This is a genomic window from Calditerricola yamamurae (genome assembly GCF_054654135.1).
This window is the reverse complement of the sequence record NZ_BAAIFH010000006.1, coordinates 113,893-171,290: the sequence shown is the minus strand read 5'-3', so window position 1 is coordinate 171,290 and position 57,398 is coordinate 113,893. Positions and strand designations below refer to the sequence as shown.

Below are 57,398 nucleotides of genomic sequence, written 5' to 3'. Positions count from 1 at the left end.
AGGGCCTCGGTCAATTCCGGCTCCGCGGCGAGGTGCAGGTAGGTAAACAGCACCAGATCCTCCCGGAAATAGCGGTACTCGCTCGGAAGGGGCTCTTTCACCTTGAGGACGAGTTCGGCGCGTGACCACGTCTCTTCCGCCGTATCGACGATGGTGGCCCCGGCCTGACGGTAGTCATCGTCTGTGAAACCGCTACCAATCCCGGCATTCGTCTCGATGAGCACCGTGTGCCCTGCCTGGCGCAGCATCTCAACACCGGCCGGCGTGATGGCCACCCGGTTTTCGTTGTCCTTGATCTCCTTGGGCACTCCGATGATCATGTCGGCTCCTCCTTACTGCAGATCCTTGTCCATCGTTATTGTTATTGTAATTCGTTTACCATACAAAATTGTAATTCATCTGCCATAACAAAGACAAGAAAAAAGCTCCTCTGAACACTGGAGCTCGTTGGCGCGCGTGATTATTTGAAATCTTCCGGATCCACCAGGTCGCGACACCGATGACAGATGCCGTGAAACGTCAAGCGGTGGTCAAGAATGGTAAAACCCCATTCCTGCTCCACGCGCTTTTCCACCTCACCCAGCAGGTCTTCCATAATTTCGTCGACTTTCCCGCAGTGGAGGCACACGAGGTGGTGATGATGGTGTTCCGCATCCTCCGATCGGACGTCGTACCGGGTCACGCCATCGCCAAAATTCATCTTGTGCACAATCTTGAGATCGGTGAGCAGTTCCAGCGTGCGATACACGGTGGCCAGCCCGATTTCGGGCGCCTTTTCCTTCACCAGGAGATAGACGTCTTCGGCGCTGAGGTGGTCCGCCTCGTTCTCCAAGAGCACGCGCACCGTGGCCTCGCGCTGGGGCGTGAGCTTGTAGTTCCGCGACTGCAGGATCTGCCGGATGCGATTGAGCCGCTCTTCAATCCGTTGCGCTTCCGATGAGCGCGCGTCCACACCGAATCCCTCCCTGCGGCCTCCTTCCCCCATTATAGTTAAGCACAGGAACGGAGTCAAATAAATCAATTCCTATTTTAGAGTTAGTCTAATTCTTACCCACTAACCATTTGCGCCACCACGCGCATCATGGCCGGTGAGAGGTACGCTTGAACCCATGAGGCCGTCACAAGGGCCAGGGCAGAAACCGGAACCAGGGCCGCATAGCGAAGAAACGCCGGCCACATCGGCTGGCGCCGGGCCAAAAAGTGGTTGCGTATGAGGGCGAGAGAAAAGGCCATACCGGCCACGCTGACCACCAACACCGCCGGAACCACCAGCAAATTAGGAGGGACAACCGCCGTCAGGGCGAAGAGAAACCCTTCCCAACCGGATTGGGACACCAGGAGGCCAACGGTAAACCCCAGGATCATCCCCTTGAGGAAGACCGCCACCACGATGAACGGCAGGCCCACTACCGAGAGGCCGAGTAACCAGAGCAGGCCCAGCACCTTGAAATGGTAGCCCATCGCGTACCGGAAGGCCACGTCCGGCTCGGCCACGCCGCCATGGCGCAGTTCGGCAAAAAACAGGCCCAGCGAGCCCGCCAATTCGTGTTTTTGCGTCGGGGAGAGAAAGCCGATGGCCAAGGCCCCAAAGGCGATGCCCGTCGCAAAGAGGGTCAGCGTAAAAACATATAGGGACAGCGCCTGCTGCGGACGATACCCAAGTGGTTGTCCCACGCGGAAACGCACGGTTCATCCCTCCCGTCTCTCACTGCCCATCCTATGCGCGGGACGAACCGATTATGTCCGCGGGGCCCTGCCCGACAGGTGTGCCCTCCGTTACGAGGCGGGCGTGGTTGAAGCGGCCGATCGCGCTACCCGACCGTACCGTCCCCCGCCCCCTTCGCGCAGGGTAAGCCGGCCTTCCCGGGCCTTGACGATGAGATCGGCGAGTTCACGACCGACCACCGCGGCCAGTTCTTCCGGCGGTGCGTGGTGCAACACGGCCATTTCCGTGCCAAAGGCCTCCAACAGCCGCTCCCGCTTCTTGGGTCCCAAGCCGGGAATGAACGCCAAGGGGACTTGGTAAACATAGCGCGGGCGGTGCGGCGGATGGGTGCCTTCCGGCTGGTCGGCGATGGCCAGAATCCGGTCGGCCACACCGCGCACGAAACGGTTGTGTCCGCAGGCCGGGCAGACGTCCGGCGACGAGGCGGGATCCACCAGTGCCCCACAGGAGGCGCACGCCGTACGGTGGTACTTGCCCAAGCGCGGGTTGAGGCCGTAGTTGGCCGCCACGCCTCGCCCGCCCTCACGCCGCAGCGCCCGGAGGAGCTCCTCGAAGGTGGGTGCAGCCATATACACGGCTTGGTACTCGCGGCCGATGTTGGCCAGCGAGTGGGCATCGGAATTGGACAAAAAGGTCTTATCGGCCAGCTCCGACAGGGAATCGGCCATGGCCGAGTCGGCGGAGAGGCCGAGTTCCACCGCCGGCACGCGCGCCGCATCCAGCACCTCGGCCATGCGGGCGGCAGCGCTGCCGTAGAGGCCTTTGTGCGGTGTGAACACGTGGGCGGGGATGAGCACGCCGCCCCGTACGGCCACTTCATCCTGCAGGACGTGCGCCCCGACGGCAACGCGCTGCGAGCTTAATGAAACGTTTTTCACGTGATGGCGCAGCCACGCCGTAAAGTCGACCATGGCCGCCAGGGTGGGCAAGTAGCACAGCACATGAAACGCGCCCCGCCCGCGCGGCTTCACTTCCAGTTCCGCGCCGAGGAAGATCGTCGTCTCGCCGTACGTGAGCCCGCCGTCGGGCCGTTCCACCATTTCGCCGGCGGCCAGGAGGGCGCGGATCTCCTCCTGCACCTCGGGAACATGGGCATCGATGATACCCACGGCGTCAAGCCCCTTGCGACAGACCGACTCGTGCACGATGCGGGCAAAGGTCAGGTCGCGGGCGGCGCTGATCTTCACCGGCCTTCCACTCACTGTAAAACCGACGTGCACGTGGAGATCAACGAACCAGGTGCGCATCATCGCCCATCCTCCCGCAGGCGGTCCAGCTCCCACAGAGCGAGGGCGTACAGCGTCTTGGCGTCACAGATAAGGCCCTGGCGCACCTTTTCCTGCGCCTCCGCCCACGTGAGCAAAACCGGCTCGACGAACTCCCCGGCGTCGGGCCGCGCCACGCCACGGGTCAGCCCTTCGGCACGGTACAGGTGAACGATCTCGTTGGCAAACCCCGGAGAAGTGTAGAAGGAGGCCACGTGCGCCCAGCGTTCGGCAACATAGCCCGTCTCCTCCACCAGCTCCCGCTGCGCGCAGGCGGCCGGGTCTTCGCCCGGTTCCAACTTGCCGGCCGGGATCTCCCAGATCTCCCGTTCCAGAGGCTTGCGGAACTGCCGCACAAGGAGGATGCGGTCTTCGGCGGTGCGGGCGAACACGGCCACGGCACCGGGATGCTCGACCACCTCCCGCCGACCGGTGGACCCGTCCGGAAGGCGCACCTCGTCGAGACGCACACGAATGACGCGCCCGCTGTAAAGGAGTTGCGACGACACGGTGGGTTCAGCAAAGGACGACACGGCCACCCCTCCTCACGGTTCTCTTCTGCCCAAACGGTCCATACCAGTATACCAAAAGGGTTCGCGGAGGTGGGGTCGTGAAAATCACGTGCACATCGCGCTGTCTGCGCCTCGTTGGCCGGGCTTGGGAGATCCGCGCCGCTCTGCGCAGCCTGGGCGCGTCCAATCTGACCGTTGGCGAATTCCTGCACCGCATGACGACGTATGGGCGACGGTAACCGATGGAAACGGCAAAACCTCCCGTCCGATCCGGCACGGGAGGTTTTGTGCTTGTGGGGAGCCTCACCGTTTGGAGTTGCTGCGCAAGAACCGGCGGGCCACCACCTGGGCGGCGTGCACAAGGGTCTGGAAGAAGGGCGGGTCATCGTCCGCCCTGCGCCCCATGGTGGTCACCGGAAGCGGATACGCCTCGAGGACAGCCGCCACGTCCTCGGCCGAAGGCAAGCCGTCGGTGACCACGACGTGGGACGTCCCGGCCGTTGCCGCCTGCAGCTGCCGGCGCACCCGCGCCCCAAACGGGCCAGGGAAAGCGGGTACCGGAACCCACGCCGGGGCCAGGGCCAGGGCCAGCGCCGTGGCCGTGTGGTGACTGAGCCCCACGTGGCGCGCGCGGGGGTCGACGCCCTGAATGCGCGGGACAAGCATGGGAATGCCGCCGAGGGCGGCGACACGGTTCACCCAGTCGCCGAGCTCCGTGGCGGTAGTGCCGTAGCGGCTGTTCGTGCCGACAATGCCGGGTCCCATGGCGACAATCGCCACGTCGGCATCCAGGGCGTACCGCGCGGCCAGAAGGCCGGAATGGGGGCTGACCGCCTCGACATCGCCGCCAAAGGCGTGGCCAACCGTCACCGTGCCGACCAGATCGCCCCGCGCGCGGAGGGCGGCGACGTGGCGGCTGAAGGGCAGCGGGAGAGCGCCGCCCTCGCTCATCACGTACGCCACGCGCACCTCGGGGGCGTAGCGGCGCAGGGCGGTCACCAGAACCGGCACCATGCTGTGCAGCTCGGCGAGGCATACGGGCATGTTGTCGAGGGGCTGCTCCCGCCGCTCGGCTTCGTCGAGCTGCGGCCGCAGGGGATGGCCAGCTTCCTCCCAGTGGGGCAGCGCCATCTGCCACGGCGTATAACGGAGCTTGACAATGTGGCCAACCGGTGGCGGCCACAGGGAGGCCCCAGACACATGACCGGGTTCCCCCCGCGCCGCTGGCGGGCCCGGCACATCCTCCCCGGCCGGCGCCCCCGTCTTCCCCGCCACGGCGGCCACAAAATGGACCCCGCCGCTTCCCAATCCCAGCCGCACAGCCGTGACGTTGAGCAGTACGCGATCGCCCGCAGCGCACCGGCCGACCAGGTCCGGGTACGCGACGGCCGTCTCTGCTTCCGCCGACCCGTCCACCTGCACGGCCAACTCCTGCAACCCCCGCCGCTCGCCCCGTACCCCGACAACCGTCCCCCACGCCCACTGGATGGCCCCTCTCCGGTCCGCCATGCCGGTCCCTCCCCCATCGCCTTTTACGGCATGTTTACGACCGCATCGGCCCGGACTTTCCGGGGGAAGCGCCGGGCTCACCGCGCCTGGTCCACCCAAAGGCCAGCGCGGCCGTCACCCCGCTCACCAGCGCCGCCACCCCGTAGGCGCCCCGAATGCCCAGGATGTCGGCGACAAGCCCCATCCCCGCGACGGAAACGGCAAACGCCGCGTTCATCAGGATGCCATGGGCGGCCAGCACGGCGGGAAGAAGATGCGCATCCACGCTGCGCTGCACGAGGGTCCGCTGGGCGACATCGCGCAGCTGGAACGCCGGCCCCATGAGCAGGCAGAGGGTTAACGCTACGGCGGGGACGCTCGTGACGGCAAATCCCAGGGTGAGCAGGCCGACGAGGGCCGACCCCGCAATCATGCTCTCGAATAGGCGCCGCTCCACCCACCGCGCCGCCCGCCATACCAGCAGGCCGCCAAGGATCGTGCCCGCGTAGTAGCCGGCGTTGAGATACCCCCACCACTCCGCGCCGCGCCCCGCGCCTGTTCCACGTAGACGAGGAGCAGGGCACCGATCCACACCCCGTAGACGGCATGTTCGGCCACGTCCATCGCCGTCACCAAGCGCAGCGTAGGCACGTGCCACAGCGCCGTCCATCCCGCCTTGGCCGCGCGATGCGGCTTGGGCGTAGACGGCGGCGCTGCAGACCTCTCTTGGGGTTCCCGAACACCGAAGAGGGCGAGCGTCGCCCCGGCGTACAGCGCGACGGCTCCCCACAACACCGCCACCGCCCCAAGCTGGGCCACGAGCACTCCGCCGGCCAGCCAGCCCACGAGCAGCACCATCTGGTCAACCGTAGCCAGCACGCTGTTGGCCTGCACCAGCTTCGTCTCCTCCACCAGTCGCGGCACAAGGGCGTTCCGGGCCGGCGTCGTCCATCCGTCCAAGAAGGCTGCCGCAAAGGTAAGGGCGTACCATCTGGCGAGGACGGCCGGATGGGGAGCCGCCAGCACCGCCGTCGCCGCGAGTGAGGCGAGGAAGAGCACCTGGCCGCCCTGGGCGGCGATGAGCACCGTCTGCAGGCGCATACGTGCCGCCACGGCGGGAAAGATCAGCCCCGCGGCCGCCCCGGCCACCACGCGCACCAAGGGATACAGGGCAGCAAAGGCGGCCGATCCGGTTGCGCGGTACACCAGCGTCACGACGGACACGACGGCCAGGGCGTCGCCGAAGTTGGCCGCCGCTTGGCCGGCAACCAGCGCGCGAAAGGCGGCCGGCACACCATCTCCTCCCTTGTCACCGATTCCGGCGGATCATTCGGCGCGCCGCACCCCACGGGCCACCTCCTGCACGATGGCCACAACCAGCTCGGCCGTCTTCACCAGCTCGGCGATGGGCATGCGCTCGTTTTTGGAATGGATCTCCTCGTACCCGACGGCCAGGTTGACGGTCGGCACCCCGTACCCGGCGATCACGTTGGCATCGCTTCCCCCGCCACTGGCCAATGTCTTCGGTGTGCGGCCGATGGCGCGGATGGCGCGCATCGCCGTCGCCACCACCGGATGGTCGTCGCCGTACTTGTAGCCGGGATACATCCGCTCCACGCGGAACTCGACCGTCGCCCCGTACTCCGCGGCCGTCTCCTCGAAGGCGCGGCGCATCGCCGCGATCTGCCGCTCCAGCTTCCCTTCATCCAGGCTGCGTGCCTCGGCCAGGATTTCCACGCGGTCCGGAATGATGTTCATCGCCTGGCCGCCAGCAAACTGCCCAATGTTGGCCGTCGTCTCGTGGTCGATGCGCCCGAGGGGCATGCGGGCAATGGCCTTGCTGGCCACCTGGATGGCGGAGATCCCCTCTTCCGGATTGACGCCGGCGTGGGCCGCCTTGCCGTGCACCACCACGTCGATGCGCGCGTGGGCCGGTGCCGCGGTGATGATCTCGCCCACCGGACCGTTGGAGTCGAGGGCAAAGCCAAACTCGGCTTTCAGGAGTTCCGGATTGAACGCCTTGGCCCCTTTGAGGCCCGACTCTTCTCCCACGGTGATGAGGAACTGCACCGTGCCGTGGGCGATGTTTTGCTCCTTCAGCACGCGGATGGCCTCCAGGATGGCGGCCAGCCCGGCCTTGTCATCGGCGCCGAGGATCGTCGAGCCGTCAGAATAGACGTACCCGTCCCGCACCACCGGCTTGACACCTTTTCCCGGCTTCACCGTGTCCATGTGCGACGTGAAGTAAATCACCGGTGCATCAACCGTGCCCGGCAGCGTGGCCACGAGGTTGTTCGCCCCGTGCCCGGTTTTCACCGCCGCGTCGTCTTCTTCCACCATCAGGCCGAGGGAGCGAAACTTTTCTTTGAGAACGCGGGCAATCTCGCCCTCCTCGCCCGTTTCGCTGTCGATTTGCACCAGCTCCAGAAATTCGTTGACCAGGCGCGTTTCGTTGATCACGTTCCTCTCCTCCTCCATTCATCACCGCAACGTTGCGTGCACCTGTTCACCGTTACGATACCGCACGTTCCGGCAAAAGAAAATCCCCCGGGCCGGCCAAAGGAGAGAATCCCCGCTGCCTGCGCGATCGGATCCGCCCAAGAAAAAAAGCGCCCCTAAACGGGCGCTCCCAGACTGCAGACAAACTCCCTCGGTGCCAACGCAGCCGAGGGAGTTTTCTTGTCGTCTGTGAACAATAAAGAGAAGAAATTAAGGGCATGGCGCCCTGTTTTTCCTAACCTCCATAACCAATTCGCCAGCTTTTTTAAATTCATGCAAGCAAAAACAAGCATCGCCTGCATTGTCACTTTTTCCAACCCACGTAAAGTGGTCCAACGCAAGCCATGCTTCTCCTTGAGATCCGCAAATACACGCTCAATCGTTTCCTTTCGGCGTGCATATAGGCGTTTATTCACTTCTGTATGGCGCAAGTGCTCCACTTCTTCCATGTAATGGGCCCAGATATGGCGGCTCACACGCTTAACCGCGTCGTGGCTTTCTGTGCACTGGGAGCGGAATGAACAAGATCGACAGGTCGTGGCATCGGAACGGTAGATTCTGTAACCCTCACGGGTCGTGGTTTCGTAGGTAAGCACTTGTCCGGCAGGACAAAGATAGCAATCGTAGTACTCATCGTACACGTAATCTTGCTTTCGATACCTTCCGTCTTTTGTGTGGGGACGGGTATACGGCATGACCGGACGGACCTGTTGGTCCAAGAGGTACTTGCTGATATAGGGTGTTTTATACCCTGCATCCACCGCGACAGCGCTGGGTTTTCCGACATGCTTGACGGCTTGCTCGAACACATCCGAAAAGACCTGACTGTCATGAACGTTGGCGGCCGTGACGACGGCACTGACGACAAAGCCGTTTTGGTCGCTGGCCGCATGGAAGGAGTAAGCGAACGTCTGTTCCTTTTCGTTTTTGACAAACCAGCCGCTGTCCGGATCAGTGGTGCTTTGCTTCACCTCCTTCCAGACGGCTTTAGACTTTTTTGGCAACGGCTTTTTCCCATGCGCTACGCGGTCCTGGTTGATTTCCTCTTCCAGAAGTTCTTGATATTTTTTTCCTTCTTCCTGAACGAGCCGCTTGATGAATTTTCTCTTGTTGGCGTTGGCTTTGACATGGGTGGAATCAATATACAGAACGGAAGGGTCCACAAGCCCGTGATGGCAGGCTTCTTCGAGAATGCGCGTAAAGATCTTTTCAAACAGGTCGGTACCCTTGAATCGGCGGACATAGTTTTTTCCAAACGTCGTGAAATGGGGAATGGGCTGGGTGAGATCGTATCCCAAAAACCACCGATAGGCGAGATTGGTTTCGATTTCCTTGATGGTTTGACGCATGGAACGGATGCCGAACAGATACTGGATGAGCACCATTTTGATGAGGACAACGGGATCGATGCTGGGTCTTCCGTTGTCTGGGCAATAACGATCTTCCACCAGGTCATAGATAAACGAGAAATCGATGGCGTTTTCGATTTTGCGGACCAGGTGATCCTGAGGAACCAATTCGTCCAACGAAACAACGGTAAGCTGGTAACGGCCTTCGGCCGACTGTTTTCTCAGCATGTGGCCACCTCTGCATGATGGGATAAGAACTCTATTCGACAAAAAAGCGTGTAGACCTTGTACCTCCCGGTACTTTGTCTACACGCTGAAGCGCCCCTAAACGGGCGCTCCTTTTCCTCCAGACAAAAGCATCGGCCCCCTTCTTGGACTCCGCTAGCCCGTCACGCCCGCCGGGTTTCGACGAAAACCGCTCCTTCTGCAGCCGTTCACGGAACGCGCGCGTTTCGGCCACCACGACACCGGAGAGCACCAGCAGGGCGATCAGGTTTGGCACGGCCATCAGCCCGTTGAACACGTCGGCAATGCTCCACACGAGGTCAAGTTTCACGACCGTGCCCACAAAGACAGCGACGACCACCGCCCAGCGGTACCACAGGATCCGGCGGGTGCCGAAGAGGTACTCGAAGCACTTCTCGCCATAGTACGACCACCCCAGCACCGTCGAGTAAGCGAAGAGGATGAGGCCGATGGTGACAACCCACTTCCCAAAGCCGGGCAAGAGGGCGTTGAACGAGGCCGACGTGAGGCTGGCGCCGGACAGGTTACCGTCAGCGTACAAGCCGCTCATGACCAAGACGAGTCCGGTGACGCTACAGACGACGATGGTGTCGAGGAACGTGCCGGTCATCGACACCAGCCCCTGGCGGCAGGGGTGGTCCGTCTTCGCCGCCGCGGCCGCGATCGGCGCGGAACCCAGCCCGGCTTCGTTGGAGAAGACGCCGCGGGCCACGCCGTAGCGGATGACCGTCCCCAGCGCGCCGCCGGCCACGGCCTCGCCGGTAAAGGCGTCCGTGAAGATTAGCGCCAGCGCCGCCGGCAACTTGTCCAGGTGAAGCAGGATGACGATCAGGCCGCCGATGAGGTACACGATTGCCATGATGGGGACGAAGAAGGCCGTCACGCGACCGATCGCCTTGATGCCGCCAATGATCACCAGCGCTGTAAAAACAGCCAGAACCACACCGGTCACCCACGTCGGCACGGACAGCGCGCGCTGCAGGGCGTCGGCCACGGAGTTGGACTGCACCGATGTACCAATGCCGAAGCAGGCAATGGCGCCGAAGACGGCGAAGAGGACGGCCAGCCACCTCCACCCGAGCCCGCGCTCAATGTAGTACATCGGGCCGCCGGACATTTCCCCGCGGTCGTTCTGCACCCGGTACTTGATGGCGAGAACAGCCTCGGCGTACTTTGTGGCCATCCCGACGATGGCCGTGAGCCACATCCAGAACACCGCCCCGGGACCGCCCGTGGCCACCGCGGTGGCCACGCCCGCAATGTTCCCGGTCCCGATCGTCGCGGCCAAGGCCGTGGTCAACGCCTCGTAATGCGTCACATCCCCTTGCGACGAGTGGTCTTGCCTGCGCGAGAAGGCCAGCTTCAGGGCGTACGGAAGCTGCCAGAACTGGAGCAGGCGTAGGCGAATGGTGAGGAAGATGCCCGTCCCCACCAGCAGTACGAGCATCGGCGGCCCCCACACGAGGTCGCTCAGCCATGTGATCGCCTTTTCCAACGCGGCCATGTACCCCTTCCCCTCTCCTGTTTCGCGATTTGTCGACGAATTTCGTCTTTTTTCATTACAGTGGCAAGTTGCTGTGCTTCTTGGCCGGGCGGCTCTCCTGCTTGTCGCGGAGCATCTCCAGGGCCTGGATCAGCTTGAGGCGCGTTTCGCGCGGATCGATCACGTCGTCCACCATGCCGTGGGACGCGGCCACGTACGGATTGGCGAACAGACGGCGGTACTCGGCAATCTTTTGCGCGCGCGTGGCCTCGGGGTTGGGCGACTCGGCGATCTCCTTGGCAAAGATGACGTTGGCCGCCCCTTCGGGCCCCATGACGGCGATTTCCGCGCAGGGCCAGGCATACACCACGTCGGCGCCGATGGCCTTGCTGTTCATCGCCACATAGGCGCCACCGTAGGCCTTGCGCAGGATGACGGTGATCTTCGGCACCGTCGCCTCGGAATAGGCGTACAGGATCTTCGCCCCGTGGCGGATGATCCCGCCGTGCTCCTGGTTGACACCGGGGAAGAAGCCCGTCACGTCGACAAAGGTTACCAGCGGGATGTTGAAGGCGTCGCAGAAGCGAACGAAACGGGCCAGCTTGTCGGAAGCGTCGATGTCCAGCCCGCCGGCCATCACCTTGGGCTGGTTGGCCACAATCCCCACTACCTCGCCGGCGATGCGGGCCAGGCCCACGACAACATTGCGGGCAAACTGGGCATGCACCTCGAAGAAACTCCCCTCGTCGACGACGAGATCGATCACCTTGTGCACGTCGTAGGCCTTCGTCCCCTCCACGGGGACCACGTCGGCCAGCTCCTCGATCCACACGTCGCGCTTGGTCACCGTGTAGGGCACCGCCGGCGGCCGTTCCCGACAGTTTTGCGGCAGGTACGAGAGAAGCTTGCGCACCATCTCCAGGACGTCCGATTCGCTGGGCGCGGTGAAATGGACGTTCCCGCTCTTGGTGGCGTGGACGCGGGCCCCGCCCAGTTCTTCGGCGGTGAGGCGCTCCCCGGTCACCGTCTGGATCACCTTGGGCCCGGTGATAAACATCTGGCTGGTGTTCTCCACCATGAACACGAAATCGGTCAGCGCCGGCGAGTAGACGGCACCCCCGGCGCAGGGGCCCATGATCACGGAAATTTGCGGGATGGCGCCCGAATAAATGGCATTGCGGTAAAACACGTGCCCGTAGCCGTCGAGGGAAATGACCCCTTCCTGAATGCGGGCCCCGCCGGAATCGTTCAGCCCGATCACCGGCGCGCCGTTCTTGGCCGCCAGGTCCATGATGCGGGCGATCTTCAGGGCGTGCATCTCGCCGAGGGCCCCGCCGAACACGGTGAAGTCCTGGGCGAAGACGTACACCGGACGGCCGTGGATCTTGCCGTAGCCGGTCACCACCCCTTCGCCGGGCGCTTCCACCTTGTCCATGCCGAACTGGGTGGCCCGGTGGGTGACGAAGGGATTCAGCTCGACAAAGGTATCCGGGTCGAGCAAGAGGTCGATGCGCTCACGGGCCGTCAGCTTGCCGCGGGCGTGCTGGGCAGCAATCTTCTCCTCGCCGCCGCCCAGCTCGATCTTGCGCTTGCGCTCGTACAGGTCATCGATCTTCTCATACATCGCGGCTTGGGGATCGGTCATCGTTGTCGGGTTCACCGCATCCACCTCCGACCATTGTTCGCGTTCGTTCGTGCCCTCACGCCTGTCGCTTGTGCACATCTACTTCCCCATGGGGTTCACACAGCTCAATCAGCACACCGTGGGCTGTCCGCGGATGGAGGAAAGCGATGCGGTGCCCGCCGGCGCCGGCTTTGGGCGTCTCGTGAATCAACTGAGCGTTCGCTCGCTTCAGGGCAGCAAGACGCCCCTCAATATCCTCCACCTCAAAGGCGATGTGGTGAATGCCTTCGCCGCGCGTCTCCAGGAACTTGGCCACCGGTGACGACGGGTCGGTGGGCTCCAAGAGCTCGAGGCGGCTTTCCCCGATCGCGAGAAAGGCCACGCGCACCTTTTCGCTCTCCACCGTCTCCGTGCCGAGCAGGCGAAATCCGAGCAGCTCGGTGTACGTGCGCACGGCCGCATCGAGGTTCCGCACGGCGATGGCCACGTGGGCGATTTTCTTCGGCGACGGCATGACCGGTTCCGCCGGCTTTTCGCCGCGCCGTTCCGCCACCAGCTCGCGAATACAGGATACGATCTCGCTCGTCGGCGTACCGGGGGTGAAGACACGGCGGATGCCATTTGCCTGCAGGAAGGGGATGTCCTCCTCCGGAATGGTCCCCCCGCCGATCACGGGAATGTCGTCGGCCCCCTGCTCTTTCAGAAGGCGCACCACTTCGGGGAAAAGCTCGTTGTGCGCCCCGGAAAGGCACGATAGGCCAATCACATCGACGTCTTCCTGGATCGCCGCGCTGACGATCTGCGCCGGCGTCTGCCGCAGGCCGGTGTACACCACTTCCATCCCCGCATCGCGAAGCGCCTGGGCAATGACCAGCGCCCCGCGGTCGTGACCGTCAAGCCCTGGTTTTCCAATTAGCACGCGGATCGTCTCCCGATGCATGGGTCACACCCCCTGATACTCGCCAAATTCCTCGCGCAGCACGCCGCAGATCTCCCCTACCGTGCAATAGGCGCGAACCGCATCGAGGATGTAGGGCATGAGGTTGTCTGTCCCGCGCGCCGCCTTGCGGAGCGCTTCCAGGCGCTTGGCGGCGAGGGCGTTGTCGCGCGTTTGGCGCAGGCGCTCCAGCTTCGCTTTCTGCTTTTCGGCAATGGCCGGGTCGACCCGCAACAGCTCCGGCTGCTTTTCGTTTTCGATGCGGAACTTGTTGACCCCGACAACCACCAGCTCGCCGGATTCGATCTTCCGTTGCGTTTCGTAGGCCGCTTTGCGGATCTCCCGCTGCGGGAAGCCCTGCTCGATGGCCGCCACCGCGCCGCCCAGCTCGTCGATCTTGCGGATGTAGACCCACGCTTCCTCCTCGATGCGGTCGGTGAGGGCCTCCACGAAGTAAGAGCCGCCCAAGGGGTCGACGGTGTCGGCGACGCCCGTCTCGTAGGCGATGATCTGCTGCGTACGCAGGGCAATGCGCGCCGACTCCTCCGTTGGCAGGGCCAGCGCCTCGTCACGGGCATTGGTGTGCAGGCTCTGCGTGCCGCCCAGCACCGCAGCCAGCGCCTGCAACGCGACGCGCACGATGTTGTTGTCGGGCTGCTGGGCCGTGAGCGTCGAGCCGCCGGTCTGGGTGTGGAAGCGCAGCATCATCGAGCGCGGATTCTTCGCCCCGAAGCGTTCCTTCATGATCTTGGCCCACATGCGGCGCGCGGCGCGGAACTTGGCGATCTCCTCAAAGAAGTGGTTATGGGCGTTGAAGAAGAAGGCCAGGCGTGGCGCGAACTGGTCCACCTCGAGCCCCGCCGCAATGGCCGCTTCGACGTAGGCGATGGCATTGGCCAGGGTAAAGGCCACCTCCTGCACCGCCGTGGAACCGGCTTCGCGGATGTGGTAGCCGCTGATCGAGATCGTGTTCCACTTCGGCACGTGGGCGCTGCAATAGGCGAAGATGTCGGTGATGAGGCGCATCGACGGCTTGGGCGGGAAAATGTACGTGCCACGGGCGATGTACTCTTTCAGGATGTCGTTCTGGATCGTCCCGGCCAGCTTGTCGGCCGGCACGCCCTGCTTCTCGCCCACGGCGATGTACATGGCCAGCAAGATGGCTGCCGGCGCGTTGATCGTCATCGACGTGCTGACGCGGTCGAGGGGGATCCCCTCAAACAGCGCCTCCATGTCGAGCAGGGAGTCAATGGCCACCCCCACCTTTCCCACTTCGCCCATGGCCATCGGATGGTCGGAGTCGTAGCCGATCTGCGTCGGAAGGTCAAAGGCGACAGACAGACCGGTCTGCCCCTGTTCGAGGAGGTAGCGAAAGCGGCGGTTCGTCTCTTCCGCCGTGCCAAAGCCCGCGTACTGGCGCATGGTCCAGAGCCGCCCACGGTACATCGTGGGCTGGATGCCGCGGGTAAACGGGTATTCCCCTGGGAAACCCAATTTTTCGAGATACGCTTCGTCTGGATTCTTCGGCAGGTACAGCCGCTCAACCTCGATCCCTGACAGGGTGGTGAACACGTCTTTTCGTTCGGGAACCTTTTTCAGCAGTTCCGCCGTCGTCGCTTTCCATGACGCATAACGCGTATCAAACGTATCGCCGGCCATGACCGTGTGCCACGCCCCTTCCGTCTCTTCAGTTTTTATCGAAATGAACAATGTTTTACGAAATTATGATAACACAAACCAGGTCTCTGTGGTATGTCCTCTACCGGCGGCGCTACAATAGAGGGGTAGCCGCGCCCGCCTTTCGGACGGAAAAGGAGCGCGCTGCACGAAATGGTCACAGGGAGGAGACCCCATGGACAAAGCACGCATCCGCCAATGGATATGGGACGAGCTTACCCGCACCGGTCAAGCCGCCTTTCCCAAGCCGGTCCATGGACGGATTCCCAACTTCCGCGGCGCAGCGCAGGCGGCCGCCCGCCTCCGCCAGCTCGACGTGTACCAGCGTGCCCGTGTGGTGAAAGTGGGGCCGGATGCCCCTCTGCACCCCATCCGTACCATGGTCCTACGTGACGGCAAGACCCTGTACATGCCCACCCCGCGCCTGGCCGGCGGCTTTGTCGTCCTCCGGGATGTGCCACCGGGAAAAGAGCGGAAGGCCACGTCGCTGGCCCACTTTCAGGCGTATGGGCGAGAAGTGCCCGTGACCGCCATCGAGCCGATCGATCTGGTGGTTGCAGGCAGCGTTGCCGTCGACCATCGCGGGGTACGGGTCGGAAAGGGGGAAGGCTACGGCGACCTGGAATTTGCTCTCCTCTGTGAACTGGGCAAGCTTACACCCGACACGCCGGTGGTGACCGCCGTGCACGACCTGCAGGTGGTGGACAGCCCGGATCACCCCCTCGGCATCCGCCTTCCCCACGATGACCACGACATCGCCGTCGACGTGATCGTCACGCCCACCCGCGTCATCCACACAAAAAACCGGCCGCCGCAGCCCTCCCGCATCGATTGGGAGAAGCTCGGCGACCGGCTGGAACAGCTCAAGCCCCTGGCGGAATGGCGGCGGCTGCAGGGAGACACCGCGTCGTGAGGAGGCTCCGGTCCCCGTCCGATGGCACTGGCCAAGGGGAATCCCGCGTTCCCGCGCAACGGCGCGAGGGCCGCAGGGTGCGGCCCTCGTTTACCCGATGATGCCGTATCCCGGGCGACCAAAGGTGTACAGCAGCACGAAGGTGATCGGCCCCGTCACCGAGACGAACAGCCAGAGCGGATAGCTCCACCGCGCCCACCGGCGGTGAAGGACATCCTTGCCCTTCAGGCCGAGAATCAGCGTGACAATCACCAGCGGGACGTTGACCGTGGCGGCCAGGGAATGCAAGCCAAGAACCGTCAAGTACACGGCGCGCAGCATCGGGTCGCCGACAAAGGGTGTGGTGCCGTACAGGGCCGCCTTGATGAGGTACAGGACGAGGAACAGCGCCTGGAGCAGCGTCACGATGATCATCAGACGGGCATGGACGCTGACCTCGCGGCGCTTGATGGCCCGGCGGGCCCGCACCAGCAGGATGGCGCTGGCGCTGTTGATGAGCGCGTTGGTGAGGGCAATGCTAAACACGGGATCCATCGCCATTCCTCCTTCTCAGTAGCCGGGGCGCGCGCACCGAGAACATCATACCACATTTCACGGCCCCTCGAATGGCCTGCCCCCGCCGGTGTTCCCATTTCGACCGCCTCGATCCCCATTATCCCGAGGACGTCAACCGGGTTGTTTGGTGTGTCGCTGCTCCGGGTGGGGGTTCGGTCAAGCCCATCGCAAAAGAAAGAACGGGCATCTCCGCAGAGACACCCGTTCTCCCCGACCACCCTACAGACGAGAGCGGTCAGATGGATTAATACAGGGACATGCCCGGTCCCATCGCCTCAAGGCGCTTCTTGACGGCCTGCAGGAACTTACCGGCCACCAGCCCATCAAGAATGCGATGGTCAAGGGACAGGCACAGGTTCATCATGTCGCGCACCGCGATCGAACCGTCGTCGCGCACCACCGGACGCTTGACAATGGCCTCGCAGCTCAGGATGGCCGCCTGCGGGTAATTGATGATCGGCATCGACAGAATCGAGCCGAAGGAACCGGTATTGTTCACCGTGAACGTCCCGCCGGCCATGTCGTCGGGCGTCAGCTTGCCGGCACGGGTGCGCTGCGCCAAATCGTGCACCGCCTTGGCCAAGCCGTAGATGCTCTTCTCGTCGGCATCCTTGATGACGGGAACGTACAAGGCGTCCTCCGTGGCCACGGCGATGGAGATGTTGATGCGCTTTTTGAGGACGATCGAGTCGCCGGCCCACACCGAGTTGAGGATGGGGTACTCCTTGAGCGACTCGACAACGGCCTTGATGACGAAGGGCAGGTAGGTGAGCTTGAACCCTTCGCGCTTCTCGAACTCGGCCTTCACGGCCTCGCGAAGCTTGACAAGACCGGTCACGTCGACTTCCACCATCGTCCAGGCGTGCGGCGCCTCGTGTTTCGACTGCACCATGCGCGTGGCGATGGCGCGGCGCACCGGCGTGACGGGGATCACCTGGTCGCCCGGCTCGGTCTTGACGCCCGGTGCCGCCGAAGCCGGCTGAGGTGCCGCTTGGGAGGCCGGTTGCCGAGCCTGATCCGCGGGCTGGGCTGCCGGCTGCGCCGCCGCGCGAGTCGGGGTGGCCGGAGCTGCCGACGCGGGCTGGGCCGCTTGGGCCGCCGCACCGCCTTGCTCGATAAAGCGCAGCACATCCTTGCGGGTGACGCGCCCCTCACGACCGGTACCCGGCACCTGGCTGAGGTCGATACCGTACTCCTGGGCCAGCTTCAGCACGGCCGGCGAATAGCGCCGTTTCTGGTCGCGCGGCAGGGCCGCCGCGGGGACGGCGGGCTTGCCTTCACTGGCGCCTTCTGCGGGCGCTCCCGCCGGAGCAGGCGACTGAGCCGCCTCCGCCTGGGGCGCAGCCTCTGCGCCGTCCTTCGCCGCGTCTTCGGCCGATCCTTCGCCTTCCGCTTCCATCAGGCAGATCGGGGTACCGACCGAAACGGTTTCCCCTTCCGGCACGAGGATCTCCTTGATCACGCCGGAGACGGTGGACGGCACCTCGGCGTTCACCTTGTCGGTCATGACCTCGCAGAGGGGGTCGTACTTGTTCACCTTGTCACCGGGTTTGACAAGCCATTTCGCAATCGTTCCCTCGGTGACGCTTTCCCCCAACTGGGGCATTTTGACTTCTACCGCCATGATGAACCTCCTTTGTCCCGTTCGTTAAAACTCGGCCAGTTCTTTCATCGCTTGATACACCTTATCCGTGTTGAGCATGAAGAACTTCTCCAGCGGCGGGCTGTAGGGCATGGCCGGGATGTCCGGGCCGCACAGGCGCTTGATCGGCGCATCGAGGTCGAAGAGCACTTCCTCGGCGATGATCGCCGCCACTTCGCCGCCAACGCCGCCCTCCTTGTTGTCCTCGTGGACGATGAGCACCTTCCCGGTTTTGGCCGCCGCTTCGCAGATCGTCTCCTTGTCGAGCGGGTACAAGGTGCGTAGGTCGACCACGTGGGCGCTGATACCCTCCTGGGCCAGCCGTTCGGCCGCCTCGAGGCAGAAGTGTAGCGCCAGGCCGTAGGAGAAGACGGTGATGTCCTCGCCTTCCCGCTTGATGTCGGCCTTGCCGATCGGCAGCACATAGTCTTCCTCGGGCACCTCGCCCTTGATGAGGCGGTAGCAGCGCTTGTGCTCGAAGAAGAGCACCGGGTCATCGTCGCGGATGGCCGCCTTCAGAAGGCCCTTCACGTCGTAGGGCGTCGACGGAGCGACCACCTTCAGTCCGGGCGTGCTGTTGAAGAGGGCCTCGACGCTCTGGGAGTGGTACAGCGCCCCGTGGACACCGCCGCCGTAGGGGGCACGGATGACAATCGGGCAGTGCCAGTCGTTGTTGGAGCGATAGCGCATCTTGGCCGCCTCGTTGATGATCTGGTTGACGGCCGGGTGGATGAAGTCGGCAAACTGGATCTCCGCCACCGGGCGCATCCCGTACGCCGCGGCGCCGATGGCCACGCCGACGATGGCCGACTCGGCCAGCGGCGTGTCGATGACGCGCTCCTCGCCGAATTCGTCGATCAAGCCCATGGTGGCGCGGAACACGCCACCGCGCTTACCGACGTCCTCCCCGAGCACGAACACGCGCTCGTCGCGGCGCATCTCCTCGCGCAAGGCCTGGGTGACCGCTTCAATGTACGAAATCACCGGCATCGTCCGTCCCTCCTCACTTCTCGGCGTACACGTACTTCAGCGCGCTCTCCGGCTCGGCGTACGGGGCCTTTTCGGCGTACTCGGTGGCCTCGTCCACTTCGCGCTGCACGCGCTGGGCGATCTCCTTCTCCTGCGCCTCGGTCATCGCGCCCACTTCCAGCAGGTACTGGCGGAAGCGCGGAATGGGGTCTTGCTTCTTGGCTTCCTCCAGCTCCTCCCGCGAACGGTAGGTGCGGTCGTCGTCGTCGCTGGAATGGGGCACCAGACGGTTGACCACCGCTTCGATCAGCGTCGGCCCTTCCCCGCGCAGGGCACGCTCGCGGGCTTCCTTCACCACGCGGTAGACTTCCAACGGATCGTTGCCGTCAACGCTCACGCCGGTAAAGCCGTACCCGACGGCCCGCTTGGCCACGCTGTCGACGGCCAGTTGCTTCTTGAGCGGAACGGAAATGGCGTACTTGTTGTTCTGGCAGAAAAAGATGACCGGCAGCTTGTGCACTCCGGCGAAGTTGGCCGCTTCGTGGAAGTCACCCTGGTTGCTCGACCCCTCGCCGAAGGAGGTGTAGACGACGAAGTTCTTGCGTTGCATCTTTGCCGCCAGGGCAATGCCCACAGCATGGGGCACCTGGGTGGTTACCGGGCTGGACCCAGTGAGGATGTTGAGCCGCTTGCAGCCGAAGTGGCCGGGCATCTGCCGCCCGCCGCTGTTCGGATCCTCCGGCTTGGCGAAGGCCGACAGCATCAGGTCGCGCGGCGTCATGCCGAAGACCAGCACCACCGCCGCGTCGCGGTAGTACGGGCACAAATAGTCGACGCCCTTTTTGAGGGCGAAGGCCGCGCCCACCTGCGCCGCCTCCTGTCCCTGGCAGGAGATGACAAAGGGGATCTTCCCGGCGCGGTTCAGGAGCCACTGCCGCTCGTCCACCTTGCGCGCCAGGAGCATGTAGTAGTACATCTCGACGACTTGCTCGTCGGTCAGGCCCAGGGCCTTGTGCCGATTCTCCGCCATGCCGTTGCGCCTCCTTTGCCTATGCTCCAGAGCCCGTGCTTAGGCCCCGTGAATGGCCTTGCCGTCGACGGCCAAGGCCGCTTCCATGATTGCCTCGGCCAGCGTCGGGTGCGGATGGACGGTATGGGCCACTTCCCACGGGGTCGCGTCGAGCACCCGCGCCAGTCCGGCTTCGGTGATCAGGTCCGAGGCGTGCGGGCCGATGATATGGACCCCGAGGAGATCGTTCGTCTTCGCGTCGGCAACCACTTTGACAAAACCGTCCGGCTCGCCGAAGATAAGCGCCTTGCCGTTGCCGCGGAAGTTGAACTTGCCCACCTTGACCTCGAAGCCCTTCTCCCGCGCTTCCCGCTCGGTCAAGCCCACGCTGGCCACTTCCGGCCGCGAGTAGGTGACGCGCGGAATTTTCGTGTAATCGATCGGGTCGGGGTTCAGGCCGGCCATGTGCTCCACGGCGACAATCCCTTCGTGGGACGCCACATGGGCCAGCTGCGGCGTGGCAATGACGTCCCCGATGGCGTAAATGTGCTTCTCCTTCGTCTGGAAGAATTCGTTCACTTTGATAAAGCCTTTCTCCAGCTCGATTTCCGTGCTCTCCAGGCCGATATCCTCCACGTTGGGCAGGCGCCCCACGGAAACGAGCATCTTCTCCGCGGACAGGGTGATGCGCTGACCGCCCTTGTCCGCCTCGATGGTGAAGCCGCTTTCCGTCTTGCGGAACGTTTCCGGCAGCACCTTGGCCCCGGTGTGGATCGTCACCCCGCGCTTCTTCAGGATGCGCGTCATCTCCTTGCTGATCTCCTCGTCCTCCGTCGGCAGAATGCGGTCGAGGAACTCGACGATCGTCACCTCGACGCCGAAATCGCGGAGCATCGAGGCCCACTCCACGCCGATCACCCCGCCGCCGACGATGACGATCGATTTCGGAAGCGTTTCCATTTCCAGGGCCTCATCGGACGTCATCACCACGGTGCCGTCCACCTCAAGCCCCGGCAGCGTGCGCGGCCGCGACCCGGTGGCAATGAGGACATGCTCGGGAACGAGGATCTCCTGCTCCCCGTCCTGGGTTTCCACGCGGATGGCACCAGAACGCGGCGAGAAGATGGACGGCCCCATCAGCCGGCCGTATCCCTTGACGACGGTGATCTTGCCCTTCTTCATCAGGTGCTGAACGCCCTTGTGCAGCTGCTCGACAATGGCGCGTTTGCGCGCCTGCACCTTGGCAAAGTTGAGGGTGACACTGCCGGCTTCGACACCGTATTTCTCGCCTTCGACCAGCGTCGCGTACACCTCGGCGCTGCGCAGCAGCGCCTTGCTGGGAATGCACCCGCGGTGGAGGCAGGTGCCGCCCAGCTTATCCTTTTCCACCACGGCCACGTTCATCCCCAGTTGCGCGGCGCGGATGGCGGCCACGTAGCCGCCCGGCCCCGCGCCCAGAACCACCAGATCAAACTCGCGAGCCACGTCGCATCCTCCTTCGCGCTCGTCTTTCGTTGCCCGCCATGGGGTATACGTCAAACGCCTGACACAATCGAGCTCCGCCGCACCTGCAACCTAGCGCTGCAGGACCATTTCACGTGCCTCCTCGGCAGGGTACTCCTTGGCCTCCTCTTCCCCACGCAGCACGCGCAGGGCTCCCTCGGCCAAGGCGAACAGCTCGTTTTCCCCAGGGTGGATCTTCACCGGCGCCATCCAGGAGACGCGCCGGACGATCCAGTCGGTGAACATCTTGCTGTAGGCCAGTCCGCCGGTCAGAATGATGGCATCGATACGCCCTTCCAGCACCGCGGCGGCGGCGCCGATGGCCTTGGCCACCTGATAGGCCATCGCTTCGTACACGAGGTGGGCCCGCTCGTCCCCCTCCTCCACGCGCCGCTCCACCTCGCGCGCATCGTTGGTCCCGAGCAGGGCCACCAGCCCGCCCTTGCCGACGAGCATGCGCCGGATCTCCTCCTGCGTATGCTGCCCCGAAAAGCAGAGCCGCACCAGATCACCGGCGGGAACCGTTCCCGCACGTTCCGGGGCAAAGGGTCCCTCGCCGTCGAGGGCGTTGTTCACGTCGACGACACGCCCCGCCTTGTGGGCGCCAACGCTGATGCCGCCGCCCATGTGGGCCACAATGAGGTGGGCTTCTTCGTACCGTTTGCCCATCTCCTTGGCGACGCGCCGGGCCACGGCCTTCTGGTTCAGGGCATGGAAGATGCTCTTGCGCTCGATGGCCGGCACGCCGCTGATGCGGGCCAACGGCTCCAGCTCGTCGACGACGGGTGGATCGACGATAAAGGCCGGGATGTTGAGCTGCGACGCGATCTCGTAGGCCAGGATGGCCCCAAGATTGGAGGCGTGCTCCCCGTACCGGCCGCTCTTGAGGTCGTCGAGCATGGCCGCGTTGACCCGATACGTGCCCCCGGGAATGGGGCGCAGGAGACCCCCGCGCCCGACAATGGCGCTAAACTTGGTCAGGTTGAAGCCCTTTCTGTGCAGGGCGTCGAGGATCACCTGCTTGCGGAAGGGATACTGGTCGATGATGCGCGCGTAGGGCGTCAACTCCTTGACATCGTGGCGCAGCGTCTCTTCAAACAGGGACTTTTCGTCCTCGTACACCCCGATTTTCGTGGACGTCGATCCGGGATTGATGATGAGCAACCGATGGGATCGCTGCACATCGTTCCCCCCGCTTACCGTCGGTCGAGGACCGACTTTTCGTTGCGCACGAAGGTGCTGCGCGTTTTCGCCACCTGGGCGATGCGCTCTTCGGCCATCCGGTCGGCCGCCTTGTAGGTGGGAATGTTGTCCCGCTTGGCGATCTCGAACACCTTCATCAGGTTGTCGTAGATGGTCTCCACCTTCTTCAGCGCACGCTCGCGGTTGTAGCCCTCAAGCTCGTCGGCCACGTTGATCAGCCCGCCGGCGTTGATCACGTAGTCAGGGGCGTAGACGATGCCCATTTCGTGGATCTGATCGCCGTGGCGCTCCTCCTTGAGCTGGTTGTTGGCCGAACCGGCGATCACCTTCGCCTTCAGTTTCGGGATGGTCTCGTCGTTGATGATGCCCCCCAGGGCGCACGGGGAAAAGATGTCACATTCGACGGCGTAGATCTCGTCGGCGCTAACCGCCTGGGCGCCGAATTCCTCCACCGCGCGCTTGACGTTGTCGGGGTTAATGTCGGTGACGATCAGCTTCGCCCCTTCCTGGTGCAGGTGCTTGCACAGGTGGTAGCCCACGCTGCCCACACCCTGGACCGCCACCGTCTTGCCGGCCAGCGAATCGTTACCGAAGGCCACCTTGGCCGCCGCCTTCATGCCCACGTAGACACCGTAAGCGGTTACAGGCGACGGGTTGCCGCTGGAGCCGAACTCGGGCGAAACGCCGGTGACGTAGTCGGTTTCCTGGTGGATGATATCCATGTCGGCCACCGTCGTCCCCACGTCTTCCGCCGTGATGTAGCGGCCACCCAGCGACTGGATGTAGCGCCCCAGGGCGCGGAACATCGCCTCGTTCTTGTCCTTCTTCGGATCGCCGATGATCACCGTCTTGCCGCCACCGAGGTTGAGCCCTGCCGCCGCGGCCTTGTACGTCATCCCGCGGGCCAGACGCAGCACGTCGATGATGGCATCTTCCTCCGTCTCGTAGGTCCACATGCGGCACCCGCCGAGGGCCGGACCGAGGGTGGTGTCGTGGATGCAGATGATCGCTTTCAGCCCCGAGGCCGCATCGTGGCAGAAGATGAGCTGTTCGTAGTCGTATTTCTGCAGGTAATCGAAGATGTTCATGGTCTCCTCCTCCTCACATTTGGCAAAGTGAAACGGGTGAGAAACGCGTCACGCCGATACCGGCGCGCGCGATCGTTCCGCCGTGAGCACCGCCAGCGCGATGGCGTAGAGCTTCGTCTCCGGCGAGTCGGCACGCGAGGTGACCACCACCGGCGCCTTGGCCCCCACAAGAATGCCGGCAATCTTGGCCCCCGCCAGGTAGGTCAGCGTCTTGTACACCGCGTTGCCCGTCTCGATGTTCGGGACGATGAGCACGTCGGCAAACCCGGCCACCGGGCCGCCCACTTTTTTGTGCGCCGCCGCCTCCGGCGACACAGCTACGTCGAGGGCCAGCGGGCCGTCCACGTCGGCTCCCTTGATCTGGCCGCGCTCGGCCATCTTGGCCAGAATGGCCGCGTCGGTCGTCGACGGCATGTCGGGATTGACCGTCTCGATGGCGGTGATCAGGGCCACCTTGGGCCGGTCGATCCCCAGCGCACGGGCCACCTGCACGGCGTTTTCGATGATGTGTACCTTCTGCTCCAGCGTCGGGGCGATGTTCATCGCCGCGTCGGTGAGCAGCATTAACCGGTCGGCCAGCGGCGCCTCAAAGACGGCCACGTGGCTAAGCACCCGACCGGTTCGCAGGCCGTGCTCCTTGTCTAACACGGCGCGAAGAAAGTCCGCCGTCGGAACCATGCCCTTCATGACCACATCGGCTTCCCCGTCGCGGACCGCCTTCACCGCGGCGAGGCACGCCGCCTTGGGGTCCTCCACGTGTTCCACCATCACCTGGTTCAGCGGGAAACCGATTTGCTGCGCGATGCGCTCAATATTCAGGCGGTTTCCGAACAGCCGGAACTCGGCGATGCCCTGCCGCCGGGCTTCCTTGACGGCGGCGAGCACGTCCTCGTCCTCGGCCACCGCCACGGCCACGGTCACCGCCGGTCTCCGCCTGGCGTACTCCAATAAATCCTCAAGTCGATTCATGCGGTTCACCTTCCATGAATGCCATGTTGGTGCGCAGCCTGTATCCCCCTCACAAGCAGCCTTTGCATCGAGGCGCCTCGCCATTCCATGTGATGTATCTAGCAAAAACAATGCCAAAATCCTCACTCCCCACCACCCCGCGGCCGGCACGTACCGCATCCTACACACGTGCAAATTTTTGCATGTTATTGCAAACGCTTTCATGAAACATGTTGCGCATTACCTCCGGGGCGCCGGGTCGTCCCCTTCCCCGCTATCCCGATTCAGGCCGAGTTTGTTCAGCTTGTAATACAGGTTGCGGACAGAAATCCCGAGAAGCCGGGCCGCCTCCGTTTTGTTTCCTCCGGTGGCGTCCAGGGCCCGAGCAATGTGCTCCGCCTCGGCACGCCGGACGACGGCTTCCAAGGGTTCGATTGGCCCATCCGTCCGGCGTTGGCTGTGGGCCGGTACCGTTCCCCCTTGTTGGTCGAGGGGCGGCAAATGGGAAACGCGAATGACCGTCTCGTTAAATTTCATGTTAATGATGGCCCGCCCGAGAATGTTTTCCAGTTCCCGGACGTTTCCCGGCCACGTGTAGGAGGACAGTACTTCGAGGGCGGCCGGGTCGACGCTTTTGACCATTCGCCCGTACTCCTGGTTGAACTTGCGGATCAAGTGGGCGCACAAAAGGGGAATGTCTTCCTTGCGATAGCGCAGGGGCGGAATGAAAATGGGGAAGACGTTGAGTCGGTAATACAAGTCTTCCCGAAATGTGCCCTGCTGAATGGCCCGCTCGAGGTTGACGTTGGTGGCGGCGATCACGCGCACGTCAACGGGAATGGGCTTCGTCCCGCCCACGCGCACCACCTCTTTCTCCTGCAACACACGGAGGAGCTTGGCCTGCATGTTCAGCGACAGCTCGCCGATCTCGTCAAGAAAGATCGTTCCTCCGCTTGCCTCCTCAAACAGGCCACGCTTGCCGCCGCGCCGCGCGCCGGTGAAGGCGCCCTCCTCATAACCGAAGAGCTCGCTTTCGAGCAGCGATTCCGTCAGCGCCGCGCAGTTTACGCGCACGAACTGGTTGTACTTGCGGTCGCTCGCGTTGTGGATGGCGTGGGCAAAGAGTTCCTTGCCCGTACCCGACTCGCCCCGCAACAGCACCGTCACCGTCGTCTTGGCCGCCTTTTTGGCCTGTTCCACGGCGATGCGCAGCGCGTCGCTTTCTCCGATGATGTCCTCGAAGGTGTATTTGGCCTCCAACGTGCGGATGATCTTCTTGGCCTGTTCCAGTTCCGCATTCAGCCGCTTGATCTCCGACACGTCATGAATCACGCCCACACTGCCCTTCAGCTCGCCGTCGACGATGATCGGGGCGACGTTGACGATGACATCCTTCTTTTTCGGCCCCACTTTGAGGGGAACGCCGCGGACGGGCTTGCGCGTGCGCAACACCTTCATGTGCATGCTCTCGCCTTCGGAGATGTCCACATCGGCCGGCTTCCCGATCACGTCTTCCTCCGTCAAGCCCGTGAGCCGGGTGTAGGCGGGGTTAATCAGAATCCCAATGCCCCGCGCGTCAACAACGGAAATGGCGTCTTCCGTCGCATGAATGATGGCCTCGAGCAGGCTCCGCACCTCCTTCAGGTTTGTCACCTGCTCCGCCAGGGCCATCACGTCGGTGATGTCACGAAAGACGGCCACAGCACCGACGACCTTCCCGTTTTCGTCGACAACCGGGGTACGGTTGGTGACGATGCGCCGCCCGCCGTCAAGCCGCTGCTCCTGGTTGCGTTCGGCCTGTCCGGTTTCCAGGACGCGCAGCAGCCGGCTGGAAGGGATGACGTCGGTCACCCGCCGCCCCAAGACGTCCTCCCGCTTGAGACCAGTAATCGTTTCCGCGGCGCGGTTGAACAGCGTGATGCGCCCCTCGGCGTCCACGGCCAGCACGGCATCGTGGGTGGCGTCGAGGATGACGTCCCGTGCGCGCCGGGCCTTTTCCAGGGCGGTGCGCAGGCGGGCCGTTTCCGCCGCCAGATCGGCCAGGGCGTCGGCCACCTCCCCCCACACCACGGCCGCGCCCTTTGCCCGCTCGCGCACCGCATCAACCGCCTGGGGATCGCGCGCCGTCACCACCACCAGATCGGGATCGCCAGCCAGCGCCGTAGCAACATCCGCGGGCCATTCCGCCACCCCCACAAGGGTCACCCCCTTAGCCTGCCGCAAGAGGCGCACCAGTTCCCGGGTTTGCGTACCGTCTCCGACCACCGCAACCCGTTTCACCGTCCCCGCTCCTTTCCCTCGCGTCCGTTGTGCGACAATTTTTTCAGTCGTCTTGTGAAAATACTTGCAGGCATCGCGATTATACCGCATTGCGCCGTGGACGGGGAGAGAGTTTTGCGTTACGATGGGAACGGCACGTCCATCCGCCGCTTGGGAACGCGAACTCGCCCATCCACGCCGGAAAGGGGGGATGGCCCGATGATGCTGATCCAGCGGCTCCTGGCCTTGCTCATCCTCGTCTCGGCCGGCCTCGTCGCCGCCTATGGCTGGAAATTGATGCGCGACGCCGTATTCTCCGTGGTTGCCCAAACCGCCACCGTGTACGATGGGCTTTCCTTTCTTGCCGGCGTTGTCCTCTTCCTCTGCGGCCTCACTTTTCTCGGTGGGTTCCTCTTCTATCGCGACAAAAAACGGCGCCGCGTACAAAAACGGTTCTTGAAAACACGGCGCCGGGACAACGGGGCATAGGCCCTGTCTTTTTTTTTTTACTGGCTCCGGTCGACCGGGTGCGGAGGCCCTTCATCGGGCTGCCCGAGCCGGTCGAGGTACGTCAAGAAAGGAACGCGGGCAATGAGTTCGGAGAGCGACCGCCGCTCAGCATAGAGGTGCAGGGCGACCAGAACCGCCAGCCACCCCACCTGAAACCCTACTGGCGCCCACCAGACGATCCACAGGCCGAGCAGGGCACCGATGACGTTACTGCCGGCGTCGCCGAGCATGGCGCGGCCGCGAACATCGTGGGGGAAGAGGGCCGCCCCCGCGCAGGCGGCCGGAAACCAGTGGAACCACGCCGAAACGGGGAGGAACGGCAGGAGCGAGGTAAGCAGGAGGCCGGCGGCCTTCAGCGCGCGGCCGGGGCGCAGGTCGAGCAGGTTGACGGCGTTGGCCGACAAGGCCATGACCAGCAGCGCCACCGCCCACGCTGCCCCGCGAAAACCGGACAGCCACGCAGCAGCCGCCGCCACGGTCAGACCGCCGACGGCTTTCGCCGCTCCGGTGGTCGGCCGCCCGATCAGAAGTGCGCGCAGGTGGCCGCGCAGCCCGGTGACGGCACGGCTTCCCCAGAGGTCGTCGACGGTGCCGAGAAGCGCGAAGCCGCCGACAACAAGAAGCTGGATGAGCGCAAGAGGCGCCGCCTCGGTTCCGCCGCCCGCGCCCCACGCCCACAGCAAGGGCACGCTCCCGGCGGGCAAGGCGATCGCCCAGCCCGAGGCCACGGGGACAACGTCACCCCGGTAGTTGGCGCGAAGCGGACCCATGCGCCGCAACACGGCGAGCGTGATGCGCACCGATAACCACCCGAAGGCCATCGACACGGCGACACCGCCCCAGAAAAGGGCAAGGGCCGGTCCCTGGCCCATCAGATCCGCACCCGTCACGGTACCCGCCGCCCTTCCCGCCGCTTGCGGCGTAACGTGAGGGCGATGTCAATGAACTGGCGCCCGCGGTGCAAGAAGCCACGCACGTCGCGCCCCGTCTCGCGGTGGCGAAAGGGCACCTGCACTTCATAAAGGCGGAACCCCGCCCGCAGCACGTCGACGGTTAACCCCACCTCGACGCCAAAGCCCCCGGACAGGGGGGGAAGGGATTCCAGCACCACCCGGCGGACTGCCCGCTGCCCGGACAGCGGCGCTTGCAGGGCATAGCCGGTGAGGTGTTCGACGCCGAATCGCGCCAGCCCCTTGACCAAACCAAAGCCCCCTTTTCGGCGCGCCGGGGGGAACACCGCCACCACCACGTCGGCCATGTCGCGCTGCACGGGATCGAGCAGGGCCGGCGCGTAGGCGGCCGTCTCCCCTAGATCGCCATCCAAGAACAACAGAATCTCGCCGTGGGCCGCCCGCCACCCCGTCTCCAGGGCCGCCCCCTTGCCGCGGTTTTCACCGTGCACGAGGACGCGGTCGGCGTAGGGGCGCGCCGCATCGGCCGTGCCGTCGGTGCTGCCATCGTCGACCACGATCACCTCGTCGACACAGCCCGCCCGGCGCAAGGCGTCCAGCGTCTCGGGCAGGGTGGCCGCCTCGTTGTAAGCAGGAATGACGGCCGACACGCGCACCCGTGTCATGACGAGATCCCTCCCTGCATGCGGCTGACGATCTCTTTTACCGCATTGAGATACCCGTACGGCGTCGGATCCGCTGTGTCAACGCGCACGGTGGGCACCTGCGCCCGCTCGAGCCATGAAGGGACCTGATTCCCCGCCACCACGAGCACGATCTTCCCTCCCGGTTTTTCGGGCGGCGCGTGTGCTTCCGGCGGCACGAGGGTCACGGCAAAGCCCACGTCGCGCAAAAAGGCGGCCAGTCCCTTGACCGCGTCCGGATCCCCCACGAGCCACACGTGCGGGGAGGTTTGGGCCATCGCTTCGGCCAGAACGAGGCGCGACATCTCGCGGACCGTTTCCTCAAATTGGACATGGAGCGCATCCAGGCGCCGCTGCAACGCCTTGTTCTGCTTGACCGTCTCCTCGTATTTCTGCGTGAGGCTGGCCAGCACGTCCTGCTGGTTGGCCTCGATCCACCGCTGGCCGGCCGTGCCTCCGAGCAGAATCCCGATGCCCAGGGCCAGGAAGACCGATACCACCGTGACCACGTGGTAGCGCCATGGATACACGGCATCCCTCACCCCATCAGCAGCTTGACGTTCACCCACACCAGGCGCCACAGCCGTGTCAACGACTCGCTCACCGCGGCCAACGCCGCCACCGGCACACAGGCGGCCCCGATCAGATAGGCCAGGGTTCGCCATTTCAGGCGCCGCGGGTAAAGCTTGGAGACCCCGCGGGCGTCGACCAATTTGGCGCCGATCTTCATCCGCACGAGAACGGTGCTGGCCATCCCCTGGCGTCCTTTTTCCAGAAAATCGATCATGTTCGAGTGCGTGCCTACGGTGACAATCAGTTCGGCCCCTTTCTCATAGGCGAGCAGCAAGGCGATGTCCTCGCTCGTCCCCGGCGCACAGAGCACGTGTCCGCTGAGGCCCAGCTGCTGAAGCCGTGCCAGGCCGGGGGCCCGACCATCGGGATAGCCGTGCACGATCAAGTCCGCCCCGCAGCGCAGGGCGCGGTCGGAAACGCTGTCCATGTCGCCGATGATGATGTCGGGCGTCCAGCCGAAATCGAGCAGGGCATCGGCGCCACCGTCAACGCCGATCAACGCGGGACGGTAGTCTTCCACGTACCCGCGGATGGCCAGCAGGTCTTGCCGGTAGTGGCTGCCCCGCACCACAACCAGCACGTGGCGGTCCTGAAGCGGTGTCCGCAGCACCGGGGTCAGCAGCGGACGAATGAAAAACGCCTTTTCCTTCGCCGCAAACCGGAGGGTATTGTCGATAAACTGCGCCAAGCGGTTTTCGAGGTTGGCCACGCCCCGCTGGTAGCGGCGCTCAAGCTCCTCGTCCGTGATGCGGCGCGCGGGCAGCACCGTGGCGGTCTCTTCGACCCACAGATGTCCATCATCCAGCACGAGGCGCGATCCCTCGGGGATGCGCGCAAAGTCGGGCTCGGCGATTTCAAACAGGGGCACGCCGCTGCGGGCCAGGAGGAGAGCCCCCTCTGCCGGATAGCTGCCGCTCAAAAACGGCAAGGCGTTGACCACCGCCCGCACACCGGCGTCGAGTAGGCCACGGGCCGCCACCTCGTCCACATCGCGATGACGGATGACGGCAATCTCCCCTCCCGCCAAGCGCATGACCAACCGCTTTGTCCGTTCGTCAACAACCGCCGTGCCGCTGATCGGCTTGCCGGAACGCCACCAGGCGATCACGCCGTTCCCTCCTGTGCCACACACTTCCTGTTCGGTACTAGTTTGGCAAGCGGAAGAAATTCTCATTCCCCTGCGCCCAAAAAGAAAAACCGACCGTTCCACACGGTCGGCTCGCTGCGGATCATGCCGATCGTCATCACCGGTGCTGGCGCGGTCGCGCCAAAGCCGTCCCCTGCAGCGCGCGCCGTTCGCGCCACTCTTCCGCCAACATCGCGTACACCGCGTGGTCGCGATACGAGCCGTCGGCAAACCGCTCGACGCCCCGCAGCACGCCCTCCAGGCGAAAGCCCAACCGCTCGGGGACCGCACGGCTGCGGAAGTTGGTCACCGCGGCGCGGACCTCCACGCGATGCAGGTCCCACTCGTCAAAGAGGAAATCGAGCACCGCGGCCACGCTGCGCGTCATCAGCCCCCGTCCCTGAAAGCCCGCGCCCAACCAATAGCCCAGGCTGGTCCTGCGGTTCGCCCAATCGATCCAGTGCACGCCCAGCACGCCCGCGAGCGCACCGGCACACCAAATCCCCAGATGAAATCCATCACAGCGGGAGAGCTGTTGGAGCCCGCTGCGGATGAACGCGAGGGAGTCGTCGACGCGCCGCGTTTTGTCCACCCACGGCAGCCAGGGCCGGAGATGGTCGCGGTTTTCGTCCACCAACACGAGCAGCGCCTCCGCGTGATGCGGCAGCAGCAGGCCCAGGGCCAGCTCATCCTCCACCGGCCAGCGAAACAGCGTCGGCGCTTTGTGCCCCATCCCTCAGCTCACCACTTTCTGCTCGATGCGCAGCCGGTCAGCAACCATGGCGATGAATTCGCTGTTCGTCGGTTTGGCCTTGGCCACGTTGATCGTGTAGCCAAACAGGCTGCTGATCAGCTCCACGTTGCCACGGGCCCAGGCCACTTCGATGGCATGGCGAATGGCCCGCTCCACCCGGCTGGGCGTGGTGTTGAACTTGCGGGCGATGGAGGGGTAGAGCTCTTTGGTAATCGAGCCCAGCAGCTCAACGTTGTGGTACACCATGGCAATCGCTTCGCGAAGGTACAGATAGCCCTTGATGTGCGCCGGCACGCCAATCTCGTGGATGATGTTGGTAATGCGCACGTCCAGGTCATGCTTTTTCGGACTTGACGCCGCGGCCGTCTGAATGGGCAACATCACGCGGTCATGAACCACCACTTGGCGGATGCGATTGGTCAGCACTTCCATATCAAAGGGCTTGAGAATGTAGTAGGAAGCCCCCAGCTCGACAGCCTTTTTCGTGATTTCCTCTTGGCCGAAGGCGGTTAACATGATGATCTTGGGAAAGACCGGCAACTGCATGCTGTGCAGCCGCTCGAGAACAGCCAAGCCGTCCAAATGGGGCATGATAATGTCGAGGATCAACACGTCTGCCGCGGTGTTTTCCAGGACGGCAATCACATCGTTTCCGTTGTACGCTACCCCGACGACTTCCATATCTTCTTGCTGGTCAATAAATTCCGCCAACAAATTGGTAAACTCACGGTTGTCGTCGGCAAGCACCACCCGTACCTTTTGTGTCACGCGGCAAATCCTCCTTTTTCGGCGAACTGCGGAATTCGTAAAGGGTGATCCCCTGGCTTCCACCATAAAGATCATTCGCGATTAACCGGGAAGTTCCTTCTGAGTCGACCGGACTTTTCGTCTACATTTTCCGACTTTTATCACCCAGTTTCTGTCGAATGTGCCCGGGGCACGCAAAAAACCGCCGGCCTGTGCGCGCGGCGGCTTGTTGGTTGCATTCGGATTCGCATTGAGATCGTACCCGGCATCGCGGAGCATCCACTCAATAAACACCCCGTAGCCGGTGGTGGGATCATTGACAAACACGTGGGTCACGGCGCCAACCAGCTTGCCGTTCTGGATGATGGGGCTTCCGCTCATCCCCTGCACGATCCCTCCGGTCTTCTCCAGCAGGCGCGGATCGGTGACGCGGATCACCATGCTTTTGGTGGCGGGAAAGCGCTGGGAAGAGACGCTGACGATTTCGACGGAAAAGCGCTCCACCTTGCGCCCCTCGACGACGGTGAGCATCTCGGCCGGCCCTTCCCGCACCTCTTCGGCCAGGGCGATGGGAATCGGTTCGCGGAAGAGGGCGGGCTGTGGCGCTTCCGTAAGGGTACCAAAGATGCCGAAGGGGGTGTTCTTCTCAATTTTGCCAAGGGTACGGTTTTCGTCCACCAAGGTGGCACGTTTCTGTCCCGGCTCGCCGCTGCTTCCCTTGTCGATGGACGTCACGTCGGAGGGAACGATCACGCCGCCGCCAACACGAATGGGCTGGCGCGTGTCGACATCGGAGATGACGTGGCCCAGGGCGCCAAACCGGCGCGTCTTGGGGTCATAGAACGTCAACGTACCGACACCGGCAGCCGAATCGCGGATGTAGAGGCCGAGGCGATACTGCCCATCCTTGTCGCGGGCCGGGCGAAGGGTCACCTGCACCTGGTCGCTGCCCCGTGCCAGTTTCAGCACGATCGGCCGTCCCGTCGCCCCCGCTGCCCGCACGCGCGCTTCCACATCGCCAACCGATTGCACCGCCGTCCCGTCAATGGCGGTGATCACGTCGCCAACGCGCACACCGGCTTCCCGACCGGGCGACAGCGGCCGGTCGCCATGAGGGACCAGATAATGCCCGACCACCAGGACCCCCGCCGAGCGGAGCTTGACGCCGATGGACTGACCGCCGGGAACCACCCGCAGCTCCGGGAGCACGGAAACGGTCACCTGACGAAGGGGGAGCGTGCCCATTTTTACCGCCATGCGGGAGGACCCCACATCTCCGGGCAACAACACCCACGTTCCGTTCGCCGTCCCGACTGGTGACGCGGGGGTGGACGAAGCCACCCGGGCAGTGCCGGGGCGTTCGACCTGCACCACTTCGGGATTGTCAACGGTGACGGTACCACCGGAAAACAGCGGAAGGGGCTTCACCGCTCCTTGGACGACGCGGATCTCCTCGGGCAAGGCGGCAAACCGCTGAAAGGGGGGCGAAAAGGCGAAGAGGACGGAGAACACCATCACGCAAAGACCAATTGTTTTTCTGGAGATGGACAACAGCCATCACGCTCCTACCTTCCCTGCCTGCACCTCCTGCTGCGTGTAGTACTAGCGTGTCCGCCTTTGGGGCGAATATAACCCCGTAATTCGTGGACAAAAAGAAGGGGCTTCCCAACAAAGCCCCGTTCTCAGCCAATCGCCGTCTTGCTCCCCCGCGCGAGGCGAAGCATCTCCCGCGCGTGCTGTTTGCTGCTTTCGGTCACCGCCACGCCGCTCAACATGCGCGCGAGCTCCTCGACACGTCCCGCTTCGCTGAGCGGCTCCACACGCGTCACCGTTTCGCCGTCTTCGACCGCCTTGCTGACCACAAAATGGACATCGGCCATGCACGCCACCTGGGGGAGGTGCGTGACGCACAGCACCTGCCGCCCGGCGGCAAGGGCGGCCAGCTTTTCGGCTACACGCTGGGCGGCGCGCCCGCTGATCCCGGTATCCACCTCGTCAAACACCAGCGTGCGGTACGCTTCGGTGTCGGCCACAACCGCCTGGAGCGCCAGCATGAGGCGCGACAGTTCCCCGCCCGAAGCGATGCGCGCCAGAGGCTTGGGCGGTTCCCCCGGGTTCGGCGCCCACAGGAAGGAGACGGCGTCGATCCCATGGGGCATGGCCCGCACGCGCTTCCCGCCGACGTCAATGCCGTCCTCGTCGGGAACGGTATGGAGCTCGGCAAGCAGGTGGGCATGCTCCAGGTTCAGGTCGCGAAGATGAGCTTCCACTGCCGCGCAAAGCTTCGCCGCGGCCTCCTTCCGGCGATGGGACAGTTCCTCGGCCTCGATGCCGAGATCGCGCCCGATCTCTTCCAGCTCGCGGGTGAGCTGTTCCACGCGCGTCTCGCGGTTTTCAATGGCTTCCAGCTCCTCCTCCACTTTGGCCGCGTACTCGAGGATGGCCTCTACCGTGTCGCCGTACTTGCGCTTGAGTCTGGAAATCAAGGCCAGCCGCGCCTCCACCTCGGCCAGGCGACCGTCGTCGTCCAGGATGGCTTCCTGGGCATCGCGCAGCTCCCGCACCGCGTCCTCCAGCTGGTAGTAAGCCGACTGAACGGCCTCGTGCAACCCGGTCAGGTCAGGATCGATGGATGCCGCCTGCTCGAGGTAGGCCAAGGCGTGGCCAATCCAGTCCATTCCCCGATTGTCGCCGGCGAGGGCCGCATAGGCCCCGTGTAGGGCCGTGCGCAGCTTCTCGGCGTGGACAAGCCGCTGCCGCTCGGCGAGCAACCGCTCTTCTTCCCCCGGTTCAAGGGCCGCCTCCTCGATCTCGGCTCGCTGGAAGCGGAGCAGGTCGAGCCGTTGGGCGAGGGCCTTTTCATCCTCCGTCATCCGGGCCAGCTCCGTACGCACCCGCGTGTAGCGCGCGTAGAGCGCCTCGTACTCGCTGCGGCAGCGGGCCAGCTCCGCCCCGCCGTAGGCGTCGACCCACGCCAGATGGCGATCGGGATTGAGGAGTTCCTGATGGTCATGCTGGCCGCAGAAGGAAACCAACACCCCGCCCACTTCCCGCAGCATGGCCAGCGTCACCAAGTGCCCGTTGATGCGGCAAACGCTGCGGCCGCCGGTGGACATGTCACGGCGAACGAGAATGTGTCCCCCGTCAACCGGAATGCCCATCTCTGCCAGGCGGCGGGCGGCGGGATGGTCGGGATCCACCTCAAACAGGGCCTCCACGACGGCCTTGGCGGCGCCATGACGCACCAAATCACTCGAAGCCCGCCCGCCCAGCGCCAGGCCGAGGGCGTCGAGGAGAATCGATTTGCCGGCCCCCGTCTCCCCGGTCAACACGTTGAGCCCCTCGGAAAAAGCGACGTGCGCCTCCTTGATCAGGGCGAGGTCGCGCACGGTCAGTTCGAGTAGCATGCCCGGTCTCCTCCTCTGCCGCCTCCCTAGAGCATGTCGAGAAACCGGCGGGCCAGCTCTTCCGATTTTTCTTTTCTCTTACAGATGATCAGAATGGTGTCATCACCGGCAAGTGTGCCCACGATCTCCGGCCAGTCGAGATTGTCGATCAGCGCCGCCACCGCCTGGGCGTTACCGGGGAGCGTCTTCAACACGACCAGGTTTTCGGCGTGGTCAATGCTGACGAAGCTGTCCATCAGCATACGCTTGAGCTTCTGTTGCGGGTTGATGCGCTGGTCGATGGGAAGCGAGTATCGGTAGCGTCCATCGGGGGTGGGCACCTTCACCAGGTGCAGCTCCTTGATGTCGCGGGATACTGTGGCCTGGGTCACATGAATCCCCGCTTCGCGCAACTTGTTGACCAGCTCATCTTGCGTCTCAATGTCATACTGGGAAATGATCTCGCGGATCTTGATGTGTCGCTGTGCTTTGTTCACAACCCGTCCCCCCTCGGTGGGTCTCCCTGCAGCTTGCGCCGCACGACATCAAAAAAGGCGCGTTCCTTCCACTTGATCAACAGCGTGGTGTGCGGGGCGCGCCGCACGCGCACCTCATCGCCGGGCTCAAGCCGCACTCCCAGCTGCCCGTCAACGGTCAAGCCGATGTGCGCGTGGGGAGCGTCAACGCGAATGCACACCTCATCCTGCGGGGCCAGCACCATCGGCCGCGCCGTGAGCGTGTGGGGCGCAACCGGCGTAAGGAGGATCGCATCGAGGTGCGGCACAATGATCGGCCCCCCTGCCGACAGGGAGTAGGCGGTGGAGCCGGTGGGGGTGGCAACAACAAGTCCGTCTCCCGAAAACCGGCTGAGGAACACCCCGTCTACAAACACGGTGGTCGTGATCATCCGCGAAAAGGCTTCCCGGGCCACGCCGACGTCGTTGAGAGCCAAATAGGAGCCACGCACCGTTCCATCGCGCACCCACTGCGCCTCGAGCATCATGCGCTCGTCTAAGCTGTAGTCTCCCCTGAGAACGCGGTCCACCACCGCGGGCAAATCGTCCGGCTCCGCTTCCGACAAAAACCCGAGGCGTCCCACATTGATGCCCAGCAGGGGAATCTTGTGGGGGGCAAATTCCCGGGCATAGCCGAGGAGTGTGCCGTCTCCGCCGAGCACGAACAGCAGATCGACGGCGTCGGGAAAGCGTTCGCGCGGCAGGGCCACGTCGGGACGGCCGAGAGCGCGCGCGTCTTCGCTTTCCAGCACCACGCGCGCTCCCTTGGCCTCAATCCAGTCGACAAGCTTTTGCGCCACCGTCCAAGCAGCGGGTTTGTCCCGGTTCAAGACCAACCCAATGGTCTTCAACTCCGCAACACCTCAACCATGCAGGAAGATGTACGCCAGCGCAGCTCCGATCCCCATGGCCGCCACATAGCGCCAGCGTCCGGTTGCCCGCGGACGAACGGCGAAGGTGACGATGCGCAGGGCTCCCGTTTCGCGGTTGACCACGACGATACCGTGCGGGCGCACGAGCAGCCAGGACGCGAGCAGGGCGTCACGCAGGGCCGCTCCTGTCGCGGGAATGGGTTTGCGGCTCTTCTCCACTTTTACGGCATACAGTTTTCCATCGCGTTTGGCAAGAAAATCGACATACACCCGACTGTCAAAGGTGCGGTCGTCGACGGTGACAGCCACGGGAATAGCCACTTTCCCCGCCACCACGTCAAACCCCGCTTCCTCCAGGAGGGCAACGACGGGCCCTCTGGGCGGCTGCCGCATCCACCCCGGTCCCAGCAGGCGCCACGCCAAAACCAACACGGTTCCCAGTACCATCAGTATGGCGACAAGCCCATCCCCCGTTTTCAGCACGCTTCCTCCTCCCCACCGGTGCGCGTGAATCCCCGCAGCATCACGCGTCGGCCAAGCGCGCGTCCCGGAGCCGGTCGTGGGCTTCCCGAACGACGGCGTCTATCTTCCTCTCTACGTCGTCGCGCGCCTCGTCTCCTTTCCGGGCGTGCAGCAAAAACTCGATGTTTCCTTCCCCGCCGCGGATGGGGGAGTAGGTCAGGTCGAGGGGCGCCAAGTTCGCTGCCCGCGCCTTGTCCACCACGGCGCGCAACACCTCGGCGTGGACGCGCGGATCGCGCACCACCCCGTGCTTGCCGACGAGCGCCGGGCCCGCTTCAAATTGTGGCTTGACGAGGGCAACCACGTCACCGCCCGCCTTTAGCACGGTGGCCAGCGGCGGAAAAATGAGCCCAAGGGAAATGAAGGAGACGTCCACCGTGGCCACGTCCGGGGGCTCCGGGAACCAGGACGGCTCGGCGTAGCGAAAGTTCGTCCGCTCCATCACCACCACACGCGGATCCTGGCGCAGCTTCCAATCCAGCTGGCCATAGCCCACATCAACGGCGTAGACGCGCCGCGCCCCGTGTTGCAGGGCGCAGTCGGTAAACCCGCCGGTGGAGGCGCCGACATCGAGCACTGCCTTATCGGTCAGGTCCAGGCCGAAGACGCGCAAGGCCCGCTCCAGTTTCAGGCCCCCGCGGCTCACATAGGGGCACGGGTCACCCTTCACCTCGATGCGCGCATCCAGGGGTACCTTCTCTCCGGCCTTGTCAACCCGCTCGCCCTCCACGCGCACCAGACCGGCCATGATCGCGCGCCGGGCTTTTTCCCGCGTCGGGAACAGGCCGCGCGTCACCAGGAGCACGTCAAGACGCTCTTTCTTGGCCATCGCCGTCACGCCCGCTTGCGGGCGCGCGCCAGCAGGTTGCGCGCGCAGGTTGCCACGTTTTCTGCCGTCAGCCCCACCTCGCGCCGCTGGTCGGCTACGCTGCCGTGTTCAATGAAGCGGTCGGGAACGCCCATCGGGTAGACGCGCACGCCGTCGATCCCCTCGAAGGCATAGAATTCCAACACGGCGCTGCCAAAACCGGCCAGCACGGCTCCCTCCTCCACGGTCACGATCGGCAGGCCGCGTTCGGCCAGCGCCAGCAGCATCGTCCGGTCGAGGGGCTTGACAAACCGCGCGTTGACCACGGTGGCGGATACCCCCTCTTCTTCGAGGCGCGCGGCTGCCTCCAGCGCCACCTGGACCATGGGCCCCACGGCCAGGATGGCCACATCGTCGCCTTCCCGCACCACTTCCCACGTCCCGATGGGGATGCGACGCAGCTCGGGGTCGAGCGGCACGCCCACGCCATTGCCGCGCGGGTAGCGCACCGCGATGGGCCCTTCCTCGTAGGTGACGGCCGTGTACAGCATGTGCCGAAATTCGTTTTCGTCCTTCGGCATCATCACCACCATATTCGGCAGGTGACGCAGAAAGCCGATGTCAAACACCCCCTGGTGGGTATCCCCGTCGGCACCGACGAAGCCGGCGCGATCAACGGCGAAGACCACATTCAGGTTTTGGCGGCAGACGTCGTGGACCACCTGGTCGTAGGCGCGCTGCAGGAAGGTGGAGTAAATGGCGCACACCGGTTTCATCCCTTGGGCGGCCAGGCCGCCGGCCATCGTCACGGCGTGCTGCTCGGCGATGCCCACGTCAAAGCACCGGTCGGGGAAACGCTGCTGGAACTTCACCAGTCCCGAGCCGCCGAGCATCGCCGGGGTGATGGCGACGATGCGTTCGTCGCGCTCGGCCAGCTGGATAAGGGTGTCGGCGAAAACGTTTTTGTAATCCGGCGCTCCCCCCGGCTTTTTGATGAATTCCCCGGACTCGATCTTGTAGGGCGTCACGCCGTGCCACGTGTCGGAATCGGCTTCGGCCGGCTGGTACCCCTTCCCCTTTTTGGTGATCACGTGCACCAGCACCGGCCCGCGCGTCCGCGCCGCCTGCTTGAGGGCTTCGAGGAGCTCGTCCAACTTGTGGCCGTCGACAGGCCCGAGATACGTGTAGCCCAGTTCCTCAAACACAATTCCCGGCACCAACAGGTACTTGAGCGTATCCTTAAGCCGCTCGGCAGTGCGGGCCAGGGTGTGGCCAAAGGGCACCTTCCGCAGGAGCTGCTCGATCTCTTCCTTCGTCTTCGTATACGTCCGGCCGGTGCGGATCTTGCCCAGGTAGTTATGCAGGGCGCCAACATTGGGCGAGATGGACATCTCGTTGTCGTTCAAGATGACGAGGATGTCCCGCTGTTCGTGCCCGATGTGGTTAAGCGCTTCCAAGGCCATGCCGCCAGTGAGGGCGCCGTCGCCGATGACGGCAATGATCTTGTGGTCTTCCCCCTTCAAGTCGCGGGCAATCGCCATGCCCATCGCCGCCGAGAGGGAGGTGCTGGAGTGGCCCGTTTCCCACACGTCGTGCTCGCTCTCGCTGCGCTTCGGAAAGCCGCTCAGCCCCTTGTACTGGCGCAGCGTGTCAAAGCGATCGCGACGGCCGGTAAGGATCTTGTGCACGTAGGCCTGGTGGCCAACGTCCCAGATGAACTTGTCACGCGGGCTGTCAAACAGGACGTGCAGGGCAAGGGTCAGTTCGACGACCCCCAGGTTCGGGGCCAAATGGCCACCGGTGACGGACAGCTTTTCAATCAGGAACTGGCGAATCTCACTCGCCAACTGCTCCAGCTCGGCAAGGGACAGTCCCTTGACGTCAGCCGGAGATTGAATCCGCTCCAGGAGCACAGGTTTCCCTCCTCGTTTGCACCATATTGCGTCCACGCCGGCGGGTTTCGCAAACATGAAAAATGGCCTGCTTGCCCCTAGTATCCGCTCGCCGCCATGGTCCGCTGCGCATCGGCGCAAGCTGCCGCCATCCCACGGCATCAAAGGCGGCGCCGGGCAGGATGAGGCCCGGCACGACCCGCCGGCCGAAGGTCCCGTTCACCCCGCACAGCAGGGCGTTGCCACGGCGACAACCCGAACGGTCACTACCAGGGTCAGGAGGCCTACCGCAATCGAAACCGTATCGTTCACTTCTGGAACGCGTCATCGCGCCAATCCCCAATTGATGGGCCACAGATCACGCGGAGCCGCGGTTCCCGCCGTATGTCCACCATGTACACAAAAAAACAAAGCCATGTCGGGCCGGCTCTCCGCGCACGTGCTGTACCCACCGCAATCGTAACACACATTGTACCATGGGTTGGGGAAGTGCTCAACAGGACGGGAGCGAAGGGTCCCTACCGTTCCCGCGTCAACAAATAGTCGGCCAGTGCGGCCAGCATGCCACCGTCGATGCCCGGCACCGCCAGCGCCGCCTTGGCCGCATCCGTCAGGCGGGCCACCTCGCGCCGCGACGCCTCGACCCCCAGCAGGGCGGGAAAGGTGCCCTTGCCCTTGCGGCGATCGCTGCCCACCGGCTTCCCCAGTTTGGCCGCATCGCCCACTTCGTCCAGGATGTCGTCCTGGATCTGAAAGGCCAGCCCCAGATGCTCGGCATAGTGCGTCAACGCTTCCAGCTGGCGGGCATCGGCGCCGGCCAACAACGCCCCCGCGCGGGCGCAGAAGACGAGCAGGGCCCCGGTCTTGCGCCGGTGGACGGTGACAAGCTCGTTCACCGATACGCCCTTTCCTTCCGCCTCCAGGTCGAGTACCTGTCCGCCCACCATGCCCGTCGCGCCGGCCGCCTCAGCCAGCTCCCGCACCAGCGCCACGATCGTTTCCGGCGGAACCCCACGGGCGGCGCTTTCCGAGGCAAGCACGCCAAAGGCCTCGGTGAGGAGGGCGTCACCGGCCAGGATGGCCATCGCTTCCCCGAAGACGCGGTGGTTGGTCGGGCGGCCGCGCCGCCAGTCGTCGTCGTCCATCGCCGGCAGGTCATCGTGGATGAGGGAATAGGTGTGAATCATCTCCACGGCACACGCCGCCGGGAGCCCCGGTTCACAGGACGCGCCAAGGGCTTCCATCGCCGCCAAGAGGAGCACGGGGCGAATGCGCTTTCCGCCGGCGAAAAGCGAGTAGGCCATCGCCTCGCGGAGGCGGGGAGGGATGTCGCCGCGGGCCAGCAGGCGCCGCATTTCGTTGTCCACGGCGGCGGCCCGCTCCCGCAGGTATGATGCCAGCGCAACCGGCTTCACGCCTCATCCTCCTCGCCGGAAAAGGGTACGAGGCGAAACGCGCCGTCCTCCTCCTCGAGGAGCAGATCAATGCGCTGTTCCACGTCACGCAACTTCTTGTCGCACCACCGGGACAGGCGCATCCCTTCCTGGAACAATTCGATCGCCTCTTCCAGCGACACATCGCCGTCCTCCAGCCGCTGCACGATTTCCTCCAGGCGCTGCATCGCCGCTTCAAAGGTCAGTTCCGCTTCGGGCATGCCCATCGCGCGTTTCGTTTCCATGCTGCACCCCTTCCTCGATTCCCCACACCTGGCAGTCCAGCCGTCCGTCCGCCAAGCGCACGAACACCGTATCGCCGGGCGCCACGTCCCGCACCGACGTGAGCACCCGTTCCCCCGTCTCATTGTACACCAAGGCATAGCCGCGCTGCATGACCTTCAGCGGGCTGAGGGCGTCGAGGCGGCCCAACAGGTGCCCGAGGGCCTGCTTCGCCTCACGCAGGTGCAGGGCCATGGCGCGCGCCAGGTCGCGGTCGAGGGCTTTCCAGCGGGCGCGCGCGACGGCGAGGCGCTGGCGGGGAGTGGCGAGCGCCAGCTGGCGGACGAGGGCCTGGTGGGCGTTGCGCCGACGTTCCACCAGGCGGCCAAACGCTTCGACGAGGCGCCGGTCGAGCTGGTCACGGTGCTGCATCCACGGCTCAACCAGGCGTCGCGGATGGCGAAAGACCGGCGATTGGGCCATGCGCTGCAGGCGGACGCGTTCCTCGCCGAGGCGGCGCCGGAGGGCGCTGCGCAGGCGCTCCTCCATGTGGACCAGCCGTTCGGCCAGCTCGCGCACGTGGGGTACGGCGAGCTCCGCCGCCGCGGTGGGCGTGGGCGCGCGCAGATCGGCCACGAAGTCGGCGATGGTCACGTCGGTCTCATGGCCAACGGCGGAAATGACCGGGATGGACGAGGCGTAGATGCTGCGGGCGACAATCTCCTCGTTGAACGCCCACAGCTCCTCGATGGAACCGCCGCCGCGCCCGACAATGAGCACGTCCACCTCCCGGAAGCGGTTGATGCGCTCGATCCCCGCGGCAATGGACGCCGGCGCCTCCTCTCCTTGAACGAGGACGGGAACGATGATCACGTGGGCCAGGGGGAAACGGCGGCGCAAGGTGGTGAGGATGTCGCGGATGGCCGCCCCGTTCGGCGACGTCACCACACCGATCCGCCGCGGGAAGGTCGGCAGCGGCCGCTTACGGTCGAACAGGCCTTCGGCGCGCAGGCGCTCCTTGAGCTGTTCGAAGGCCAAAAACAAGCTCCCCACGCCGTCGGGAAGCATCTCCCGTACGTACAGTTGGTACTGCCCGTCGCGCTCGAAGACGGATACCGCGCCACGGGCCAGCACGCGCATCCCGTCCTCCGGGCGGAAGGCCAGGTACCGGTTTTGGGAGGCGAACATCACCGCTTTGACCCGGCTGGCTGCGTCTTTGAGCGTAAAGTACATGTGGCCGCTCTTGTGGTGGGTAAAATTCGAGATCTCCCCACGCACCCATACGTCGGCCAGGCGCTCGTCGCCGTCCAGCAGCGCTTTGATGGTGCGGGTCAGTTCGCTGACCGACAGTACGGCCGGTTCGGCCACGCGCCTTCCTCCTCTCTCCTTCCCGGTCCGGCAGCCGTCACGACGCCGCCTTCACCTGGGCAGCAGCCGCCTCCACGGTGTTCTTGAGCAGCATGGCAATCGTCATCGGCCCGACGCCCCCCGGCACCGGCGTCAGGTAGCCGGCCACACGCTGAACCTTGGCGAAATCGACGTCGCCGACCAGCCGGCCGTCAGCCAGGCGATTGATGCCCACGTCAATCACCACCGCCCCCGGCTTCACAAAGCGGTCGTCGACGTAGGCCGGCCGTCCAATGGCCACGACGAGAAGATCTGCTTCGCGCGCGACATCGGGCAAATTGGGCGTTTTCGAGTGGCACACGGTAACCGTTGCGTCCTCGCGCAGGAGGAGCTGGGCCATGGGTTTGCCGACAATGTTGCTACGCCCGATGACCACGGCGCGCTTGCCGGCCACCTCCAGACCGGCACGCTTGACCATCTCCAGAATGCCGCGTGGCGTGCACGGGACAAGACAGCGGTCGCCGATGGCGAGGTTGCCCACGTTGAGGGGATGAAAGCCGTCGACGTCCTTGTCCGGGCGCAGGGTGTCAATCACCGCTTTTGGGCGAATGTGGGCGGGAAGCGGCAACTGGACGAGAATGCCGTGGATGTCGTCCCGTTCGTTCAACCGGCGGACCGTATCGAGCAACGCCGTCTCCGTGGTGTCGGCCGGCAGGTGCAGCACCTCCGAATGGATGCCCACCTCACGACACGCTTTGGCTTTGGCCCGCACGTAGGTGTGGGACGCGGGATCGTCGCCGACGAGGACCACCGCCAGCCCCGGTGTCAACCCCACTTCGCGCAGTCGGGCCACATCGCGGGCCACATCTTGCCGAATCGCTTTGGCCATGGCTTTGCCGTCCAGAATCGTCGCGGGCACGCTGCTTCCTCCTCCACTCAGGCTACACATAAACATTGGGCACGTCACTAGTGTAGCCCGCCTTGCTCGGGAAGTAAAGAACTAAATCCGAATAATCCTTTTAATTTTGGGTTAAATATTCGTCTTTATATGCCATCCATCCCAACAGCGCCACACCATACGCGTTGTCACCCGAATAGGACGGGGGGGCGAACGCCAGCGTCGCCCCGACGGCCGGATGCTCCAACCGCTTCTTGAGATGGGCGCGAATGTACCGGTTGGCCGCCACACCGCCCACGAGCAGCACCGCTTTGGGGTAGCCCATGGCAATCGCCTGCCGCAGCACCTTCTCCAGGGTCTTGGCGATGCAGTGCTCCGCCCCGCGGGCAATGGCGGCCGGCGACGCGGCCTTGTCGCGAATGGCGCGCAGGAGGGCCGTCTCCGGGCCGGAAAAACTAAACGACAGCCCCTTGACCGCCGACGGCACGACATAGGGTTCCGCCGCCTCCATGGCCAGCGCCTCCAGGTGGGGGCCGGCCGGGAACGGCAACCCCAGCGCCACCCCGACGCGGTCGATGAGCTGTCCGGCATACAAGTCGGTGCTTCCGCCGATGCGTTCGATCGCAAATCCCCGCGGCCGGCGCGTGCACAGCAGCATGTCGCTTGTCCCGCCCGACACGTGCACGGCCAAAAAGCGATCGGCGTCAATCCGCCGATCGGCGGTGGCCAAGGCGGCCGCGACATGCATTTCCTGATGGGTGGTCGCGTAGAATGGAACCTTCCACAACCGGGCAAGCAGGCGCCCCAGCGCCGCCCCCACTTCAAAGACGGGCATGTAGGACCCCTCCTGGGGGCGCGGGGCTGTGCTGGCGGCAACGGCCACAACGGAACGCCCGACGCCTGCCGGCAAGCGCTCGGCCAGCGCCCCCAGCTGGCGCACGTGGGCAAACACCGCCTCCGCCTGGCGAAGGCCCCGTTGGCCTTCCGGGACGGGCAAGAGCTCCCGCACCTCGCCGACGATACGCCCGGCGGCGTCCACGGCGCATACCGAGGTACGGTAGTTGCTCGTGTCGATGCCGAGCACAACCGGATCCACTAGGCCATGCCCTCCGGCTGCTGAACCGCGTCGGGCGGCCCAGCGAAGGATGACTGTCCGGAAGGCCCCGGCGGAGCGCCGTCTCCCTCGCCCGCCTGTTCGGGTGCTTCCGCCGGCAGCAGGCCCTGCTCCCGCGCCACGGCCGACAACACGCCGTTCACAAACTTGGGCGATGCGTCGTCCCCGAAGACCTTGGCCAGCTCCACGGCCTCGTCGATCGTCACCTTGGGCGGCACGTCTTCGTGATAGAGCAGCTCATACAGCGCCACGCGCAGAATAGCCCGATCCACAGCGGCCAAGCGCTCGAGCGTCCATCCGCGCAGGTGACTGCGGATGATCGCGTCAATGGATTCCCGTTGCGTCAGCGTGCCGCGCACCAGCTCTTCCATAAACGAGCGGTCCCACACCTCGACGCCGGCCCGTTCCGGTTCCTCCTCCCCCTCGAGTGCCACGGCGGTGGCGATCGCCTCGTCCGGCGGCGTATGCCCCACGTCAATGGCAAACAGGCACTGAATTGCGCGTTGGCGTGCCAATCTCCGTCTCACCGTTTCTCACCTTTTCCACTGGAAACTCGGCCCTCGCCCGCCGGTATCAGCGCGTAAACTTTTCCGGCAGGATGCGGGCCAGCACGTCTCGCAGGTCTTCGCGGTTGTCCTGCTTCTTCCCGATATAGTACCCCAGAAATACGATCGCCGCAAAGACAAGGGTCTTCCACAAGCCGACCGCCAGGTAGACAAACCCGAACAAGAGCCCGCACGCCGTGCCGAGGATGGCGCCCTTGTGCAACCAGGCCCACTCGAACCACGTTCTGCCCATGGCCATCCCTCTATTCGACACGGCCCACGCGGGATGTGACGACGCCGGCCACGTGGACGGTCACGTCCTGGACGATCACGCCGGCGACGCGTTCCACGTGATCCTTCACCGCCGCCTGCAAGGCCTGGGTCAAATCCGGAATCGGCGCCTCCCCGTCCACCGAGACGCGCAGGGCAATCCGCGTCCCGCCCTCGCTCGGCCGAACGCGGGCCTCCAGCTCCCGTACCCCGCGGATCCGCCGGGCCGCGGCGACCGCCAGGCTTTCCAGGGCGTCGACGGCAATGTGCACATCCCCCAGGGGCGTGCGTTGGTCAATGGTCAGCGGGGGCGCGCTCCGACGGAATGCCAAGACCAAAAACCGCACACTGGCCAGGAAGAGAAGCAGCGTCACGGCACCCAAAGCAGCCCGCACCGCATCACCATCGGCCCACGGAACGAGCCGCTGGAAGACGAACGGACTGATCCACATCGCCAGCGCGAACAAAAGCAGGCTCAGCACGGCCACAGCCAAGCTGAACAGCCCCAACAGGAATCGGTCGACTCCGCGCACGAACCCTCTGTCCCTCCCCAGCGAAAAATCCCCCTGTCAAGGCAGGGGGTCACCGAACGCGGGGCTCCTCAGGCGTGTCCCGCTCCGCGTCTTTCAGCTGCACATCGACCACGTGGACATTCACTTCCGTGACGGTCAACCCGGTCATGTTCTCGATCGCCGCGCGTACGTTTTCCTGGATCTCCCGCGCGACTTCGGGAATGCGGTACCCGTAGCGCACGACGATGGAAATGCTCACCGCCGCTTCCTTCTCGCCCACGTCCACGCTGACACCCTTGGCGAAATTCTTCCTCCGTCCCAACCGTTCGGCGATGTCGCCGACAAAGCTGCCGCTCATCGCGGCCACCCCTTCCACTTCCGAGGCGGCCAAGCCGGCGATCACCTCAATCACTTCCGGTGCTATGGAAATCTTTCCCAATTCCGTGCGCTCTACACCCGGCAAAATCGGTTCCACTCGTCACACCTCCTATAGTAGTCTCCCCATTATAGCAAACTCATTGATCCGTTCCAATTTCATCGTCTTCTTCCACATTGATCGGGTATTTTTCGAGGAACTTCGTGTCGACGTTGCCAGCGACAAACGCCGGATGGGAGAGGACGCGCAAATGGAATGGGATGGTGGTGTGAATGCCCTCGATGACAAACTCGCTCAAGGCGCGCTTCATCCGCTCGATCGCCTCGCCGCGATCCTTGCCCCACACGATCAGCTTGGCGATCATCGAGTCGTAATACGGGGGAATGGTGTAGCCGCTGTAGGCGGCACTGTCGACACGCACGCCAAACCCACCCGGCGGGAGGTAGTAAGTGATGCGCCCCGGTGAGGGCATGAAGTTCTTGGCCGGGTTTTCGGCGTTGATGCGGCATTCGATGGCCCATCCGTTGAACTTGACGTCTTCCTGGGAGAAGGAAAGCGGCAGCCCGGCGGCAACGCGGATCTGTTCCTTGATCAGGTCGATGCCGGTGATCATCTCCGTCACCGGGTGCTCCACCTGGATGCGCGTGTTCATCTCCATAAAGTAGAAATTCCCCTGTTTGTCGAGGAGGAATTCCACGGTTCCGGCACCGCAGTACCCCACGGCTTTGGCCGCCTGGATGGCTGCTTGTCCCATCTTCTCCCGCAACTCGGGCGTCATCACCGGACATGGCGCTTCCTCGATCAGCTTCTGATGGCGGCGCTGCACGGAGCAGTCGCGCTCGCCAAGGTGGACGACGTTGCCGTGCCGGTCGGCCATAATCTGGATTTCGACGTGCCGCGGTTCCTCGAGGTACTTCTCCAGGTAAACACCGGGGTTTCCAAAGGCCGTCTCCGCTTCCTTTTGCGCCGTGCGGATCGCCTTTTCCAGCTCCTCGCGGTTGTAGGCGACGCGCATGCCCTTGCCACCGCCGCCTGCCGTGGCCTTGACGATGACGGGGTAGCCAATGGCATCGGCCGTCTTGAGCGCCTCCTCCACGTCGTTTACCAGACCGTCCGACCCCGGGACGACGGGCACCCCGGCCCGGCGCATCGTCTCACGGGCCACCGCCTTTTCGCCCATCTTGGCGATGGCCTCCGGGCTCGGGCCGATAAAGGTGATGTTACAGGCAGCGCACAGCTCGGCAAAATCGGGGTTTTCGGCCAAAAACCCGTACCCGGGATGGATGGCATCCACACCGGTCAGCGTGGCGACGGCTAGGAGATTGGTCATGTTGAGGTAGCTATCCTTTGACGCCTTCGGCCCGATGCAATAGGCCTCGTCGGCCAGGCGCACGTGCAGGGCCTCGGCGTCCGCCTCGGAATAGACGGCCACCGTCTCGATCCCCAGCTCGCGGCAGGCGCGGATGACGCGGACGGCGATTTCCCCCCGGTTGGCAATGAGCACCTTCCGAAACATCGGCGGCATCCCTCATTTCTCGAGCCGCACGAGAAACAGCGGCTGGCCGTACTCGACGAGCTGGCCGTTTTCCACCAGCACCTTGACAATCTCGCCGCGGCACTCGGCCTCGATCTCGTTGAACAGTTTCATGGCCTCGATGATACAGACCACCGTGTCTTCCTTCACCTTGTCGCCCACCTTGACATAGGGCTCGGCGTCGGGCGCCGGAGCGGCGTAGAAGGTGCCCACCATCGGTGCGACGATCTTGTGCAGGCCGGCCTCATCCTCGACAGCGTCCGCCGGCTTGGCGGCAGAGGACGCCGCTGCGGATGGAGCTGGCGGTGTCACGGCCGCCGCGGGAGCAGCCGGCGTACCGGACGGTGCCGGGGTGGAATCCGTCTGCGGCGCCGACGGAGCGATTGCCGCCACGTGGGGGACAGCGGGTTCGTTCGAAACGGCAGCGGCCGCACCGTTGGTCGCCGGGACACCTCCTCCCTTGCGAATCGTCACCTTGGCCCCTTCAAACTCCCACTCAAACTCGACGATGGAGCTTTGATCAACCAAACGGATCAATTCGCGCAACTCGTGCATCCGCATGGGCTCTCCACTCCTCTTCCCGGATCGAAACTTCCTGTATTATACCATAGAGCTCGGCCGCTGGCACAAATGGTCATCCGCACCACGTCAGTCCTCTAACGTCGACAGATCGCCAGTGGGCAACCCCAACTCCCACGCCTTCAGGACGCGGCGCATGATCTTCCCGCTGCGCGTCTTGGGCAGCTGGTCGCGGAACTCGATCTCGCGCGGCATGGCGTGGGCCGCCAGGCGCTCGCGCACGAACTGGGCAATCTCCTGCTTCAGCGCCTCCGTCGGTTCGTAACCCGCGCGAAGGACGACGAACGCCTTGATAACCTCCCCGCGTACCGGATCGGGCTTGCCGATGACCCCCGCCTCGGCCACAGCCGGGTGTTCGACGAGGCAACTTTCCACCTCAAAGGGGCCGACACGTTCGCCGGAGGTGTTGATCACGTCGTCGGCACGGCCCTGGAACCAGATGTACCCGTCCTCGTCCTTGTACGCGGTGTCACCGGACAGGTACCAGCCGGGGAACCGGAAATACTCCTTGTACTTTTCCTCGTTGTTCCAGATCTTGCGCATCATCGACGGCCAGCCGACACGGATAGCCAAATGGCCGATGCGGTACGGCGGCAGCTCGCGCCCCTCGTCGTCGAGGATGGCCACCTGGACGCCGGGGAACGGCTTGCCCATGGATCCGGGCTTGATGTCCATGCACCGATAGTTGGAACAGATAATGCCGCCCGTCTCCGTCATCCACCAGTTGTCGTGGATGCGGAGACCGAACACCTTCAGGCCCCACCGCACCACTTCGGGATTGAGGGGCTCGCCGGCACTCAGCACGTGCCGCAGGGACGAGAGATCGTACTCCCGGGCCACCCGTTCCCCCGCGCCCATCAGCATGCGGAAAGCCGTTGGGGCGCTGTACCACACGGTGACGCGGTACTTCTCGAGGGTGGTATACCATTCGCGGGGGTCGAACCGGCCGCCGCAAACCACGTTGGTCACACCATGCAACCAGGGGGCAAAGACACCGTAGGATGTCCCCGTTACCCAGCCGGGATCCGCCGTGCACCAGTACACGTCGTCTTCCTTCAGATCGAGCGCCCACAGCCCTGTCCAGTAGTGATGGATCATCGCGTTGTGCACATGGAGGACGCCCTTCGGCTTGCCCGTGGACCCCGAGGTGTAGTGGAGGATCATCCCATCCTCGCGGTCGACCCACTCGATCTCCAGCGTCTCCGGCGCCGCAGCCATCTCCCGGTGGTAGTCGTAGAGGCCTTCCGCCAGGGCATCACCCACCTCCCCGGGAGCGGCGACAAGGATAATATGCCGCAGCGCCGGGAGATCCCCTACCGGCACTCGCGGCAGGAGCTTCGGTGTGGTGACCAGGGCCACGGCTTCGCTGTCCTTGAGGCGGTCACGCACAGCCTCCTCCATAAACGCCTCGAACAGCGGTCCGGCGATGGCGCCGATCTTGAGAATGCCGAGCAGGCTAACGTACAGCTCCGGGGAGCGCGGCAGAAAAAGGAACACGCGATCGCCCTTGCGCACGCCCAGCTTGCGCAGCACGTTGCCGAACTTGTTCGACAGTACGCGCAATTCGTCGTAGGTGTACGCCTCGTCGCGCCCCGTCGAATCGCGATAGTAAAGGGCAACCTTGTCCTTGCGCGGGCCGGTGCAATGGCGGTCGATGCACTCGTAGGCCATGTTGACCCGTCCCGTCTCGGCCCACGAGAACACCCGTTCCGCTCCTTCCCACGTGAACGTGCGGCATGCCTCCTCGTAGTTCTCCAGGTTGGGCTTCTCGCCCGGCAGGGGTGGAATGCGTTCTGACAATTTCGGCATTGTCCTGCAACCTCCCGTCCTGGATTGGAATTCCTGCGCTTTGATGGTTTTCACCCAAACATTCACCTTTCATTAGAATAGTGTAAACCAATGAAATCGTCAAATATATGGAATAAAAACAAAAGATTCATAAAAGTGAAGAAAAGGAGGCAGGAGGCACCCTGAACCGCTCCCCTGCCTCTTAATGCCGTCACGGTTTGAAGCTGACGGTAACGTTGCGCCCCGGAATGTTCAGATGATTGCTCACCAGGTGGATGATGGCCAGTACTTGATCCGGCTTCAGCTCCGCCGCTTTGACGACCACGTTAACGCGCCCGCTCTGCTGCATGACGACGGCATCGGCATACCCCTCCGCCTTGATCAGTTCCTCCAGCTGCATTTCGGCACTGGCGGCATCCTCGAGGGCATCCAGCTTCTTCTTCGCTTCGGCGACCGCTTCCGCCGACGCCTCGGAGCTGGCCAACACCTCAAGCAGTTCCTCGTGCTGGCGGGCGCGCATCTCTTCTCGCATGTAGCGGTAATTGGCAAAGAAGTCGTCGGACCCGGCATTGAGCTGGCCGCTCGGCGCGTTGGTCGGCTGTTCCTTTGACGGAGCCTTCGTCGCGCCGGCTTTGCCGCCTGCGGAGTCCGGACCCGATTCGGTCGTCGTCACGCTGCCTGCCGGTGCATCCGTCTCCCTCGGCTCGCCCCCGGCGTTAAAGGCCACCGGAGGTTCGGGAGCCGGTTGGGCAAAGAGCAGGTAGGCCGACACCACCACCATGACGGTCAACGCGGAAAGCAACCAGACATGTTTGCGCGCTTGCATCCCCATCATTCCCCCTCACGGTTTTTTCGGGAGCACCGAGACGCGGTGCGCCGGCACGTCCAACACCCGCTGCACGGCCTCGACAACCCACCGCTTCACCTGCACGTTTTCGACCCCCCGAGCCACCACCAGCACCCCGCGCACCTTGGGCTGGCGCGTCTTGATCACCACCGGCTGCTCCCCGCTGCCCTGGTTGACCACCACCACCTGGTCCCGCTGCGTGGCGTCGGTAGTCTTGCGCGTCCCGCCACGGCTGTCCTGCTCCTCGATCACCTGCTGGCGGTTGTCGCGGTTCACCTGCACCACCTGTTCGGGCGACGTTTCCAGGCTCACCATCACCGACACATCGGAGACGCCCATCACCAGCTCCAGCATGTCCCGCAGCTGGGACTCGTAATACTCTTCCAGCTGCTTGATCGTCTGCGGCTCGCCCCCACCTGGTGCCGCCGCCGGCGTATCCCGTGCCATCGGTTCCGGCGGCGTATCCTTCTCAATGTCCAGGGTGTTCCCCACGAGCATGACCCCCACCCCCACACAGAGGACAAGAATGAGCCAGTGCAGCGGGGTCAACTTCCCTCCTTCCCCCGACCTGCCCCCAAAGGGGAACCATCCGCTTTTGCCCACTGCGCACATCCCTCCATTTCCCGACCGGTTCTTTGCGTTCCGCGCCCCTGGCCCGCGATCCGCCTACGCGGTGCGCGGACCCGCCTCCGCCTGACGCTTGGGTCCGCTGTCCATCACCACGCGCACCCGATCTTTCTCCACCGCGAGGACGTTGGCCAGGTGGGCTTCCACCTCGGGCAAGCGCTGCCCGCCCGGAGAACGCGCAACAGGAACTTCCCGTTCGGCTTCGCGTTCCACGCGCACGTCCACCGGACTGACGGGATCGACGCTTCCGCCGCCGTCCGCCTCCCCCCCGCGCGGCGCCTCCGCCGCATCCCGCCGCTCCCGTACGCTGACGGTCAAGGCGGCCAGCGCCACGCCATCCTTCTCGCGGCTCCATTCCACGACCACCTCGTCCACCGTATACCCGAAGGCGGTCTCCACCTGGCGCCTCACCAGCTCCTCGACGCGGGTCCGGGCTTCCTCCAGGGCGCGCCGGTCCAGGTCCTGGCGCAGGGCGCGTCCCTTCTCGGCAATCGTGTCCACGCTCTCCATCGCCGGCCCGGTGCCAGCGGCCTGCAGCGTAATCCATTCGTCCGTGATGTGGGGCGAAACCAGCGTCAGGATTGGATTCAGGATGACCAGCAGGATGATCAGTCCCATCACCAGCTTGACGTACCGCTGCAACTCGGTATTGGGGAGCAGCAAGTCCAGCACCGTGGCGAGGAGCACGAGGAGCACGATTTTCTTCAGCCACAAGGCCAGCGTGTCCACCGCGTCACCCCCTACCGCAGCATCACCGCAGCGTTGCCGGCGGCGATGAGGATGGTGATCGAGAGGAAGAACATCAGCCCGACCGTGGCCAACGCCGCGAAGACGAAGAGCAAGTTTCTCCCGATCGCCCCCAAGCACCCGATGATCGGACTCGAGCCCAGAGGCTGCAGCACCGCCGCCGAGAGGTTGTAGATGAACGCCAGGGTCAAGATCTTGACCGCCGGAAACGCACACAGAAAGAGCAAGATGACCACACCCGTCAGCCCGACGGCGTTTTTCACCAGGAGCGACGCCCCGAGAACCGTGTCCGCGGCGTCTGAAAACATGCGACCGACGACGGGAACAAACTGGCTGGTGAGGAACTTGGCCGTGCGCAGCGCCACCCCATCGGCGACGGCGCTGGTGGCCCCGTGGATGGACACGACGCCAAGAAACACGGTGAGAAACACACCCAGCGTTCCCAGGCTGATCGTCCGCAGCAGGTTGGCCAACTGGGTCACCTTGTAGCGGTCGGAGAAGTTGGAGACGATGGACAGCACAGCCGAAAAGAACAGGAGCGGGAAGACGATCTGGGCAATCAACGTGCCGCTCACGTTGACCAGGAAGACGATCAGCGGGTGGAACATCGACACGGAGGCGAGGTGGCCCATGGCCGCCAGCAGGGTCAACACGAGAGGGATCAGCGCCAGCATGAAGTGGACCATGCGGTCGATGGCCTCGCGGGCGTACCCGATGGCAAGGTGAAAACTGCCCACGGCTATCCCGATCAGCACCATGTACGCGATGGCGTAGGCCACCTTGCTGACCGTATTCCGCTCAAAGGCGTTCTGCAGGGTTTCGAGAAGCATGCTGAACACGGTAAGAATGACAATAGTGGCGATCAAACGGCCGCTGGTCAGCACCTCGTGCAGAAAATAGGCGGCCAGGCCCTTGAACACCGCCGTCACCTGCATCCCGCCGTCCTGGCGCAACACGTCGAGCAGGCTCGGCGCGCGCACCCCAGACAAGTACGGCTCGTATTCGCGAAGCAGCGCCTGCCATGTCTGTTCCACCGCTGCCGTGTCGAGGCGCTCCCACTGCCAACGAACGAGTTCGTCGAGGGACTCGGCTCCGGCCGGCACCGCCCACAAGGCCAGCAGCACGGCCAGGATTCCCGTCTTTCTCCACACCGCTGTCCATCCCTTCACGCGAATGTCGGATCAGGCCGGGAGAAGCTTCACCACCGTCTCGATGATCACCGTCACGATGGGAATGGCCATGACCAGAATCAACACCTTCCCGGCCAGTTCGATCTTGCTGGCAATGGCCCCCTGACCGGCGTCACGCGTGATCTGCGCGCCAAACTCGGCGATGTAGGCCACGCCGATAATCTTGAGGATGGTTTCGAGGTAGATCAGGTTCACTTCGGCCTGCACGGCCAGCCGCTCGATGACGCGAATCACGGCGGAAATCTGCTTGACGAGTAAAAAGAAGATCATCACGCCGGTAAAGACGGTCAGGGAAAAGGCAAAGAGCGGCTTGTGCTCCTTCAGGATGAGGATCAAGACGGTGGCGACCAGGCCGACCCCGACGACTTGGATGATGTCCACGCGTCGCCCCTCCTACGAGAAGAGGAAGACCCGTTTGATCTCTTGGAACAAGTCGTTCAGAAACTGGATAACCATGAACAAGACGATAATGAACCCGATCAGTGTGACCCAATGGGCGATGTCCTCTTTCCCCGCCTGCTTCAGCACGGTGTGAATGATGGCGATGATGATCCCGATGCCGGCGATCTGAAAGATGGCGTTCACGTCATAGCCCATACCCGCACCTCACATCCCCCATCAGTACATGAGCAACACAACGAGGAGACCCGTCAGGACGCCGAGGCTTTTGGCCATCTTCTCGTACCGGCGCTGATCTTCCCGCGCTATGGCTTCCTCGGCCCGCAGGTGGGCGCACGCCGCGGCGATGTGCCGCTGCTGGTGCAGGCGATCAGAACGGCCCAGCGTCGCGGCCAGCTCAAGCAGAATGGCCCAGTCGCCCTCCTTCAGCGCCAGCGCCCCACGGTATTGCTGCACCGCCCGTTCCCAGCACAGCCGGTTGTCCGCACCGTCCATCTCCTCGAGGTTGGCCGCCGCCTGCCCAAACAGGTCGGCAAGGGGCCCGCGAAAGCGCTCGGCCAGGTGGCGCAGCGCAAAGGGAAGCGGCGTGCTGCGGTAGACGATCTCCGTCTCCAACACGCGCAGCATCTGTTCAAGTTGCAGAAGCTGACGCGGTCGGAGGGCCAACTGGCGGGCGACGAGAAAGCCGAAGGCGGCGCACGAGCCGAACACCATCACCGCGCCGATCAGCTTGAGCATGGGATCGCCTCCCGTGCCAGGCGGCGAAACTGGCCGTCGTAAACGCCTTCCACGGTCCCGGGACCCTTTCGGCGGCTCAGCACGACGAAGCGGTCAAAGGCCCCCGACTGCACGATGGCCGACAGCACCGGGCGACGGGCCACATCGTTCAAGTCCTGGCCATGGGCGGTCACGAGGAGGACGACACCGGCGCCGGCCGCCTCCTGCACGGCTAGCGCATCTTCCCGGCGTCCCAGCTCGTCTGTGACCAGCACCTCGGGCGACATGGCGCGGATCATCATCATCATCCCTTCCGCCTTCGGACAGCCGTCCAGCACATCCGTGCGCACGCCCACATCCAGCGTGGGGACTCCGCGGACACATCCGGCGATCTCCGAGCGCTCGTCCACCACGCCTACCTTGCGCGGACAAAGCCCCAGCTCGGGTACGCCGTTGGATACCATCCGTACCAAGTCGCGAAGCAAGGTGGTCTTGCCGCACTGCGGAGGCGAGACGATCATCGTGCTGAGCAGGCGGCCGCCGGTTAGGAGGAGGGGCAGCACCCCTTTTGCCGCCCCCGGCCGCTCGCGGGCGATGCGCACATTGAACCCGGCGATGTCTCGCAGGTGGCGCACGCGGCCGTTTTCCACTACCGCTTTGCCGACCAAGCCCACGCGGTGGCCACCGGCAACGGTGACAAAGCCGCGCTGCACCTCTTCTTCGAAGGCGTAAAGCGAATAGTGGCTGAGCAGGTTAAGCGTCTGAAGGCAATCCTCTTCCGACACATGATAGGCTCCCTGGGGCCGCACCACCGGGCGGCCGTCGGGGGAGACGAAGGCAAAGCCGTCGGCGGTGACCACCTCGAGGGGCCGACGGGCACGCATCCGGATTTCCTCGATCCGCTCCGCCCAGCCGGAGGGCATCCGCTGCAGGCACGCACGAACGGTTGGCGCCAACACGCGAAGTACCGTCTGGACCATTTTTCCTCCTCCTGTCTGCGGCGGGTCCCTGCGCGCGAGGGACAGGGTGGACTTACCTCATCTTTATGGAATGCTTGGCCCCGGTATGACGCTCCGCTCGCCGATAAGCAGGAAACGCCCGAAGGCCGCAAAAAAAAGGCGGGAACGCACGTCCCGCCTGGCGGTCGGTTGTCGTCGATCGGAGGCTTACGCGTGCACCGGCTGTCCCTCGTGATCCGCACGCGGGGCGTCGTCTTCCCGCTCCGCCTCCTCGACGCCGTCCACCGTCAGCAGCGTCTCCCCGCACGCCGGGCAACAAACCTCGTCCACGTCGTCGGCGGTCAACACGTCGTCGTCGAAAAGGACCGTCTCCTCGCAGTTCGGGCATTCGAGGGCCAGTGCGTCCGCGTCCTCTTCCTCCTCGTCGTCGCCGTAGACGTAGACCTCCAAGTCGGCCAGGTCCTCATCCAGCGCCTCCAGGTGTGCCTCCTGGTCGTCGACGCGCACTTCCAGCTCGCGCATCCGTTTCGCCATCTGGTCCATGACCCGGATCACTTCGTCCAGGATTCGCCCCTCGGGGCCCTTCACGCCCACGCCTTCCGCCAATCCACGCAAGTAGGCCACGCGCGCTTCCAGCTGTTCCACGGCTGCCAAACCTCCTTGGGATCTTGGCCTGATCCCCTGCAAGCGGGGATCTCCCGTTAGTATCCCCGGACCGTGGAACGTGATCGAAGGCAATCATTCCCGCGAGATGCTGACCTGCGCGTCGGGCACACTACGCGCGAAGGCCCATCAGGATCAGGGCCACACCGGACAGGATGAGGAGCAATTTCTTGAGCGGAAGGGAGTCGGCAAGGCCGATCAGCCCGATGGCCGTCGTTGTGATCAGCACCAGCGGCCCGACGAGCGCCAACACGGAATTGAGCGCAAGGGCTTTTTCCACTTGGTTCCATTTGAGCATGACGGCAGCGGCAATCAGCTCCGTGCTGCCGGACAACAGGCGAAGAACGGCCATGCCGAACACGGCTTTGTCCAGCTCCGACATGTTGATCCCCCGTTCTTCCGTGGTGTCGCGTTGTTTCGGTTACGGCCCCCTCGTC

At 64.2% G+C, this 57,398-nt stretch carries 60 protein-coding genes and 1 pseudogene (1 of these 61 running past the window's edge); 3 read left to right on the top strand and 58 right to left on the bottom strand.

Annotation, left to right across the window (positions count from 1 at the left end; translation table 11 throughout):
• The 5 genes from ald to ACYQ0Z_RS07160 form a co-directional block, all read right to left on the bottom strand.
• Positions 1-320, bottom strand: the 5' portion of a protein-coding gene (gene ald / locus ACYQ0Z_RS07180; RefSeq protein ID WP_459866000.1) for an alanine dehydrogenase. It extends 796 nt beyond the left edge of the window; only the first 320 of its 1,116 coding nucleotides appear in the window; the start codon lies at positions 318-320; its stop codon lies beyond the left edge, outside the window.
• A 140-nt stretch (positions 321-460) separates the two neighbouring features.
• Positions 461-922 carry a ferric iron uptake transcriptional regulator gene (gene fur / locus ACYQ0Z_RS07175; RefSeq protein ID WP_459868775.1) on the bottom strand — a complete coding sequence of 154 codons (462 nt, stop codon included), beginning with the start codon at positions 920-922 and terminating at the stop codon, positions 461-463.
• Positions 923-1,047: 125 nt separating this feature from the next.
• Entirely contained in the window at positions 1,048-1,686 is a 639-nt protein-coding gene (spoIIM, locus tag ACYQ0Z_RS07170; RefSeq protein WP_459865997.1) for a stage II sporulation protein M, read from the bottom strand.
• Between the two features lie 90 nt (positions 1,687-1,776).
• On the bottom strand, positions 1,777-2,973 hold the full coding sequence (locus ACYQ0Z_RS07165; RefSeq protein ID WP_459868772.1) for an endonuclease Q family protein: 1,197 nt from the start codon (positions 2,971-2,973) through the stop codon (positions 1,777-1,779).
• The gene (locus ACYQ0Z_RS07160) at positions 2,973-3,524 is read right to left on the bottom strand and encodes an NUDIX domain-containing protein (RefSeq protein ID WP_459865994.1); all 552 of its coding nucleotides are present in this window, start codon (positions 3,522-3,524) and stop codon (positions 2,973-2,975) included. Before ACYQ0Z_RS07160 ends, ACYQ0Z_RS07165 begins: the two co-directional genes overlap by 1 nt.
• A gap of 77 nt (positions 3,525-3,601) precedes the next feature.
• On the opposite strand from ACYQ0Z_RS07160, the gene mciZ reads away from it, so the two are divergent.
• Positions 3,602-3,742, top strand: coding sequence for a Z-ring formation inhibitor MciZ (gene mciZ, locus ACYQ0Z_RS07155; protein ID WP_459865991.1), 141 nt, complete (start codon positions 3,602-3,604; stop codon positions 3,740-3,742).
• A 64-nt stretch (positions 3,743-3,806) separates the two neighbouring features.
• On the opposite strand, the gene ACYQ0Z_RS07150 is transcribed toward mciZ, so the two are convergent.
• The 9 genes from ACYQ0Z_RS07150 to ACYQ0Z_RS07110 form a co-directional block, all read right to left on the bottom strand.
• On the bottom strand, positions 3,807-5,012 hold the full coding sequence (locus tag ACYQ0Z_RS07150) for a DUF3866 family protein (RefSeq protein ID WP_459865988.1): 1,206 nt from the start codon (positions 5,010-5,012) through the stop codon (positions 3,807-3,809).
• A gap of 34 nt (positions 5,013-5,046) precedes the next feature.
• On the bottom strand, positions 5,047-5,448 hold the full coding sequence (locus tag ACYQ0Z_RS07145) for an MFS transporter (protein ID WP_459865985.1): 402 nt from the start codon (positions 5,446-5,448) through the stop codon (positions 5,047-5,049).
• A complete protein-coding gene (locus ACYQ0Z_RS07140; protein WP_459865982.1) occupies positions 5,421-6,284 on the bottom strand; it encodes an MFS transporter in 864 nt (287 codons plus the stop codon). The genes ACYQ0Z_RS07145 and ACYQ0Z_RS07140 overlap by 28 nt, the downstream gene beginning before the upstream one ends.
• 33 nt (positions 6,285-6,317) lie before the next feature.
• A complete protein-coding gene (locus tag ACYQ0Z_RS07135; protein ID WP_459865980.1) occupies positions 6,318-7,451 on the bottom strand; it encodes a M20/M25/M40 family metallo-hydrolase in 1,134 nt (377 codons plus the stop codon).
• 155 nt (positions 7,452-7,606) lie between these two features.
• Positions 7,607-9,067: an IS1182 family transposase gene (locus ACYQ0Z_RS07130; RefSeq protein ID WP_459865977.1), complete on the bottom strand. Its 1,461-nt coding sequence runs from the start codon at positions 9,065-9,067 to the stop codon at positions 7,607-7,609.
• A gap of 31 nt (positions 9,068-9,098) precedes the next feature.
• Complete coding sequence (locus ACYQ0Z_RS07125) at positions 9,099-10,589, bottom strand: alanine/glycine:cation symporter family protein (protein WP_459865974.1); 1,491 nt, start codon at positions 10,587-10,589, stop codon at positions 9,099-9,101.
• Positions 10,590-10,644: 55 nt separating this feature from the next.
• Positions 10,645-12,192 (bottom strand): acyl-CoA carboxylase subunit beta, encoded by a 1,548-nt coding sequence (locus ACYQ0Z_RS07120; RefSeq protein ID WP_459868769.1) that lies wholly within the window; start codon positions 12,190-12,192, stop codon positions 10,645-10,647.
• A 76-nt stretch (positions 12,193-12,268) separates the two neighbouring features.
• Entirely contained in the window at positions 12,269-13,132 is an 864-nt protein-coding gene (gene mce / locus ACYQ0Z_RS07115) for a methylmalonyl-CoA epimerase (RefSeq protein ID WP_459865971.1), read from the bottom strand.
• Positions 13,133-13,135: 3 nt separating this feature from the next.
• On the bottom strand, positions 13,136-14,788 hold the full coding sequence (locus tag ACYQ0Z_RS07110; protein ID WP_459865967.1) for an acyl-CoA mutase large subunit family protein: 1,653 nt from the start codon (positions 14,786-14,788) through the stop codon (positions 13,136-13,138).
• Positions 14,789-14,981: 193 nt separating this feature from the next.
• Between ACYQ0Z_RS07110 and ACYQ0Z_RS07105 the strand changes: the two genes are divergently transcribed.
• Positions 14,982-15,719 (top strand): 5-formyltetrahydrofolate cyclo-ligase, encoded by a 738-nt coding sequence (locus ACYQ0Z_RS07105; protein ID WP_459865964.1) that lies wholly within the window; start codon positions 14,982-14,984, stop codon positions 15,717-15,719.
• 90 nt (positions 15,720-15,809) lie between these two features.
• On the opposite strand, the gene ACYQ0Z_RS07100 is transcribed toward ACYQ0Z_RS07105, so the two are convergent.
• From ACYQ0Z_RS07100 to ACYQ0Z_RS07060, 9 genes are all read right to left on the bottom strand, one after another.
• Positions 15,810-16,253 carry a DUF420 domain-containing protein gene (locus ACYQ0Z_RS07100; protein WP_459865961.1) on the bottom strand — a complete coding sequence of 148 codons (444 nt, stop codon included), beginning with the start codon at positions 16,251-16,253 and terminating at the stop codon, positions 15,810-15,812.
• Positions 16,254-16,518: 265 nt separating this feature from the next.
• Positions 16,519-17,898, bottom strand: a complete 1,380-nt coding sequence (locus ACYQ0Z_RS07095) for a dihydrolipoamide acetyltransferase family protein (protein ID WP_459865958.1) — start codon at positions 17,896-17,898, stop codon at positions 16,519-16,521.
• Positions 17,899-17,922: 24 nt separating this feature from the next.
• Positions 17,923-18,906 (bottom strand): alpha-ketoacid dehydrogenase subunit beta, encoded by a 984-nt coding sequence (locus ACYQ0Z_RS07090; RefSeq protein ID WP_459865955.1) that lies wholly within the window; start codon positions 18,904-18,906, stop codon positions 17,923-17,925.
• A 13-nt stretch (positions 18,907-18,919) separates the two neighbouring features.
• Complete coding sequence (locus tag ACYQ0Z_RS07085; protein WP_459865952.1) at positions 18,920-19,915, bottom strand: thiamine pyrophosphate-dependent dehydrogenase E1 component subunit alpha; 996 nt, start codon at positions 19,913-19,915, stop codon at positions 18,920-18,922.
• Between the two features lie 39 nt (positions 19,916-19,954).
• Positions 19,955-21,379: a dihydrolipoyl dehydrogenase gene (gene lpdA, locus ACYQ0Z_RS07080; protein ID WP_459865947.1), complete on the bottom strand. Its 1,425-nt coding sequence runs from the start codon at positions 21,377-21,379 to the stop codon at positions 19,955-19,957.
• Positions 21,380-21,469: 90 nt separating this feature from the next.
• Positions 21,470-22,579 carry a butyrate kinase gene (gene buk, locus ACYQ0Z_RS07075; protein ID WP_459865944.1) on the bottom strand — a complete coding sequence of 370 codons (1,110 nt, stop codon included), beginning with the start codon at positions 22,577-22,579 and terminating at the stop codon, positions 21,470-21,472.
• A 14-nt stretch (positions 22,580-22,593) separates the two neighbouring features.
• Positions 22,594-23,688, bottom strand: coding sequence for a Leu/Phe/Val dehydrogenase (locus ACYQ0Z_RS07070; protein ID WP_459865941.1), 1,095 nt, complete (start codon positions 23,686-23,688; stop codon positions 22,594-22,596).
• Positions 23,689-23,736: 48 nt separating this feature from the next.
• Positions 23,737-24,741: a phosphate butyryltransferase gene (ptb, locus tag ACYQ0Z_RS07065; RefSeq protein WP_459865938.1), complete on the bottom strand. Its 1,005-nt coding sequence runs from the start codon at positions 24,739-24,741 to the stop codon at positions 23,737-23,739.
• Positions 24,742-24,876: 135 nt separating this feature from the next.
• Complete coding sequence (locus ACYQ0Z_RS07060) at positions 24,877-26,916, bottom strand: sigma-54 interaction domain-containing protein (RefSeq protein WP_459865935.1); 2,040 nt, start codon at positions 26,914-26,916, stop codon at positions 24,877-24,879.
• A 198-nt stretch (positions 26,917-27,114) separates the two neighbouring features.
• On the opposite strand from ACYQ0Z_RS07060, the gene ACYQ0Z_RS07055 reads away from it, so the two are divergent.
• Complete coding sequence (locus tag ACYQ0Z_RS07055; RefSeq protein ID WP_459865932.1) at positions 27,115-27,384, top strand: DUF2627 domain-containing protein; 270 nt, start codon at positions 27,115-27,117, stop codon at positions 27,382-27,384.
• A 17-nt stretch (positions 27,385-27,401) separates the two neighbouring features.
• Here ACYQ0Z_RS07055 and ACYQ0Z_RS07050 read toward each other — a convergent pair whose 3' ends face one another.
• From ACYQ0Z_RS07050 to ACYQ0Z_RS06880, 35 genes and pseudogenes are all read right to left on the bottom strand, one after another.
• The gene (locus tag ACYQ0Z_RS07050) at positions 27,402-28,295 is read right to left on the bottom strand and encodes a hypothetical protein (protein WP_459865929.1); all 894 of its coding nucleotides are present in this window, start codon (positions 28,293-28,295) and stop codon (positions 27,402-27,404) included.
• Positions 28,292-28,981 carry a glycosyltransferase family 2 protein gene (locus tag ACYQ0Z_RS07045; RefSeq protein WP_459865926.1) on the bottom strand — a complete coding sequence of 230 codons (690 nt, stop codon included), beginning with the start codon at positions 28,979-28,981 and terminating at the stop codon, positions 28,292-28,294. The genes ACYQ0Z_RS07050 and ACYQ0Z_RS07045 overlap by 4 nt, the downstream gene beginning before the upstream one ends.
• Positions 28,978-29,529 (bottom strand): copper transporter, encoded by a 552-nt coding sequence (locus tag ACYQ0Z_RS07040; RefSeq protein WP_459865923.1) that lies wholly within the window; start codon positions 29,527-29,529, stop codon positions 28,978-28,980. The genes ACYQ0Z_RS07045 and ACYQ0Z_RS07040 overlap by 4 nt, the downstream gene beginning before the upstream one ends.
• An 8-nt stretch (positions 29,530-29,537) precedes the next feature.
• A complete protein-coding gene (gene steA, locus ACYQ0Z_RS07035) occupies positions 29,538-30,680 on the bottom strand; it encodes a putative cytokinetic ring protein SteA (protein WP_459865920.1) in 1,143 nt (380 codons plus the stop codon).
• Between the two features lie 136 nt (positions 30,681-30,816).
• Positions 30,817-31,410 carry a GNAT family N-acetyltransferase gene (locus ACYQ0Z_RS07030; RefSeq protein WP_459868766.1) on the bottom strand — a complete coding sequence of 198 codons (594 nt, stop codon included), beginning with the start codon at positions 31,408-31,410 and terminating at the stop codon, positions 30,817-30,819.
• Positions 31,411-31,434: 24 nt separating this feature from the next.
• On the bottom strand, positions 31,435-32,220 hold the full coding sequence (gene spo0A, locus ACYQ0Z_RS07025; RefSeq protein ID WP_459865917.1) for a sporulation transcription factor Spo0A: 786 nt from the start codon (positions 32,218-32,220) through the stop codon (positions 31,435-31,437).
• Positions 32,221-32,301: 81 nt separating this feature from the next.
• Positions 32,302-33,750: a SpoIVB peptidase gene (gene spoIVB / locus ACYQ0Z_RS07020; protein WP_459865914.1), complete on the bottom strand. Its 1,449-nt coding sequence runs from the start codon at positions 33,748-33,750 to the stop codon at positions 32,302-32,304.
• A 131-nt stretch (positions 33,751-33,881) separates the two neighbouring features.
• Positions 33,882-35,606 carry a DNA repair protein RecN gene (recN, locus tag ACYQ0Z_RS07015; RefSeq protein WP_459865912.1) on the bottom strand — a complete coding sequence of 575 codons (1,725 nt, stop codon included), beginning with the start codon at positions 35,604-35,606 and terminating at the stop codon, positions 33,882-33,884.
• Between the two features lie 26 nt (positions 35,607-35,632).
• A complete protein-coding gene (gene ahrC, locus ACYQ0Z_RS07010) occupies positions 35,633-36,082 on the bottom strand; it encodes a transcriptional regulator AhrC/ArgR (protein WP_459865909.1) in 450 nt (149 codons plus the stop codon).
• Positions 36,079-36,951 carry an NAD(+)/NADH kinase gene (locus ACYQ0Z_RS07005; RefSeq protein ID WP_459865906.1) on the bottom strand — a complete coding sequence of 291 codons (873 nt, stop codon included), beginning with the start codon at positions 36,949-36,951 and terminating at the stop codon, positions 36,079-36,081. Before ACYQ0Z_RS07005 ends, ahrC begins: the two co-directional genes overlap by 4 nt.
• Before the next feature lie 12 nt (positions 36,952-36,963).
• Entirely contained in the window at positions 36,964-37,455 is a 492-nt protein-coding gene (locus ACYQ0Z_RS07000) for a hypothetical protein (protein ID WP_459865903.1), read from the bottom strand.
• A gap of 40 nt (positions 37,456-37,495) precedes the next feature.
• On the bottom strand, positions 37,496-38,323 hold the full coding sequence (locus ACYQ0Z_RS06995) for a TlyA family RNA methyltransferase (protein WP_459865900.1): 828 nt from the start codon (positions 38,321-38,323) through the stop codon (positions 37,496-37,498).
• A 5-nt stretch (positions 38,324-38,328) separates the two neighbouring features.
• Positions 38,329-40,215: a 1-deoxy-D-xylulose-5-phosphate synthase gene (gene dxs, locus ACYQ0Z_RS06990; protein ID WP_459865897.1), complete on the bottom strand. Its 1,887-nt coding sequence runs from the start codon at positions 40,213-40,215 to the stop codon at positions 38,329-38,331.
• Positions 40,216-40,712: 497 nt separating this feature from the next.
• Complete coding sequence (locus ACYQ0Z_RS06985) at positions 40,713-41,609, bottom strand: polyprenyl synthetase family protein (RefSeq protein WP_459865894.1); 897 nt, start codon at positions 41,607-41,609, stop codon at positions 40,713-40,715.
• On the bottom strand, positions 41,606-41,872 hold the full coding sequence (gene xseB, locus ACYQ0Z_RS06980) for an exodeoxyribonuclease VII small subunit (RefSeq protein WP_459865891.1): 267 nt from the start codon (positions 41,870-41,872) through the stop codon (positions 41,606-41,608). The genes ACYQ0Z_RS06985 and xseB overlap by 4 nt, the downstream gene beginning before the upstream one ends.
• Positions 41,823-43,217, bottom strand: coding sequence for an exodeoxyribonuclease VII large subunit (xseA, locus tag ACYQ0Z_RS06975; RefSeq protein WP_459865887.1), 1,395 nt, complete (start codon positions 43,215-43,217; stop codon positions 41,823-41,825). Before xseA ends, xseB begins: the two co-directional genes overlap by 50 nt.
• A 37-nt stretch (positions 43,218-43,254) precedes the next feature.
• Positions 43,255-44,115, bottom strand: coding sequence for a bifunctional methylenetetrahydrofolate dehydrogenase/methenyltetrahydrofolate cyclohydrolase FolD (gene folD, locus ACYQ0Z_RS06970; RefSeq protein ID WP_459865884.1), 861 nt, complete (start codon positions 44,113-44,115; stop codon positions 43,255-43,257).
• A gap of 100 nt (positions 44,116-44,215) precedes the next feature.
• The gene (locus ACYQ0Z_RS06965) at positions 44,216-45,190 is read right to left on the bottom strand and encodes a tRNA (adenosine(37)-N6)-threonylcarbamoyltransferase complex transferase subunit TsaD (protein ID WP_459865881.1); all 975 of its coding nucleotides are present in this window, start codon (positions 45,188-45,190) and stop codon (positions 44,216-44,218) included.
• Between the two features lie 128 nt (positions 45,191-45,318).
• Positions 45,319-45,735, bottom strand: a pseudogene (gene nusB / locus ACYQ0Z_RS06960) (transcription antitermination factor NusB); the annotation flags it as partial.
• A gap of 46 nt (positions 45,736-45,781) precedes the next feature.
• Positions 45,782-46,006, bottom strand: coding sequence for a DUF2273 domain-containing protein (locus ACYQ0Z_RS06955; RefSeq protein WP_459865879.1), 225 nt, complete (start codon positions 46,004-46,006; stop codon positions 45,782-45,784).
• Between the two features lie 10 nt (positions 46,007-46,016).
• A complete protein-coding gene (gene amaP / locus ACYQ0Z_RS06950) occupies positions 46,017-46,556 on the bottom strand; it encodes an alkaline shock response membrane anchor protein AmaP (protein ID WP_459865876.1) in 540 nt (179 codons plus the stop codon).
• A 49-nt stretch (positions 46,557-46,605) separates the two neighbouring features.
• Entirely contained in the window at positions 46,606-47,010 is a 405-nt protein-coding gene (locus ACYQ0Z_RS06945) for an Asp23/Gls24 family envelope stress response protein (protein ID WP_459865873.1), read from the bottom strand.
• Positions 47,011-47,050: 40 nt separating this feature from the next.
• The gene (gene accC / locus ACYQ0Z_RS06940) at positions 47,051-48,427 is read right to left on the bottom strand and encodes an acetyl-CoA carboxylase biotin carboxylase subunit (RefSeq protein ID WP_459865870.1); all 1,377 of its coding nucleotides are present in this window, start codon (positions 48,425-48,427) and stop codon (positions 47,051-47,053) included.
• 12 nt (positions 48,428-48,439) lie between these two features.
• Positions 48,440-49,006 (bottom strand): acetyl-CoA carboxylase biotin carboxyl carrier protein, encoded by a 567-nt coding sequence (gene accB, locus ACYQ0Z_RS06935; protein WP_459865867.1) that lies wholly within the window; start codon positions 49,004-49,006, stop codon positions 48,440-48,442.
• Positions 49,007-49,093: 87 nt separating this feature from the next.
• Positions 49,094-50,833: an acetate--CoA ligase gene (acsA, locus tag ACYQ0Z_RS06930; protein WP_459865864.1), complete on the bottom strand. Its 1,740-nt coding sequence runs from the start codon at positions 50,831-50,833 to the stop codon at positions 49,094-49,096.
• 190 nt (positions 50,834-51,023) lie between these two features.
• On the bottom strand, positions 51,024-51,638 hold the full coding sequence (locus tag ACYQ0Z_RS06925) for a SpoIIIAH-like family protein (protein ID WP_459865861.1): 615 nt from the start codon (positions 51,636-51,638) through the stop codon (positions 51,024-51,026).
• Positions 51,639-51,653: 15 nt separating this feature from the next.
• On the bottom strand, positions 51,654-52,208 hold the full coding sequence (gene spoIIIAG, locus ACYQ0Z_RS06920) for a stage III sporulation protein AG (protein WP_459865858.1): 555 nt from the start codon (positions 52,206-52,208) through the stop codon (positions 51,654-51,656).
• Positions 52,209-52,325: 117 nt separating this feature from the next.
• Positions 52,326-53,015, bottom strand: coding sequence for a stage III sporulation protein AF (gene spoIIIAF / locus ACYQ0Z_RS06915; protein ID WP_459865855.1), 690 nt, complete (start codon positions 53,013-53,015; stop codon positions 52,326-52,328).
• 11 nt (positions 53,016-53,026) lie between these two features.
• Positions 53,027-54,184, bottom strand: coding sequence for a stage III sporulation protein AE (gene spoIIIAE / locus ACYQ0Z_RS06910; RefSeq protein ID WP_459865853.1), 1,158 nt, complete (start codon positions 54,182-54,184; stop codon positions 53,027-53,029).
• A 30-nt stretch (positions 54,185-54,214) separates the two neighbouring features.
• The gene (gene spoIIIAD / locus ACYQ0Z_RS06905; RefSeq protein ID WP_459865850.1) at positions 54,215-54,604 is read right to left on the bottom strand and encodes a stage III sporulation protein AD; all 390 of its coding nucleotides are present in this window, start codon (positions 54,602-54,604) and stop codon (positions 54,215-54,217) included.
• A gap of 12 nt (positions 54,605-54,616) precedes the next feature.
• A complete protein-coding gene (gene spoIIIAC / locus ACYQ0Z_RS06900; RefSeq protein ID WP_459865847.1) occupies positions 54,617-54,820 on the bottom strand; it encodes a stage III sporulation protein AC in 204 nt (67 codons plus the stop codon).
• Between the two features lie 21 nt (positions 54,821-54,841).
• A complete protein-coding gene (gene spoIIIAB / locus ACYQ0Z_RS06895) occupies positions 54,842-55,360 on the bottom strand; it encodes a stage III sporulation protein SpoIIIAB (RefSeq protein WP_459865844.1) in 519 nt (172 codons plus the stop codon).
• Complete coding sequence (gene spoIIIAA, locus ACYQ0Z_RS06890) at positions 55,348-56,319, bottom strand: stage III sporulation protein AA (RefSeq protein WP_459865840.1); 972 nt, start codon at positions 56,317-56,319, stop codon at positions 55,348-55,350. Before spoIIIAA ends, spoIIIAB begins: the two co-directional genes overlap by 13 nt.
• Positions 56,320-56,505: 186 nt before the next feature.
• Complete coding sequence (locus ACYQ0Z_RS06885) at positions 56,506-56,943, bottom strand: CD1247 N-terminal domain-containing protein (RefSeq protein WP_459865837.1); 438 nt, start codon at positions 56,941-56,943, stop codon at positions 56,506-56,508.
• 130 nt (positions 56,944-57,073) lie between these two features.
• A complete protein-coding gene (locus tag ACYQ0Z_RS06880; protein ID WP_459865834.1) occupies positions 57,074-57,343 on the bottom strand; it encodes a YqhV family protein in 270 nt (89 codons plus the stop codon).
• Positions 57,344-57,398: the final 55 nt, after the last annotated feature.

Bases quoted from the DNA above. Each gene is read 5' to 3' on its own strand.
- ACYQ0Z_RS06925 (WP_459865861.1), bottom strand. From the start codon at position 51,638: ATGCAAGCGCGCAAACATGTCTGGTTGCTTTCCGCGTTGACCGTCATG.
- spoIIIAC (WP_459865847.1), bottom strand. From the start codon at position 54,820: ATGGGCTATGACGTGAACGCCATCTTTCAGATCGCCGGCATCGGGATC.
- acsA (WP_459865864.1), bottom strand. From the start codon at position 50,833: ATGCCGAAATTGTCAGAACGCATTCCACCCCTGCCGGGCGAGAAGCCC.
- spoIIIAB (WP_459865844.1), bottom strand. From the start codon at position 55,360: ATGCTCAAGCTGATCGGCGCGGTGATGGTGTTCGGCTCGTGCGCCGCC.
- spoIIIAA (WP_459865840.1), bottom strand. From the start codon at position 56,319: ATGGTCCAGACGGTACTTCGCGTGTTGGCGCCAACCGTTCGTGCGTGC.
- ACYQ0Z_RS07055 (WP_459865932.1), top strand. From the start codon at position 27,115: ATGATGCTGATCCAGCGGCTCCTGGCCTTGCTCATCCTCGTCTCGGCC.
- ACYQ0Z_RS07105 (WP_459865964.1), top strand. From the start codon at position 14,982: ATGGACAAAGCACGCATCCGCCAATGGATATGGGACGAGCTTACCCGC.
- ACYQ0Z_RS06880 (WP_459865834.1), bottom strand. From the start codon at position 57,343: ATGTCGGAGCTGGACAAAGCCGTGTTCGGCATGGCCGTTCTTCGCCTG.
- recN (WP_459865912.1), bottom strand. From the start codon at position 35,606: ATGCTACTCGAACTGACCGTGCGCGACCTCGCCCTGATCAAGGAGGCG.
- ACYQ0Z_RS06995 (WP_459865900.1), bottom strand. From the start codon at position 38,323: ATGGCCAAGAAAGAGCGTCTTGACGTGCTCCTGGTGACGCGCGGCCTG.
- ACYQ0Z_RS07120 (WP_459868769.1), bottom strand. From the start codon at position 12,192: ATGTATGAGAAGATCGATGACCTGTACGAGCGCAAGCGCAAGATCGAG.
- ptb (WP_459865938.1), bottom strand. From the start codon at position 24,741: ATGGCGAGGCGCCTCGATGCAAAGGCTGCTTGTGAGGGGGATACAGGC.
- ACYQ0Z_RS07100 (WP_459865961.1), bottom strand. From the start codon at position 16,253: ATGGATCCCGTGTTTAGCATTGCCCTCACCAACGCGCTCATCAACAGC.
- ACYQ0Z_RS07150 (WP_459865988.1), bottom strand. From the start codon at position 5,012: ATGGCGGACCGGAGAGGGGCCATCCAGTGGGCGTGGGGGACGGTTGTC.
- ACYQ0Z_RS06955 (WP_459865879.1), bottom strand. From the start codon at position 46,006: ATGGGCAGAACGTGGTTCGAGTGGGCCTGGTTGCACAAGGGCGCCATC.
- ACYQ0Z_RS07090 (WP_459865955.1), bottom strand. From the start codon at position 18,906: ATGCCGGTGATTTCGTACATTGAAGCGGTCACCCAGGCCTTGCGCGAG.
- ACYQ0Z_RS07095 (WP_459865958.1), bottom strand. From the start codon at position 17,898: ATGGCGGTAGAAGTCAAAATGCCCCAGTTGGGGGAAAGCGTCACCGAG.
- ACYQ0Z_RS07110 (WP_459865967.1), bottom strand. From the start codon at position 14,788: ATGGCCGGCGATACGTTTGATACGCGTTATGCGTCATGGAAAGCGACG.
- ACYQ0Z_RS07125 (WP_459865974.1), bottom strand. From the start codon at position 10,589: ATGGCCGCGTTGGAAAAGGCGATCACATGGCTGAGCGACCTCGTGTGG.
- ACYQ0Z_RS07130 (WP_459865977.1), bottom strand. From the start codon at position 9,067: ATGCTGAGAAAACAGTCGGCCGAAGGCCGTTACCAGCTTACCGTTGTT.
- xseB (WP_459865891.1), bottom strand. From the start codon at position 41,872: ATGGAAACGAAACGCGCGATGGGCATGCCCGAAGCGGAACTGACCTTT.
- ACYQ0Z_RS07070 (WP_459865941.1), bottom strand. From the start codon at position 23,688: ATGAACATCTTCGATTACCTGCAGAAATACGACTACGAACAGCTCATC.
- accC (WP_459865870.1), bottom strand. From the start codon at position 48,427: ATGTTTCGGAAGGTGCTCATTGCCAACCGGGGGGAAATCGCCGTCCGC.
- ACYQ0Z_RS07165 (WP_459868772.1), bottom strand. From the start codon at position 2,973: ATGCGCACCTGGTTCGTTGATCTCCACGTGCACGTCGGTTTTACAGTG.
- accB (WP_459865867.1), bottom strand. From the start codon at position 49,006: ATGCGGATGCACGAGTTGCGCGAATTGATCCGTTTGGTTGATCAAAGC.
- mce (WP_459865971.1), bottom strand. From the start codon at position 13,132: ATGCATCGGGAGACGATCCGCGTGCTAATTGGAAAACCAGGGCTTGAC.
- ACYQ0Z_RS07085 (WP_459865952.1), bottom strand. From the start codon at position 19,915: ATGGCGGAGAATCGGCACAAGGCCCTGGGCCTGACCGACGAGCAAGTC.
- ACYQ0Z_RS07045 (WP_459865926.1), bottom strand. From the start codon at position 28,981: ATGACACGGGTGCGCGTGTCGGCCGTCATTCCTGCTTACAACGAGGCG.